Here is a 57,671-nt window from a genome sequence, read left to right on the forward strand (position 1 = left end):
AGCAGCTGCCCGAAAACGCTGAGGCCATGCTCCACATTGCCATGATTCGCATCATGCTCAGGCGCTTAGCCTAACTCGCTACACCTCTACCCCTTTTCAAACGCCCTCTTAGATTAAGCTCGCTATTGAACTTCTATCTGGAAGAAAGAGTACTGGGAAGACGGCTCAACTAGCTGGGTGAGCATTGGCAGTTGTGAAGAGGATTAGTGTGCTGCTTGTTGCCTCCCAGCTATCTCAAAGCACCTGTTCCCCTGCCCGTTTAAGAACTTGCTCAATCAATTGCTTACCTAGCCACATGCCACAGTGCTGTAACTGTCGAATTAGAGGTTGAACTTCATCGATGTGTCCGAGCTGTTTAGCCTTCAATAGAATCCCCAAGGTTCCAGTGCAAGACAAGCCGTAGAGTTGGGCAATTTGACGACCTAGTTGATCGTCTAAAACCAATAGACAGTTCGCTTGAGTTAGACCAACTGCAATCACCTCAGCTTCGCCCTTGCCTAGATCAGTCTCATTGGGAATTAATTCTGGAAAGGGCAAGGCAACAGGGCTGATCCAAGCCAGATCACCCAACGTTGGCACCTCAATACCCTGCGATCGCCCCACTTCAAGCTCTTGAATAACAGCGGTAGGCACTTGAACCTGCTGATACAGCCTGGGAAGCAGACCGAGTTGAGAGACCTGATGCAGATACAGTAGAGGCGAGGTATTAACGACAACAGGACGATCAGGCATTCTGAATGTCTTGTTCGAGTTCTTCTGCAGTCAGTTGAAATGGCGAGACATGGTAGCGCCCCAAGGTCATTAAAAAGGCGACCCGAGACATACCCGCTAATTGTGCCGCCCGCCCAGACGATAACTTGCCCATTTCAAACAACTTGACCGCTGCTAGCCTGGTTAGCTCTTGAGAAATACTCTCTGGCGTTTCTTTCAGGCTAATTAGCACTTCTTCTGGAACCTGTACTTCAATCGTGGCCATAGTTGTCCTTGAGTGATATGCCAGTCATCTAGAGCATGAGTCAGGCTAAGAATCAGTTCTTTCATTATCACTGACCCACCTCCTCAATCACCAGCAACAGGCAGGTGCTGGGGGTGCGGAATGTGTAGGTTGCTTTCCTTATCTGTGACTCCCTCTGTTCCGGTGATACCATGATCGCCAAGCGCTTCTGTTAAAGGATTGAGCCGGGAGCAATGACCGTCCTGTCTGGGGAGAATGTAGAAAATTTTGGTGCTGAATTTATAACCATTCGCACTCATCGGCAGCGGTATTTTTGAGCGATCGCTAAGGATTCTTCAACAGTTTTGCAGAATATTGCAGGCTATACCCTCCAACGGGCTATTCATGAGGGAGCGCACACCCGAGTCTATGCTGGGGTGACCCAGCCGGGCGAGCAACCGGTGGTGGTTAAGCTGCTCAAAGCGGACTATCCCTCTTTAGAAGAGATCACGCGTCTTAGACACGAATTTAGCATTCTGGATGGCTTGGACAGCCCAAAGATTATCAAGGCGCTGGCGCTAGAGCCCTACCAAAACGGGCTGGCGCTAGTGCTAGAAGACTTTGGCGGCATTGCTCTAAGCGACTATCTAGAGCAACGTCCGCTGAGCAGCAACGAGTTTCTTGCCATTGCCCTCCAGCTCACCGCTGCGCTAGCGACATTACACCAGAGCCAGATTGTTCACAAAGACATCAACCCCCGCAACATCCTGATTCACCCGGCCAGTGGACAGGTCAAACTGATTGACTTCGACATTGCCTCGCGCCTGTCTCGAGAAAACCCAACCGCGAGCCGTCCCACACTGCTCGAAGGAACCCTTGCCTATCTCTCGCCAGAACAAACCGGGCGCATGAATCGGACGATCGACTATCGCGCCGATTTCTACTCCCTGGGGGTGACCTTTTACGAAATGCTGACTGGGCAGATGCCCTTTCCGACCACTGACCCGCTGGAGCTGGTGCATTGCCACATCGCCAAAACCCCCGCTGCCCCCGATCAGCTCCGTCCCGACCTGCCCACTGCCCTGGCTGACCTGGTGATGAAACTGCTGGAGAAGACAGCGGAGGATCGCTACCAGAGTGCGCTGGGGCTCAAGGCCGATCTGGACCGCTGTCAGCAACAGCTGCGGGAGTCGGGAACCATCGTCCCTTTCCCCATTGGTCAACTCGACTGTTTTAGCCAGTTTCTTATTCCCCAAACCCTATACGGTCGGGACAACGAAGTAGCTACCCTGCTGGCAGCGTTTGAGCAGGTCAGTGCCGGAGCAGCGGAACTGATGCTGGTGAGCGGATATTCGGGTATTGGCAAAACCTCTCTGGTGCAGGAAGTTCATAAGCCCATTGCTCGGCAGCGGGGGTACTTTATTGCCGGTAAGTTTGATCAATTCAAGCGCAATAGCCCCTATGCGTCGCTGACCCAGGCTTTTCAAGAGCTGATGCGGCAGCTGCTGACAGAAAGTGACGACCGGATTGCCCAGTGGAAAGCCAAGCTGCTGGCGGCTTTGGGCACGAATGGCCAGATCGTGGTGGAGGTGATTCCGGAGGTTGAGCGGATCATCGGGCCTCAGCCGGCGGTGCCCCAACTGGGGGTCTCGGAAGCGCAAAATCGGTTTAATCGGGTTTTCCAGCAGTTCATTGGGGTGTTTAGCCAGCCGGAGCATCCCCTGGTCATTTTTTTGGATGACTTGCAGTGGGCTGATCTGCCTTCCCTAAAGCTGATCGAGCTGCTGGTGACGAATCCGGAGAGCCAGTATTTGCTGCTGCTGGGTGCCTACCGCGACAACGAGGTCAGCTTAGCCCACCCCTTAATGCACACCCTGGAGCAGATGCAAGCCGCTGGGGCCACGGTGCGCAATCTTGTGCTGCAACCGCTGAAGCAGCCCGAGGTCAGTCAGCTGGTGGCCGATACGCTCCACACTGACGCAGCTCAAGCCCAATCTCTGGCCCAGCTGATCTTTAAGAAAACCCAGGGCAACCCCTTCTTTGTCACCCAGATTTTGAAATCGCTGCACCAGGACGGGCTGCTCTGGTTCGATTTTGACCAGGGCCAGTGGTGCTGGGATGAAGCGGTGTTGCAGAGCGTTGACATAACGGAGAACGTGGTGGAACTGATGGTGAATCAGATCCAGAAACTCTCTGCTAAGACCCAGCAGGTGTTAAAGCTGGCGGCCTGCATTGGGGATAAATTTTCCCTGGATATGCTGGCGATCGTGAACGAAGCCTCTCAAACAGAAACGGCTGTCGATCTGTGGGAAGCCCTACAAGCGGAATTTGTGATGCCCCTCACCCAGGCCTACAAAATTCCCCTGGTACTGGATTTAGACAAAACTCCTGATGAAGGGTTGGTTGAGCAAGCGGCGGAAAAAACCACCGCTCAGATCGTCTACCGGTTTCTGCACGACCGGGTGCAGCAGGCCGCTTACTCGTTAATTCCAGAGGCGCAACGGCGGTCAACCCATCTCAAAATTGGTCAACTGCTGCTGCAAAATATTCCAGCGGCAGAGCGCAATGACAACATTTTTGCGATCGCCAATCAGCTCAACTACGGCGTCGGTTTACTGACCTCAGAGGCTGAAGCCTACCAGATGGCCGAGATCAACTGGGTGGCAGGCCAAAAGGCCAAAGCCGCTGCCGCCTATGACTCGGCCCTGCGCTACCTGTTGGTGGGCCTGGAACTGTTGCCAGAAACTAGCTGGCAGCAGCAGTATGACCTGACCCTGGCCCTGCACAATGCCGCCGTTGAGACAGCCTACCTAAACGGTGATTTTGACCAGATGGAGGCCTGGGCCGCAATTGTTTTGCGTCAGGGGCGATCGCCCCTAGACACCATGACGGTGTACGAGGTCAAAATTCAGGCCTGTATGGCCCGGATAAAACAGCTAGAAGCGGTGCACTTGGGGTTGCAGGCGCTGGAACGGCTGGGGGTGAGCCTGACGTCGTCGCCCACCTTGGCCGACATTCAGCAGGTGCTGACCCAAACCGCTGGCCAGCTGGAGGGCAAAAGCTCCGCTGACCTGCTCAACCTCCCTCCTATTCGCGACGCCGAGAAACTCGCCACCATTCGCATGCTGACCAGTCTCGGATCGCCCTGTTATCAGGCCGCACCGATGCTGTTTCCTTTAGTGATCTGCGAACAGATCGGTCTCTCCCTGCGCTATGGCAATTCGCCCTTCGCCGCCTACAGCTACGTGTGCTATGGGGTGATTCTCAACGGCATTTTGCAAGACAGTGAGGCGGCCTATCGGTTTGGCCAGCTCGCCCTCCAAGTGGTCGAAAAGTTTAACGCGGTAGATCTAAAAGCCAGCGTTAGCTTTATCGCCGGGGCCTGCACGCTGCACGGCAAAATTCACGTGCGCGAAACCCTGCCTCTACTGTGGGAGGGCTACCAAAGCGGTCTGGAAAACGGCCAGCTTGAATACGGCGGTTACGCAGCGATTCAGCGCTGCCACCATGCTTATTTGATGGGGCAGGAACTGCCCAAACTCGCGGCTGAAATGGCGACGATTAGCACCACCCTGGCTCAGCTCAAGCAGGACAACGCCCTGGGCTGGAATCAGATTGTGCAGCAATCGGTGCAAAATTTGATTGACTCGCCGGAGCACCCAAGCCGCCTCCAGGGAGCCGTCTACCAGGAAGCAGCGGCCTTGCCCCTGCTCAAGGCTGGTAACGATCGCACCGGCCTGCACTACTTCTACCTCAACAAGCTGATACTCAGCTATCTGTTTGGCCAGTATGACCAAGCCCTAGAGGATGCGGGGTTAGCTGAACAGTACCTGGATGGGGTGAAGGGATTTTTAGTGGTGCCGGTATTCCAGTTCTACGATGTGCTGACCCGTCTGGCCCTGGGCATAGCTGGAGCCCTGCCCCTCGACTCGGTGCTCAGCCAAGTCGAGCAGAACCAGGCGGCTCTGCGGCGGTCGGCCCAGTACGCGCCGATGAATTTTCAGCACAAGCTGGATCTGGTGGAAGCGGAGCAGGCCCGCCTGCTGGGTCAGCCCTGGCTGGCGATGGAGCACTACGATCGCGCCATCGCCGGCGCCCGAGAGCAGGGCTATGTGCAAGAAGAGGCGATCGCCAATGAGCGAGCCGCCGAGTTTTACCAGGCTCAGGGCCGCGACAAAGTGGCCCAGGTCTACCGAGCCGAGGCCTACTACGGCTACCTGCGCTGGGGTGCGATCGCCAAGGCCCAGGCGCTAAATGCCCAGTATTCCGCCCTGGGCACCCAGACCTCTAGGCAAGAGCCCGGCCCGACGACAGCCTCGCTCACCAGCAGCTCGGTATCCACGAGCGGGCTTAAAGGCTTTGATCTCGCCACCGTCATCAAGGCCTCCCAGGCCCTGTCTGGGGAAATCGTGCTGAGCGACCTGCTCACCAAGCTGATGCAGATCGTGCTGGAAAATGCCGGGGCGGAGCAAGGGGCTTTACTGCTGGATACCGATGGACAGTTGGCGATCGCAGTCTCGGGCCAAGTCTCGAGCGAAGTTTCGGGCACGGGGGACGGTGATCGGGTGGCCGTGCAGCAGGGTGAGGCCGGGACTGGGAGCGATCGCGACAGTAGCGCTCCGTTGCCCCTGCCGCTGTCGGTGATCAACTACGTCGCCAGAACCCAGACCGCCCTGGTGCTCAGCGATGCCACCGCCGAAGACCTGTTTGCCACCGATCCCTACATCCTCGCTCACCAACCCAAATCCGTTCTGTGTGCTCCCCTGCTGCACCAGGGGAAACTGACGGGGCTGCTGTACTTAGAGAACAACCTCACCCCCGGTGCCTTTACCCCGGATCGTTTGGAGGTCTTGCAGCTGCTGGCGGCCCAAGCTGCCATTTCGATTGAAAATGCCCGCCTCTACGCTGATCTGGAGGAGGCCAACCGCACCCTGGAGGCCAAAGTGGGCGATCGCACCCTAGAACTGCGGGACAAAAACGTTCTGTTGCAGCAGGAGATTCAGGAACGGCAGCGGGCCGAAGCGGCGGCTATGGTCGCCAGCCGCGCCAAAAGCGAGTTTCTCGCCAACATGAGCCATGAACTGCGCACGCCCCTGAACGGCATTTTGGGCTATAGCCAGGTGCTCAAAAAGCACCAGACCCTCACCGAGCCGCAGCGGCAGGGTATCAATATCATCCATCGCTGCGGCGAGTACCTGCTGACGCTGATTGACGATGTGCTCGATTTGTCAAAAATCGAAGCGCGCAAAATGGAGCTGCACCCGGAGGCCTTTCACCTACCCCGCTTTCTCGAAAACCTGGTAGAAATCTGCCGCATTCGCGCCAGCCAGAAGCAGATTGCATTGACTTACGAGGTGATCGCGCCCCTGCCCGACTATGTCTACGCCGATGAAAAGCGGCTTCAGCAGGTGCTGCTGAACCTTCTGGGCAACGCCGTCAAGTTTACCGAGGCGGGTCAGGTCTCGCTGAAGGTTGGCCCGGCCCAGGCCTGGGCCGTTGGGAGCGATACCGGGAGCGATCGCCAAGGCGCGGTCCCTGCCGCCGCAACCTCTACCGCTAATCTGATTCGCTTTGAAGTCGTCGATACGGGCGTGGGCATTGCCCCTGGGCAGCTGGCGCAGATCTTTGACCCGTTTCACCGCACGCCAGAGTCGGGGCGACACACCGACGGCACGGGGCTGGGGCTAGCGATTAGTCGCCAGCTGGTGCAGCTAATGGGCAGCGATATTGGCGTCAGCAGCGAACTGGGTCAAGGCAGTCGGTTCTGGTTCGATCTTGACCTGGCGGCATCTCAGCCGGGCGAGACGGTCAGCCCCACCACCAGGCAGGTGATCGTCGGCTATGGGGGCGATCGCCGCACCGTTTTGGTAGTGGACGACAAGGACTATAACCGGGCCGTCATCGTCGACTTTTTGGCCCCCCTCGGCTTTCAGCTGCTAGAGGCGACCAACGGCCAGGAGGGGCTGGCCCTAGCGGTGCAGCACCGGCCCGATGTCGTACTGGTCGATCTGGTGATGCCGCTGATGGATGGGTTTGAAATGACCCGTCGGTTAAAACAAATCCCGGCGTTGCAAACCGTGGTTGCGATCGCCATTTCCGCCAGCGTGATGGAATTTGACTATCGTCAGAGCCAGTTAGCCTGCTGCGATGATTTTCTGCCCAAGCCCATCCATGAACCGGCCCTGCTGGCAAAGCTCCAGCTTCACCTGGGTCTGGAATGGCTATACGATCCTACCCCCCCAGCCCCGCTGCCCGCTGCCTCGCCCCAACTTTCCCTTCTCCCCCTTGCCCCCGCCGCCATTCCCTCTGGGTCTGAACTTGACACCTTGCTCAACCTCGCTCTGATGGGAGATCTCAAAGGCGTCGTGGCCCATGCCGATCGGATCGAACAGCAGCAGCCGCAGTGGGCCCCTTTTACCACTCAGCTCAAGCAGTTAGCCCTAAGCTATAAGGGAAGACAGGCCATCGACCTGATTAAACGTTATCAACCACCGGTATGAGTGAGGATACGGAGAAGACTGCGACTATTCTGGTAGTGGATGACACCCCGACCAACCTCGATGTGCTGTTTGATTTTTTGAACAATGCCGGGTTCAAAGTGCTGTTTGCCGAGGATGGCGAAAGCGCCCTGGAGAAGGCTCAGTACGCCAACCCAGACCTGATTTTGCTCGACATTCTGATGCCAGGTATGGACGGCTTTGAAACCTGCCAACGCCTGAAGCAGCAGGAAGCAACCGCCGTCATTCCGGTGATTTTTCTGACCGCCCTGACGGAAACCACGGACAAAGTGAAGGGCTTGGCGTTGGGGGCCGTGGATTTTATCACCAAACCGTTGCAGTACGAAGAGGTGCTGGCCCGGGTGAAAACCCACCTGCGCCTCCAGAGCCTAACGCAACAGCTGCAAGCCCAAAACATGCAGCTCGCGCGCGAGGTGCAGGAGCGCACCGAGGCCGAAGCCGCTCTGCAGCGCCAAAATCAGCGATCGCAGCTGTTCGCCGACGTCACCCTCAAGGTGCGCCAGTCTTTGCAGATTGATGAAATCCTGCAAACGGCGGTCACAGAGGTTAAAAACATTCTCCAGGCCGACCGGGTGCTGATCTATCGCCTCTGGCCCGATGGCACCGGCAGTGGGGTGGCCGAGGCGGTGGGGCCGGGTTTGCCCCAGGTTATGGGGGTGGTCTTTCCCCAAGAGGTGTTCCCCATCGCATCGAAGGAACAGTACCGTCAAGGGCGGATTCGCAGCTTAGTCGATGTCGCCCACGATCAGCAGGTCGCGCCTTGCCTGGTTGGGTTTTTGCAGCAGTTCGAGGTCCAGGCCAAGCTGGTGGTGCCTATTCTCGCCCAGGGCGACCTGTGGGGCCTATTGATTGCCCACCAATGTGCTGGCCCCCGGCATTGGACAGGGTTTGAAACCGAGTTGCTCCAGCAGCTCGCCGACCAAATTGCGATCGCCCTGACCCAGGCACAGCTCCTAGAACAGGAGACCCTCCAGCGGCAGGAGCTCGCCCGCTCCAATGCCGAACTCCAGCAGTTTGCCTATATTGCCTCCCACGATCTGCAAGAGCCGCTGCGCATGGTCACCAGCTACCTGCAACTCCTGGAGCGCCGCTACAAAGGCCAACTCGACACCGATGCCGACGACTTTATTCAGTTTGCTGTCGATGGGGCCCTGCGCATGCGCACCCTGATCAACGATCTGCTGACCTATTCGCGCATTGGCACCCGGGGGCATGCCTTTGAACTGACTAGCTGTACCGCTGCGGTGGAGCAGGCGATCGCCAATCTCAAGCTCGCGATCGAAGAGAGTGGGGCCGTCGTCACCTACTCAGACTTACCCCAGCTCCAGGCTGATCCCACCCAGCTGATCCAGCTGTTCCAGAACCTGATCAGCAATGCGATTAAGTTTCGTAGTGAGGCTCCCGTTCGCATTGCGATTGCTGTCAGCCAAACGGAAGATGCCTGGCTGTTTTCCGTCCAGGATAATGGCATTGGCCTTGACCCCCAGTACGCTGACCAAATCTTTGTCATCTTTCAACGGCTCAATAACCGCACCCACTATCCGGGCACGGGCATTGGGCTGGCGGTGTGCAAAAAAATCGTGGAGCGGCACGGCGGTAGGATCTGGGTGGAGGCTGACCTTGACCAAGGAGCAACCTTCTACTTCACCATTCCCCAGGGAGGCATGACATGATGGTGCCGTCCAGAAGCGTGGTACATCCCATCGAAATTTTGCTCGTGGAAGATAACCCTGGCGACATCCGGCTGACTCAAGAAGTGCTGAAGGAAGGCTCGATTCGCAATCACCTGAGCGTAGTGGATGACGGCGAGAAGGCGATCGCTTTTTTGAACCACATGGCTCCCTACCGCCACGCGCCCCATCCCAACCTGGTGCTGCTGGATCTAAACCTACCCCGCCGCAGCGGCTTAGACGTGCTGAGGATGATTAAAACCAGTGCTGTGCTCAGGCACATTCCGGTGATTGTCTTTACCAGCTCCCAAGCCGAAGACGATATCAATCGTGCCTATGACCTCCACGCCAACTGCTACATCACCAAACCCCTCGATCTGGAGCAGTTTAGCCGCAGCATCAGATCCATCGAAGATTTCTGGCTGTCTGCCGTAGAACTGCCGTCGGAGTAACCTATGGTTCCCCAAGCCCCCATCCACGTTTTGCTGATTGAGGATAACCCTGGCGATCGACGGCTGATACAGGAGCTGCTGCGGGAGGTGACCTCGGTGGCCATCCAGCTCGACTACGCCGACAGTCTAGGGCAGGGCATGCAGTATCTCAAGCAGACTGCCTTCGACGTCGTGCTGCTAGACCTGTTTCTGCCCGACAGTCAGGGGTTCGCCACCTTCACCCAGCTACATCAGCAGGAGCGCAAAACCCCGATTATCGTCACTACCGGCCTAAACGATGAAACCCTGGCGCTCAACGCCGTGCAGGCCGGAGCCCAAGATTACCTGGTCAAAGGCCAGATCACTGGCGAGCTGCTGGTGCGCTCCATCCGCTATGCGATCGAACGCAAGCGGGCAGAGCAAAAGATCCGCGAGCAAGCGGCGCTGCTCGATATTGCCACCGACGCTATTCTCGTTCGCGACGGGCAACACCAGATTCTGTTTTGGAATCGGGGCGCTGAGCGGCTGTACGGGTGGACGGCGGCAGAGGCTCTGGGGCAAAAAGCTACCGAGCTGCTCTATGCCGAAGACAATCTAGGGCAAATGCAGCAGGTTCAGCAGCAGTTAATGCTCGACAACGAGTGGCACGGGGAACTCAATCAAATCACTAAGACCGGGCAATCCATCATCGTTGAAAGCCGGTGGACTCTGGTGCGCGACGATGACGGCCAACCCCAATTTATTCTGGTGGTGAGCACCGATGTTACTAGCAAAAAACAGCTAGAGGCACAGTTTTTTCGCGCCCAGCGCTTAGAGAGTATCGGCACCCTGGCCAGCGGCATTGCCCACGATCTCAACAATATCTTAACCCCCGTCTTAGCCACCTCTCAACTCCTCCAGATGGAGGCGTTTCATCAGGATGAACGCAGCCTAGAACTGCTTCAGATTTTAGAGATAAATGCTCGACGCGGCGGCGATATTATTAAGCAGGTGTTGTCTTTTGCCCGGGGAGGTGAAGGCAAAAATACGATATTGCAAGCTGGGCATTTGATTCGTGAAATTCAGCAGATTATTCGCGGCACTTTTCCTAAATCTATTGAACTGCGGGTAGATATTTCTAGGGATCTGTGGACCGTTGTGGGTAACGCCACCCAGCTCCACCAAGTGCTGATGAATTTATGCGTTAACGCCCGCGATGCCATGCCCCAAGGGGGAACCCTGAAAATTTCGGCAGAAAACCTGACCCTAGACGAAGGGTGTACCCGCACAAACCTCGACGCTAGAGCCGGAACCTATGTTGCAATTGCTGTTACCGATAGCGGCTGCGGCATTGCGCCTGAGCTGCTCGATCGCATATTTGAACCGTTCTTTACGTCCAAAGAAATTGGCAAAGGTACCGGGTTGGGACTGTCAACGGTGCTAGGAATTGTGAAGAGCCATCACGGTTTTATTACCGTCTCCAGCCTGCCCGATCAGGGAACTGAGTTCAAAATTTTCCTGCCAGCGGTCATGGTTGCTGACCCTCCAGCGCGGAGTCCTGCCGAAGTCTGGATCGGCAATCAAGAGCTGATTTTGGTCGTCGACGATGAAGCCCCCATTCGGGAGGTAACTAAAGCCACCCTGGAGGCCTACAACTATCGCGTGTTAACTGCCGGTGATGGTCTCGATGCGATCGCTCTCTATGTTCAACACCAACACGACATTCGCCTGGTGATCATGGATTTGATGATGCCTGCTTTGGATGGGGCTACCACCTTCCGAATCTTGCACAAACTCAATCCCCAGGTGAATGTAATTGCTGTCAGTGGGTTGCCGTATCAAAATGCTGAACTGACCTCCGTTGCTGCTCTCGAAATTCAAAGCTTTTTACCCAAGCCTTACACTGTCGACGAATTACTTCAAGTCGTAGACGAAGCGCTGAAGCCTAAGGACCATCGGCAAGCCGGTTTGGCCCGTCAGGCCGGCATTGGCCGCTGTGAAAGCGAGTGAGCCGGGAAGGTGGGCGAGGCGGGGAGAGTCGAGGCAGGGCATGACCAAAACCTGCCGCCATCCCCAAATTCTTTCCTTCCCTAACCCCCTATTTCCCTACCCCGGCACCGTCAACGCGCGCCCGTTGTCCGAGGGCTGAAGGCTGAGGATATAGGGCACCGCTGCCTTGACCCAGGTGGTAATGGGGGTATACGTGGCGGCATCGTCGCCGTAGCAGGTTTCGAGCATGGCGGTGTGAATGATACCGGGGTTGAGGGCCACTGCCGCCATACCCGCAGGTAGCTCCTGCGAGAAGGCCTGGGTAAGCCCTTCTACCCCCCACTTGGTCGCACAGTAGGGGGCAAATTCTGGTGAGGTCGATCGCCCCCAGCCAGAGCTGAAGTTGACGAAAATGCCCGATCGCTGCTCGACCATAGGCGGCGCAAAGTGGCGAATGACGTTGACGGTGCCGTTGAGGTTGACCGCAACCACCGCCTCAAACTCGGCAGCGGGCACGCTCCACAGCGGGGCCGGATGGTTAACTAGGCCCGCATTGTTGATCACCAGGTCGGGCAGGCCATTGGCGGCGATCGCACCCCTGGCCCAGGCTGCTACCGCTGCGTCATCGCGAATATCGACCGCCGTGAATTGATGGGGGGTAGGGTACTGCGTCGTCAGCTCAGCGATCGCCTCGGCCCGGCGAGCACAGCCTGACACCCGATGGCCCGTCGCCACAAAACCATCGACCATAGCTCGACCCAGCCCCTGGCTTACTCCGGTGATGACGATGTGTTTGCCCATGGTGTATGTGCGCTAAAGGATAGTGCGATCGGGGTTCCGCCCCAGACCATGGCTGAGCATGCCCTAATCTGGCCGCAGGCGCAAGGGGTGGGCGGCTGACCCTAGGTCGGGCCTTGTGTCAGGATGGAATGAACGTGGGGCACAGACAAGCTTGGAATATGGCACGGAGAAAAATCGCCATGGGCAACTGGGGATTGAGACTGCGGCAAATACCGGTGGTGGCGGTGCTCTGCCTGGTGCTGCTAGGGCTGTGGGGCGTGAGTCGGCCGGCCCCTAGCACTGTGGTGTGCGATCGCGCTGCCCCGAGCCAAGTTTATTGCCGGGCCACCCTACCGCTCCCCTGGGCCTGGCTGCCGAGCCGGAGCTTTTTGCTCGACGACGTGGCTATGACCTCAGAGCTGTGCGACAACAATCCCCACGGCGGCGTGCGCTTTTGCCACCGGCTAACGCTGCTGGGAGCCGATTATCAGATCACGCTGCCAGAGGTGCGCACACCGCTGGCGGCGGCGGCCCTAAGGGAACAACTGCGCCAGTTTGTTGCCGGTGAGGGCAGCCCCCGCCTGAGCTGGTCTAGCCCCGGCAGCGGCGTGCCCTGGCGCACCCTGGTGATTGGGTCACTGCTGGTGGTGGCTAGCTGGGCTTTGTGGGATGTGCGCTGGCCACCGGTGGCTCCCTCTCCCTTAGCTCTCGATGGCGCGGTGCCCGCCCATCGCGCAATTGATACAAAGGATTAATATCGCCCAAAGGGCCACATCATCGGCTAGAGCAGTGACTAAGACTCTTGTCAAGAGACATGTCGGTAAATCGTTACAAAACAAAATATCTAAAGAGGCTTTTCCCCAGGTTTTCCCCAGGTTCAACCGACTTTTCCCCAGGTTTTCCCCAAGGGTTCACGTTGGAGCACGGGCTTGGGCAGCTTTGTGGAAAACCGTATTTTCTTCGGCGGCGATCGCCTAGTCGGCTGCCCGCCCGCCTGGGATCGCCAAAACCCCTACTCTATCGTGGCAACCATGGGCTGCTAGCTCAAACAGGTCGGTAAGGCAAGATTGACAGTATTCGAGGAGTTCGGCAGAATGATGCGACTGGCAGAGCCGAGTACCGCGCTCCCGGCCCAAAAAGCCCGTCTCTGGGTTCTTACAGGCTGGCCTATAGCACTCCGGTTTTGCCCTGGGCAGAGTTGGCCTAGACGAATTCCCGTGTTCTTTTAGCAGACAGAGTGTTGCATCGACAGGCGTTGAATCTCTCACGCCTGACTGCTGTGGGCGGCTTTATGCTGCCTATCCCCACGGCTGGCCTCAGCGCCAGGCTGCTGGATTGTGTCCCGTCGCGATCGCTACAGTTCATCTCCCCTTACCAAGGCAGCGCCCTATGACCCTCAACATGAGCACTCCCAAAGTTAGCCTCATGGCCGAAGTGCCGGAAGACCTCTACAACGCGCTTCAGGTGTACCTAGATGGCAACCCCGCATGGAGTCAGCACCGCGTATTCTGCGCTGCCCTATCGCTGTTTTTGATGCAAAGTAACCAGGGCGATAGTCAACGAGCGGCCGCTAAAGGTCGTCGCGATGTCAACCGCATCTACCTCGATGCCCTGTTTGACTACACTGTCTAGCGACAAGTCGGCCAGCCACTCACTGACTAGTACTTGACCAGGCTGATGGTGACAAGCTCTGACTAACAGGGTTTAAGGTTTAGGGTATCTGGTTCGGGGTGGGTCGTGAACCCTAAGCCCTGAACCCTAAACCTCTAGTAACCGGTCAGTTTTGGCTTGAGAGATTGCTAGATTGCGATCGCCTATGCCCTAGGTTTGAGGTGCAACCCTAAATGCCGCACCTCAAACCCTGAGTCTTCTGCCCTCTAATCAACCCAGCCAATGTCGGCATCGGTCAGCATCGGATTGGGTTGCCCCTTCTGAACGCTGTACTCCGGCACTCCCCGATGGTAGGTGGGCCTATCCTTGGTTTCTATGGGGCGGCGGGGCGTAATGTCTGCTCCAGAGGTGCGGCGCGCTGCCGGAGCTGGAGCAGCAGGGGGGGCCGGGGTCTCGGCCAGCTTCAGAATGGTTTTCTTGGCCTCATCCAGCTCGGCCTGGGTTTTGGTCAACGCCTCGGCCTTGGTCTTGGTGGCTGCCTCTGCCTGAGCAAGGCTATCCTTTAGCTCAAAAAGACGGCCCTGTTGGGTTTCGAGATCTTTTTGCAGCCCGGCAATGGTTTTCTCCAGATGGGCTTTGTCTTTTGCGGCGGTGGCCAGGTCTTTCTCTAGGGCACTCACCCGCTGGACTAGGTCAACATCGGGGGCGATCGGAGGCTCTGCTGCGGCTGGAGGCTCGGCCGCCGCGACCTCTACTGGGGCTGGGGGCTTAGCCGCCGCAACCTCTGCCTTAGCCTTGGGGGCGGGTGTTGCTTTGTCCTCGGACTTAGCCGGCTGCCGGCTGGCAGCGGTGCGGCGAGAAGACCCAGAACGGGAAGCGCGGCGGCTAGGCGCAGCCTTGGGAGCTGCGGGCGTTTCGTCAGCCTCAGCTTGAGGGGCGATCGCAGGGTCTGGGGCGTCAGCCTTATTCACTTCTTCTTTAAGTAGATCGGAAAGGCTTTTTTTCGTCATGGCTGGGTCCAGTCTCGCTGTAGTTCTTCGGCAACTCGGCAGTAGTCAGAACGGGCCTCCTGGCTGTTTTTGCCGCGCCACTTGAGCACCGGCAGCCCCTCTAATGCGGCCCGCTCGTGAGCTTTGTAGGCACGAATAAACGCATTACAGGCGGGAATTTTTAGCTCCAGCAGGGTGTTCTGGGCTTCAATGGCTTCGCCGACGCTGCGGGAATCCACCTTCGTCAACAATACTCGATGGGATACCCCGCTGGGCGATACCGCTTCATTCACTGTAGTAATCAGCACGGCCAAATCCATGGGTGCCGGGGGCGTGGGCAGCAGCAAATAATCCGCCGCTGGAATCACCGCCGCCAGGGTTGCTGACCCCAGTGCCGGTGGGGTATCCACCACAATCAGGTCATGGGTGTGCTCCTGTCTGAGCCGTTTTAACCGAGCTGGGTTGATTTCTGTCTTCACCTCAAAGCCCAGCTCAACCGGGCTGCGGCCCGTCCACCATAGGGCCGATCCCTGGGGGTCAGCATCGACCAGCAGCACCGATCGCGTCTCCGCAAACACCGCTGCCAAATTAACGGCAGTCGTGGTTTTGCCCACCCCTCCCTTACCGTTAAACACCGCTAACACAATCGGGCTAGCCAATTAAAGTTCCTCCTTAGGAGATGTGGCCAAAGCCTCTGGCAAGCTGTCTACTAAAGATTTCGAGGACAAATCAGCCAGAATAAACGCTGCATGGCTCGTTTTCCAAAGTTACTCAGCGCTCCAACCTACGGAATAGTACTGCAAGCCTGTGCAAACAGCATATCCAGATTTGCCCCATTCCTTAAAAACCTCGCTGCCTAACCCCCACTCATCCCTCGGCCCCCTTGATAAAATACAGCCACCCTAGTCGAGATCAGTTCTTGGCGGCAGTATTATGCCGCAACCGGCTGTGGCTATGACGCTGGGGCTCCTGAGGCGATCGCTTTTGGCTCCGAAGAGCGCCCTGCCGATATAGAAAGCTTATTACTCCTAACCGTTTACCCGATTTCCCATGGCTAATTCCACCGAGTCGGCTGCCACTACATCGTCAAAGACCTGGTTTAGCCGTCGTCCCAAGCAGCGCATTTTGACGGCTCCCCTGCCTGACCCCATTGCCGAAAACATCGAGGCAATTATTACCCTTCACCGCCAGGAAGCCGAGAAGGCCTCGGCCACCGAGCGAGTTTTAGAGGTGGTGGCTTCGTGGTTTAGTCGACCTGGGTTCTTGTACCTGCTGCTGCTGAGTCTAGGCTTTTGGCTTGGTGGCGACGCCCTTAACCACACCAGCCTGCTGCCCTTTGAACTACCCACCTTCGGCTGGGCGGATCAGGGACTAGATGCAGCGTCGCTGCTGATCTCGACTGGGGTGTTGATTCGCCAAAACCGCCAGGAAAGCTTTGCCGAACAGCGCACCCAGCTAATGCTTCAGCTCAATCTGCTGTCGGAGAAGAAAATTGCCAAGATCATTGCCCTACTGGAAGAGCTGCGCGAAGATCTGCCCGATATCGCCCAGCGCTACGACCACGAGGCGGCCATGATGCAACTCTCCACCGATCCCCTAGCGGTACTGGAGGCCTTAAAGGAAAACCTGGAAGAAGAAATATCCAAGGAAAACCTGGAAGAAAAAATACCCACCGAGGACGCGTGACCGTCGACGGTTTAGGTGAGCTAAGGGTAGCTCACAGCAGCCTAGCTACAGTCTCGGTAGCTGAGTCCTAGCGCAATAGCTGCTTGACGGTGCTGATCATATCGGCGGGGCGAAAGGGTTTGGTGATGTAGGCATCGGCCCCCTGCTTCATGCCCCAGTAGCGGTCAAACTCTTCGGCCTTGCTAGAGCAAATAATGACGGGAATGTTTTGAGTGGCGGCGGTGTTTTTGATCCAGCGGCAGAGCTCGTAGCCATTCATGTTGGGCATGACAATGTCGAGCACCACCAGATCGGGAGGCGTCGCCTGAATCATCTCCTGGGCTTCTACGCCGTCTTTGGCTTCCACTACCGTCAAGCCTGCCTTAATCAACAGCCCGGCGATCATTTCTCGCAGGGTTGAACTGTCGTCCACAATTAGCACTGTACTCATACCGATGCCTCGCTGACGGTATGCAGACCGCCCATTGCTCCGTAGCTATTATGGCCAATTTGGGCAGACTCTAACACTTTATTTGAGGACGGCATCGCGGAGGGGATGGAGAAGAGTTATCGCAGCGAAAACTTGCGAACTGCCAGCAAGCTGCCCATTAACCCTACTAGAGTACCCAGCCCCAGCAGTGCCGCAGGCAGCAAAATTAGCTGCTGGGGTGTTAGCCTCAGCCCCTGCACCACAAACTGAATGAAGTCGGCCTGCTGGGTGGCCAGCTCGGTTAAAAAGCGCTGAATGGTAAACAACAGTCCCCAGGCTACGGTGGCCCCGGCTAGACCAAAGGTGGCCCCCTGCAAAATGAAGGGCAAATAGATCCAAATGCGGGTAGCTCCGACGAGCTGCATGACCTCGATCTCGCGCTTGCGGGCCAGCACAATCAGGCGGATGGTAGTAGTGATGACGGCGGTGGCGGTGAGGGTGAGAATAGTGATGACAAATAGGCTGGTCCACTTGAGGCCGTCGTTGAGCTGGGCCAGGCGGGTGACGGCTTCGTCGACGTAGCGCACTTCGTCAATGCCATCGAGGCTTTGGAGCTGACTGGCGATCGCCGGCACCGACTCAGAATCCTTCGCTTTAACCTTGAGTTCGTCGACTAGGGGATTGCCCTTGAGCTGGTCGGTGGCTCCGGCAATATCAGACAGGCCCAGGTCGGCCACCAGAGACGCCCAGGCCACTTCCTTGGTCACTGGGGTCACCGCCACTACGTTGGGGAAGCCCTCGACTACTGGCTTTAGATCGCTGGCCTGAAAGCCGCTTTCTAAATAAGCCGATACCTCAAGCTGGCTACCAAACTGGTTGAGCAGCCGCTCTAGCTGCCAGGTCGATTGCAGGCTAATGCCAAATAAAAACAGCAGCACGGTGATGGTGCTGATGGCCGCCCAGTTCATCCAGCCGCCGCGCCGCAGCCCCAAAAAGGTTTCGCGCAGCAGGTAGTCGAACTTAGTGAAAAGCTTAAACATAAGCGCCCTTGCCTGGGTGAGTTGGGCTGACGGTAATTGAACCGACAATAACAGATATGGGGGGCAGCACCCGATGCCAACGCTAACTACAGCATGGTACAAACTATGCTCTGTTCATACCCTTGTCAAGGGGCATTCGCTATTCGCAACCTAATTGGCCTGGGTTAGGCGGCTCTGGGCTGAGCCCTGGGTCGTCTTTAGGAGGGCTAGGCAGTAGTTACTATTAAAGTGATCGAGGAGTTTGAGGATAGATGTGTCAATGGTTGAAGCGGCTGGTTTGCCCGATCGCCAGGCGGTGATTGACCAGGCTCTAGCCCTGGGGTTTCACTTAGTGGGCATTGCTGCTGTGGAACCTGAGCCCAGCCCATCTGAAACCGCCGCCGTGGGTCATCTGCAAACCTGGCTTAACCAAGGCCACCAGGCCGATATGGACTGGATGGCAAATCCCAGACGGCAGGACATTCGCCAGGTGCTACCGGGGGCGCGATCGCTGATCTGCGTGGCCCTCAACTACTACACCCCCCACCGTCATTCCCAAGATCCGAGCCACGGCAAAATCTCGCGCTACGCCTGGGGTCGCGACTACCACCGGGTGCTGCACAAGCGCCTTAAGGCTCTGGCCGACTGGCTGACGACGGCTGAGGAGGGAACGACTCAGGTGCGCTACTACGCTGACACTGGCCCGGTGCAGGATAAGGCCTGGGCCCAGCAGGCGGGCCTGGGCTGGATAGCCAAAAACGGCAACCTGATCACTCGTCAATACGGCTCCTGGGTGTTTTTGGGGGAGCTGGTGACGACCCTGTCCTTGGCCCCTGACCCGCCCCACACCGCCCACTGCGGCACCTGCACTCGCTGCCTGGAGGCTTGCCCCACCGGAGCGATTACCCAGCCCTACGTGGTTGACGCCAACCGCTGCATTGCCTACCACACCATTGAAAACCGTGATGAAGCCTTGCCAGAGGCGATCGCCCCTCACCTGCAAAACTGGGTGGCGGGCTGCGACATTTGCCAGGATGTCTGCCCCTGGAACCAGCGCTTTGCTCAGCCCACCACCGTCGATGAATTTCAAGCCCGCCCCGAGCATCTGGCCCCAAACCTAGACGACTTAGCTAACCTATCAGAAGCAGATTGGGACAGTCGATTTCGGGCTTCGGCCCTGCGGCGCATCAAACCGGCCATGTGGCGGCGCAATGCCCGAGCTGCTCAGAAGTGGTCGGGTGACCATAGCGCTGACCCGTAACCAACGTACACTCTATATAGTTCTGCTATCTAACCTGCGAAGTTTACCGTGCTAAAACGCTCTCTCCTGCCCCTGCTCACCCTCTGTGGATTGCTCGGCGCTACCCTGCCGGCCCACTCCCAGGCTTTGACCCCCTACGTGCTGCCCCTCGACTACGACTTGATGACTGAGCAGGGGTTGTTTCTCGCCAACGAGGCCCAGCAGCTAGCAGAGTTTCAGCAGTTTGGGCGAGCTTTGGCCCTGGCCCAGCTAGCGGCGCAGCTGGCCCCCAACGACGGCCAGGTATTGGCCCTGCTGGGCGGGCTCTACCTGCAAAACAATGAGGTCGACAAGGCGCTACCGCTGCTAGAAAAATCCCGTAGCCTGTTGCCCGACAACGCTCGGGTGCTGTTTGCCCTGGGCTCGGCCTACCTGCAGCAAGACAACCCTCAGTTAGCTTCCAGCTACCTGGAGCAGGGGCTACAGATTGAGCCCAACAACCCCAGCGCTCTGTTTGACCTAGGCAACACCTACTTCAAGCTAGGTCAATATCCCCAGGCGATCGCCCGGTTTGAGCAGTCGGTGGCGGCGGAGCCGGACTTTTGGCCCTCTGTGAATAACATTGGCCTGGTGCTCTATGAGCAGGGCGAGGCGCAACGGGCCGTGGAGTACTGGCGCTCTAGCCTGGAGCTGGCGGGCAATGAGCCCGAGCCCAAGCTGGCGATCGCCGCCGCCCTGCACGCCCAAGAAAACTGCGGAGTAGCGGTGGTTAGAGCCAGCAGCGCCGCCTGCCAAGAGGCGGTGCGCCTGGGCACCGAAGCCCTGGAGCAAGACAGCCGCTATGCCGACATCGAATTTTTGAAGACCAACCTCTGGGGCGATCGCCTGTTGACCTCCACCAGCGCGTTTTTTGAGCTACCCGACATCAAAGCGCTGATTGCCGAACTGTAGCCTCTAACGGCGGCTTGCCGACCGCTCAGTAGCGCTGAGGCACAAAAAACTGCTCGTTGATCGGGGGGCGCTCGTAGTCATCCGGCGCGCTGCGGCGCGGGGTTAGCTCCAGGGGCTCGGGGGTCATATCGACGTAGTCGATCTTGCTGAGAATGTGGCTGATGCAGTTGAGCCGAGCCCGCTTTTTGTCGTCGGCTTCGACCGTGAACCAGGGCGCTTCGGGAATGTTGGTGTGGGCAAACATGGCGTCTTTCGCCTGAGAATACTCCACCCAGCGATCGCGCGACTCCAGATCCATCGGGCTGAGCTTCCAGCGACGGGCAGGGTCGGTCAGGCGCGACTGAAACCGCCGCTCCTGCTCGTCATCGCTAACCGAAAACCAGTACTTCAGCAGAATGATGCCCGATCGCACCAGCATGCGCTCGAACTCGGGGCAGGTGTGCATAAACTCGTCGTACTGGGCGTCGGTGCAAAAGCCCATCACCCGCTCGACCCCGGCCCGGTTGTACCAGCTGCGGTCAAAGCAGACAATTTCGCCGGCGGCGGGCAGGTGGGCCACGTAGCGCTGAAAGTACCACTCGGTTTTTTCGCGATCGCTCGGCGTCCCCAGGGCCACCACTCGACAGCCGCGCGGGTTGAGCTGCTCGGTGAGGCGCTTAATGGTGCCACCCTTGCCCGCCGCATCGCGCCCCTCAAACAAAATGACGATGCGGCTGCCGGTGTGCTTGACCCAGTACTGCATTTTCACCAGCTCCACCTGCAGGCGGGCCAGCTCTTTCTCATAGAATTTGCTGGTTAGCTTCGAGCTGCCTTCCGACTCAGAGATGTAGTGAAAGACAGGTGGCTCCAAACCTTTCGCCCGATCCTTTTTGCGCTGCTGCTTGGCCTTCTTTTTGGCTTTTTTCGTCTTTTTGGAAGAGTCAGAGTCCTCGGTGGTTCCGAGGTCGGCTGAGGCTTTGCGATCGCCCATGGGTGTTGCCCTGATAGACTGCCGCTATGAGCTTAGCGCTAGACCAACGTCTCTAGCAGCTGCGCCTTCGCACTCGCCAACGCTTCAGGCAGCTTGCTGGCGTCGCGTCCGCCCGCCTGAGCCAGGTTGGGCCGTCCGCCACCGCCGCCGCCAGTGAGCTTGGCAATGCCGCCGATAAACTTGCCCGCCTGCAGCTTTTGCTCTATCACCTCGGGGCTAAACGCGGCGACCAGGCTGACTTTCTCAGGCTCAGGCACCGAACCCAGCACCACGGCTCCAGCACCCAGCTTTTGCAGCAGGCGCTCGGCGGCGGTTTTGAGGGCTTCGGCGCTGACGCCTTCTAGCTCGGCCACAATGACTTTGAGAGAGCCCACGGCTTCGGCGCTGTCGAGCAGCTGGTCAGACTTCAGCACCGCCAGTTCAGACTTCAGTGCCTCTAGCTCTTTCTGGGCGGTCTTGAGGTCGGTTTGCAGGGTGGTGACGCGATCGCTCAGCTCCTCGGGTTTAGCCTTAAAGCGATCGCTCAGATCGCGCACCACGGCATCGCGCACGTTGAGATACTCCAGCACGGCGGGGCCAGCAACGGCCTCAATACGGCGGGTGCCAGAGGCTACCCCGGCCTCAGAGATGATTTTGAACAGGCCAATTTCAGCAGTGTTGCTGACGTGGGTGCCGCCGCACAGCTCCATCGACACGCCGGGGAAGTCGATCACCCGCACCTCGGCGCTATATTTCTCGCCAAACATGGCGATCGCGCCCTTGGCCTTGGCCTCTTCCAGCGCCATCACGGTGATTTCCCCCTGGTGGCCCTCGGCGATCCAGCTATTCACCTGTTCTTCGACCTGCTGCACCTCGTCAGCCGTCAGGGCGCGGGGGCAGTTGAAGTCAAACCGCAGGCGATCGAAGGCAACCAGAGAACCAGCCTGGGAAATATCGGGGTCGACCAGCTTTTTCAGCGCTGCTTGCAGCAGGTGGGTAGCGGTGTGGTTGGCCTGGGCACGACGACGGCAGGCGCGATCGATCTGGGCTGTGACCTGATCGCCCACCGCCAGCGCACCCCGCTCGACTCGGCCAAAGTGAACGAAGAAGTCGCCGTCTTTCTTGACGTCATGGACGCGGATCAGCAGGTCATCGCCCGACAGGTAGCCGCGATCGCCCACCTGACCGCCCGACTCCGCGTAGAACGGCGTCTGGTTGAGCACCACCTGCCCTTCCTGCCCCGCCTCAATGCGATCCACCGACTTCCCGCCGACTAGTAGTGCTTCTACTTTGCTAGCGCTGGTGGTGTCTTTGTAGCCCAAAAACTCTGTTGAGTGAATGTGTTCAGCTAGGCTGTCAAGGCTGCCCTGCACCGTCAGGTCAATGGTTTCGTGGGCATCCTTCGAGCGCTGGCGCTGTTCTTCCATTGCCGTTTCAAACCCGGCGGCGTCTACCGTCAGGCCCTGCTCTTCAGCAATTTCCTGAGTCAGCTCTAGGGGGAAGCCGTAGGTGTCGTAGAGCACGAAGGCATCGGTGCCCGAAATTTGCTGGGTCTGCGACTGGCTCTCGCGCTTGAGAATGTCGGTCAGCAGCTTTTCGCCCCGCTCCAGGGTTTCGAGAAAGCGGGATTCTTCGCGATCGAGTTCGGCTTTGATCTGGACATCGCGCTGCCGGGTGTTGGGGAAGGGCGTTTCTGCTAAGACGATCGCTGCCTCGGCCACTTTGCTAATAAACGCGCCCTCAACGCCGATCAGCCGCCCGTGGCGCACCACCCGACGAATTAGCCGCCGCAGAATGTAGCCCCGACCCACGTTGGAGGCGGTAATGCCGTCAGCGATCATGTGGACGACGGCCCGCACGTGATCACCAATCACCTTCAGCGAAACCTTCGTCTTCTCGTCAGACTTGCCGTAATCAAGTCCTGCTAATTCCGCCGCTGTTTTGATGATGGGCAAAATCAGGTCGGTTTCGTAATTGTTGGGCACCTGTTGCAGAATCTGGGCCATGCGCTCTAGGCCCAGGCCGGTGTCAATGTTTTGGTTTTGCAGCGGGGTGAGGTTGCCCTCGGCATCCCGGTTGTACTGCATAAAGACCAGGTTGTAGAACTCGATAAAGCGCGAGTCGTCTTCCAGGTCAATTTTGTCGTCGCCCAACTCGGGATGAAAGTCGTAGTAGATTTCCGAGCAGGGGCCGCAGGGGCCGGTGGGGCCAGAGGTCCAGAAGTTGTCGGCCTCATCCATGCGCTGGATGCGGTGGGCGGGGATGCCGATCTGGTCGCGCCAGATGGCAAAGGCGTCGTCGTCTTCGCGAAAGACGCTCACTATCAGGCGCTCGGCGGGCAGTTTGAAGACTTCGGTAGACAGTTCCCAGGCCCAGGCGATCGCCTGCTCCTTGAAATAATCTCCAAAGCTGAAGTTGCCCAGCATTTCAAAGAAGGTGTGGTGGCGCGCCGTGCGGCCCACATTCTCAATGTCGTTAGTGCGAATGCACTTTTGTGAGGTGGTGGCGCGATCGACATCCGCCGGGCGCTGGCCGAGGAAGATCGGCTTGAAGGGCAGCATGCCGGCGATGGTGAGCAGCACCGTGGGGTCTTCGGGCACCAGGGATGCGCTTGGTTTAATGGCGTGCCCCCGCGCCGCATAAAACTCCAGAAACGTCTGGCGAATCTCTGCGCCGGTCATCGTAGTGGAAGAGGTGGGGGACTTTGCCATGGAACGGGGGAAGGGGTGGATGGGTAAGGGGGTGGATGGGTAAGGGGGTGGTCAACTGTAGGGTGCATCCGCAACGCGATGCACCATCTAGCAGATCATCGCCAGAGTAGGCGTTCAAGGCAGGGGGAATGATCAACCTCACCTGAACTTAACTTGACTTCCAAAGTCGGATATTCAACTTGAAAGTGGAATATTCAACCTTACCTGAATTTCTATTTTGACCGATGATTGCAGATTGCGAAGTCAACTAGGCCGAATTTTAAGGCGATCGCATCAATCTCGGTATCGGTGGCCCTCAGTCGAGTGGGCTGAGGCGCATTTCGAGACAGCGGTTGCGATCGCCAGGGCGTGAGGGGTACGGAGTAGAGCAAACGCCCTATGCGAAAATCTTGGCGTGATCAACCTACAGACCAGGGACTATGGAACAAATTCGAGCGGTGATTCATGGGACTGTGCAGGGAGTTGGGTTTCGTTATCACACCTGCCAGACAGCCCAACAGCTAAAGGTTAAGGGCTTTGTACGCAACCAGCCAGATGGCACCGTTGAAATTGTGGCAATGGGTACCAGCGACCAGCTCAAGGCCCTACTGCACTGGGCTCATCAAGGACCAGTGGGTGCCCGAGTTACCGGGGTAGAGACTGAACCTTATACAGGATCAGCTCATTTCGATGGGTTCACCATTGAGCGCTAGCCGCCGTGTCTAAATGTTTAGCAACGCCGATCGCCCGTAGCTCAGCCAGGGCAGCGGAATGCCGGCAATGGGAGCCGACTAAGGGTCACACCAATGGTGAGCAGGTGACTGTAGCCACCGTAGGGTGGGCACTGCCCACCAGTAGAGAGAAAGTTTTCCAGAAGTTGCGTCTGCCCCGCTATGCTCTCAACCGATGTTGCTAGGCGATGCGGCCAGAGTTGACTAGCGATCAAAAAAGACCCGTGGCTGGGCCACAGGTCTCTAGGAGGGTATTTTGTTAGCGTTCACGGCGGCGGCACGGACGCATCGCTAGGCGCTGCGGCGGCGGGGGCGCTTGCGCTCTGACTTTTTCTTGTAGCCGATCGCTTGGGCGGCGTTGCTGTCGGGGCCAAACTGAGCCCGCACGGCTTCTTTCATGCCCAAAATCGAGTTGTGAAACTCCCATTCGGCCTGGCGGGCGGCATCGGCGGCGGCTTTGACCATCGCTTGCAGCTCGGTTTCTTTTTGTTGCATGGCCAGCATGGCAGCAAAATTAGCTTTGAGGGCTTCGGGCGACGCGTCGGTGCGGACGGGGCGATAGCCTTCGACGGTGCCGAGGCTGTTGAGGGAGTCAATGTCGTTGCTGATGGTTTTGCTGAGCAGACGACGGGTGATGTTGACGACGGGCATGGTGATACACCTTGGGTAATGGTTGATATACGGACGCGAGCAAATAGCCTGCCTGAAGAAAGTTCAGGACTGGTGGCGGAGGTTTGGGGGAGCGACGAAAGGTTTCAGGTCAGGCGATGGGAGACGACGGTTGGGGCGAGGCGTTGTCTCATCTATTGCCAAGATGCCCGGTGCGGAGAAGCGATGTAGCCTCAATTTGAAAGATTGCGACCCGACACCAGCAGTTTTGATAAAGACTGGATGAATGTTGCACCAGGTTGAAGCGAGTTTTAGCACAACAATGGTGATGCAGCGCAGAAATGATTGATTTGCTGCCATGACAGAAGCATTGTGCACTGAGCAGGTAAGAGTGTAACGAGCGACTATTCGAAGTTGCTCTATGACAGAAGCATTGTGTATTGACAACTTAAAAGGTTGCGCGATCGCAGCAGCATTGTCGCGCCGCAACTTAAGATGTTGCCGCCTTGCAATAGGAAGTTGAGCTGTCGCACTAAAGCATTTCGGCTTGACAATCGAATGTTGCGCTGCTGCACTAAAGCATTGCGGCCTCACACTAAAGGATGCAGCCCTGACAATAAAGCGGTGGGGTGCTGCAATAGGCGATCGCGCCAGAGCAGGGGAAGGTATTTCGCCACCTGCTGCACTACAGACAGTTAGTTTAGGCCAGCTAAGGGTCGAGCTACCGAACCGATCAGTCATTACCTTAAAAGGCACCTAAACCTTGGCCACTGATCTCCTTGTGAAACAAAACGCCTGTGCCACAACAGGAGCAAGCGTCACCCCTACCTAGCCCTATGCCTGCTGCTATAGACCCACGATCGCTGAGCGTGCAAGACTATCACCGTATGGTAGCAGCAGGCATTTTGGCCGCAGATGAACGGATGGATTTACCAGAAGTAGAGAGTATGGGATAGAGCAAAAGCTCTATGAAGGAGATGCGATCGCACCCCTGGCGTTTCCCGACTGCGAGATTGCAGTGCGGGAGGTGGTGCGATCGAGCGAGCAGAGACAAGACAGCTATGCGATATCAAGATGTAATTACGCTCGACTCTGAAAAGCAAGGTAGCAAATCGTAAACTCGTGTGATGTGAACCGAGTTTCTATTGTTGTAGCTCGTGTCAAGAGCGATTTGATGCAGTGTAAGTAGCTTGAGTTTCAGCACATCTATCAAGAATCCGGAATCTGTAGTAAATGCTTTGTAGATCTCAAGATGCCATCGGGCAACCATTAGGTAGTTTCAGAAGATTGAATGTATGAATCAAGAGCAAGACTCCTCTCAAGCTGAGTACGACTATTACTGGAATCTCGACCAACAAGAAAGAGATCAATTACTTGAGAACGAACAAACTCTTGATTCAATTCGAGTACTGCTACTATTTCAGCAGGGACTGCAACTAGCTAAGAAGGAAGAATTTGACGCTGCGATCGCTAGCTATGACAAAGCGGTTGCGATCGGACCAGACCATGCTTGGGCTTGGGCAGATCGAGGGTTTGCTTTAACAAAGCTAAATCGTTATGAAGAAGCAATTGATAGCTATGACAAAGCCGTTGCGATCAGACCAGACCATGCTTGGGCTTGGGCAAGTCGAGGAATTGCTTTAGCAAAGCTAAATCGTTATGAAGAAGCAATTGATAGCTATGACAAAGCGGTTGCAATTGAACCAGACCGTACTTGGGCTTGGGCAAGTCGAGGAATTGCTTTAGCAAATCTAAATCGTTATGAAGAAGCAATTGATAGCTATGATCAAGCTTTAAAGCTTAAAACAGGTAATCACTGTGTTTGGTGCAAACGAGCCAAAGCATTACATGAACTAGGCCGTTACGAGGAAGCCGTTCTTAATTATGACAAGGTTTTAGAGCAGCAATCTATGCTTGAACCTTCTTGTGCTTGGGACAAGAGCGTAATTATCAAAAAGAATAATCAGCTTCTTTCCTACTTGATGAATCAGTGGGCACCAGGTAAGAGAACCTTTTGGGGGAATCTCCGCTTGATATACTTTGCATTTCTACATCCAATTATTTGGGGAAATCTCCGCCTGATATACCTTGAATTTCAATTTCCAATTATTTTTTGCATGCTGCTAGCTTTAATTGTCTTTTCTAAAGGCACTCTTTTTGCTCAAATTCTGCAAGGAGGCTTATATATAATATTCACAGGTCTTTCAATCTTACTGATTCCTGCCGCTCTTGTCGAATTTAGAAAGAACATTAAAACCTCTTGCAGAATGTATTTTAGGAGCGGCATTTTAAGCTATATACGGGCTTTTTCGATCTGTTTTATTACTATAATTATCGGTTCAATAATTTACATTTATTCCCCCAGCTTTCTTCGTTTTGGATGGGGGCAGTTAGTGTTTTCAAATTCAGGTAATTGGGCAATTACGCAGCCACTTGAAATGGCAAATCAAGCTGCCGAAACAGCAAATGCTTTTCAAGAGCACCTTGCTACTCAAACTCTGGATGTTCTCAATAGAAGTGAAGGTAGAGTTAGTTATGTTGATTTTCGATGGGTATTCATTCCTGCTCTTTGGCTCCTACTGATTCTTGCCTTACCTGCTTGGGCAAAATGGGAGGAGGAAAAGTACCGCAAAGGTATCCATACTTGGAAGGGTATTACAATTAACTCCATTAAGTTTGGTTTGGCACATCTAATTATGGGAATTCCCATTTGTATAGGTTTAAGCCTTTCAGTGCCAGGATTTCTTTTTGCCTGTCGTTACAGGTATGTTTATCAACAGCATCTGAGAAAAAATGGCAATGAACAAGAAGCACAGGAAGCTGGAGTATTCGCGAGCACAGCCGACCACGCAATTTATAATGCAATTCTAATCACATTGTTGATTACTGCTTTCCTGTTCTGAGTTTTCCTATTAGCCGACGTAGGTTAGGTGAAACGCAGTGGAACCCAACACCCTCAAACCAAGCTTTAATCCCTTACTCACGACCAATATTTTCATCAAACTCAACCGCTCTTATCGCGCCCCAATCTGCCGGATAGACTCTATCTGCAACATAGCGATGAAAGCTCGAATAGGGCCAATCTTGTGGCCTATTCACCAGATTATGCTTCACCGGGTTGTAGTGAATGTAATCCACATGCTGCCTAAAGTCGGCTTCATTACGAATTTGATGTTCCCAAAACCGTCGCTGCCAGATAGCTTGCTCCCCTTTGCGAAGGCGGGAGATTGATTGTTGTTGTTTGTAAGCTTTAGGGCACTGCAGGCTAAACCAGGTTTTGATGCGCTTCCATCGAGAGGAAAAGTCGGCATCACCCTCGGGCAGAGTCCAAATGCTGTGGATGTGGTCGGGCAGGATGACGATGGCGTCAATGGTGAAGGGAGACTCTATTTTGACGATGTGAAAAGCTTTGCGGAGTAGGACTATGGTTTCGTCGTGATGAAATAGGGGTTGCCGATTGTAGGTAACGACGGTGAAGAAGTAGGTGGCCCCTGAGGTTTGGGCGCGTCGGTAGCGCATGGATGTGGTTGAGGGATTGCGTGCGCTTAGGGTAGGTTGTTGGGCAGGAAACTATCAGGGCAGTTGGGTTACGCTGGCGCTTCACCCAACCTACGTGGGCCTGAATCAACGTTCTAGGCTCTGTAGCGAATTTGACTTGATTTGGGCGTCTGAATAGAGTACTTTACTGAGCTATGGCTGTCCGCGTGCAGTCTGAGCTTCCCAAAAATTTGGTCTAACGCCACTGGAAGGTGCTACCAACACCAACCAGCGGCTAACCCCGTCGACTGAGCGACCAGTCTCGGAGGCTAAGGTTGATTTTACCTGGCCGTCCTGAACTGCACATGTCTGGGGCGGCCAAGTTTTTGGGATTCCTTACCCACCGTTAGCAAAGGAATCCCTGAATTATGTTGTGTTTGCCATATTTGGTGTCGTCTGCCCGTCGAGGCGAGGCGACCAATCCGCTGCTGCTGGCGAATCCTGAAGCCCAGCCGGGGCGTGAGCGGTTGCGCCATCTGGTGATTGGCTCACAGGAAGGGGTGCGTGCCACCATCAATCAGCTGCATGTGCTGAACTATGCCGATCAGATGACCTGGAGCCAGTTGATTGCAATACCGCGATCGGGGATTTTGATTACTCCAGAGCAGGGTGAGGTGTTTAGTCTGCTGAGGCGCGATGGTCAAAGACCGGCCCTTTAGGGCCATCGACAGGTAGATTGAGACCTCTAAGGAGTCAGGTGCCTTCTATAGCCATGACGTTATCAGTCACAGCACCAAAGGCACCTGCCCCCTGATGCAAAAACATCGGCTACAGAATCAAACAGAGACAGCTCTGCCATCTGCCACTTTTCGTAAAAATGGGCGATCGCCTCTAGCGCTAGGCTTAGGCGTTGATAGGTTTCGTCGTAATTGCTCAGCTCAGTAGTCACTCTACAGGTCGCCACTGTGCGTAGCTGATGGACATTAGCTAACGGCCTAGTCAGCTGCGGGCTGCTCTTTAAACCTGCATCAACGCGATCGCCGCCTCTCCACCCGCGCGATTTACCCCTGAAGATTTTTTTATCTACCTCCATAGTTTCATCAAGGTTGTCATCCACATTGGTAGGGTGACAGTGAATTCAAACGGTAGCAAAGAGCAGTTAGAAACCCCTTACTTAGACCTTTGTATCGTTTCGCTCTTGAGGTGGGAAAAAGTTAGTTTTGTTTCGAATTCATAACAATTGCTGACACCATCACAATCAGAATTACCACTCAAAAACTATCAACAAGATCAGGAGTCTCTATGAATAGCGAGCGACAATTCACAACCCAAACTCAGACCGAAGCTCAGCCCCCTAGCTCTGAGGCAAGTTTTTCACCCACCGTCAAAGTTCATGGTGAAGTGCCCCCGACTAACGTCTATGAGGTAGAGGCCAAGCCCGCGATCGATACCGAAGCCAAAACCGAAGTGAAACCAGAGCAGAGCCCGCCCCAACCGCCTCAAGAGGGCCAGTCTAACCCAACACTGACCAGGTTATTGGTTGGCGGCCTAGTGGGCGGCACCCTCGGCACACTGGCTGCTGCTCTAGCCAATCGCAAAACCTCCAAGGGCTTTGACCACAGTGCCCAAGGGGTAAGCCGCGCCTTTAAAACCATTGGTCAAGGCCTGAGCCAGGCTGCCCGAGGGGTAGGCGATGCAGCCAGAAGCGTGGGTGAGGGAGCAACCTATGCCGTAGTGGGCTCAGCCCAAGACGCCGCCCAGAGCATCACAACCGGAACTCAACAGGCGAAATCGACTACTGCCGACGTGGTGCACACTACAACTGAGAAGGTGAACCAGACGGTTAAGGGCGCAGCAGCGGGCATCACCGAAGGGGCTCAACAAGTCAAGACAACCGCGGCTGAAGCTGTTCAATCCACCACTGAGCAGATTAACCAGGCCGTTAAGGATATTGCTGAAGGCACTCAGCGCCCGACGACTGACAGTGCAACGGTTGAAGAACCTGTTTTAGCGGGTGAGCAAGCCGTCGTGAGTTCCCCATCAGAGACAGCTAATGTTTCGGCGGTTGATGAACCTGCTTTAGAAATGAGTGATGTATTAGATGTCATTGAGGCAGAGACTGTCAATCTTGACGACTGGAAATCAGAGGCTGAAATTCAAAGCGGTGTAGACGATTCCACCTCAGCCAACAAATTTGTTCAAGAAGAAATTACGATTTCTCCCCAGCCCTCTGCCTCTCTAGGGTTTGAGGCTACCCGCCCCAATGAAAAGCCAAGGAGAAAATAATGTCTACACCTAACGACGAAACCGTCACCACTAGGAATAGGAATCAAATTTCCCCAACGGTCGAGGATGGGTCTGATTCCTCTGAGCGAAACGTCAGTCCTAACAGTCAGGCGTTTACCAAGGTGGCCATTGGGGCTTTGATAGGGGCCACCCTAGGGGGCATTGCCGGCGCCCTGACCAACAGAGGCGTTGTCGATCGCATCAACACCTCTGTGCGGGGCGTTGGCAATACCGTCAGAAAAACGACCGCTGGCATTGACGAAACCGTTAAAGGCGTGGGCGATGCGGTCCAGAGCGTTGCGGTTGGGGTCAATACGACCGCCAAGGAGATCAACGAAGCGGTGCGAGAAACGGCTGAGGGGATTAGCGGAACTGTAAAAAGCACCGTTCACACTGTGCAAAACACCGCTGATGAGGTTCAGGAGACGGTTGGCAGTACGGTAAACACCGTCAAAAGCGTCGTGGAGGAAACCACTGCGTCTGCCAACCTGACACCGGACGCAGAGCAAGCAACGCTCTATAAGCTAGTTCCTGTTACTGGCAACAAACCCAATGCCTAACTTCGAGCAACAAAGGGCACTTCAATGAACCCTATCGGCATGACAGGACGTCGATTATGAGCTGGCTATCTCAACTGTTGATCGGAAAAAGAGCGCAAAACTGTCAGCCGATGGCAGCCTCGCCGGTTTCCCCCAGCCCACCACCGGAGTCTATGGCTCAGGTGGTGGTTGAGGAAACCATTATGGCGGTGGCGAAATGGTTGATCAGTCTGGTGAATCGAACCATGGAAACGCAAGCGTCTTCGCCAAAGCCAGAGTCGCCCCCCCCAGCGAACCCCGATGAGGAGCAGGTGGCCAGTGTCGATACTCCACTGGTAGAGCCCGAAGCGAGTGCGGTAGACCAGTTGCTGGCAAAGTTTAGCGGTTTGATCGAGGAAGCTTGCGATCGCACCCAGTCAATTGCATTGCTTGAAAACCGTCTTCAGGAGCTTGAATCTACCCTGCAAGGCACTCCAGATTGGCAAGACTCTATTCAACTTCTCAATCAGGCGGTGGTCAAACTCGATGGCCGCCTCAGCCAGGTAGAAAGAATATTGCAACAGGTTGATCTGGGAACACTTTCAGAGACTTTAGCGATTTCTCTAGAAAACGAATCTCACCTTCAGCAGTGGGCCCAAACCTCGACCCAGCAAATTGCTGAGTTGAGCGATCGCTTAAACACCATCGAAACCACAGCTGAAACAGCAGAGGAGCAGCATCGCGCCAATCTGCACAAAATTTTTCAGGTGATTCAACCTACCGTTCAACAAACAACGGCCCTTGAAGGGCGCGTTTCTCATTTGGAGAAAGTCGTCACTCGATTGAGCCTTGTGCCTAAGTTCGTAGAGAGCAACTATCGCTCCATTACCACCCTGCAAAATTACGTTAAGCAGGCTAAGGGCGATCCAGTTTCAAGCGGCAACGGGAACGGTAGCCAAAAGGTAAACTAGCTAGACCAACTCCTGTTTGAGAGCCTATAGAGACGGCTCCACAATCTGCCGCTTTCTACACTGAGCAACCATCCCGGTTGCTCAGTTCAGCGCTGACGGGGTTCTCCGGCAGGGTAATGGAGAGAGTGGAGAGTGCCTGCGATCGCCCTAATCCGTAAACTTCAGGCGATGGCGAAAGTTTGCCACCGACTCCACCATGCCCAGGGCAATAAAGTTCGTCAGCAGCGCCGATCGCCCGTAGCTCAGCCAGGGCAGCGGAATACCAGTAATCGGTGCCAAACCGATGGTCATGCCAATATTGACCACCACCTGAAACACGATCATCGACAACACCCCAATCGCCAGGAGTGAACCAAAGTCGTCCTTGGCGTTTTGGGCAATAATCACCAGGCGGTAACAGACCAGCCAGTAGGTGAGAATCACCACCATCGAACCCACAAAGCCCCACTCTTCGCCCACCGCCGAAAAAATAAAGTCGGTGTGCTGCTCAGGAATAAAGTTGAGCTGAGTTTGGGTGCCGTGGCCCAGACCCTGACCCCAGATCTTGCCTGCCCCAATGGCAATACGCGACTGAATCAGGTGGTAGCCGCCCCCCAACGGATCTTTATCGGGGTCGAGAAACAGCACCAGACGATCTTTTTGGTAGTCCTGCAACAGGCTCCAGAGTATATCCCCCAGCTTGCCTGCAATCAGGTTCACCGCCGTGGCGACCACGGTGCTAAACCAGCGCCAGGGCAGCGTAAACCAGGCCGTTAGCCCCATGGACAGACTCCACACCAGCCAGCCGGGCAGCACCAGGTGAAATAGAATTGTCGCCACCAGGGGTGACACAAACAGCACCAGCCAGCCGGGGTTGCAGTTGGCCCAGTAGAGCATGCCTATGGTAATCGCCCCAAACACCAGCGAAGTTCCCAGGTCAGGCTGCACAAAGACCAGTATCCACGGCAGCACAATGACGGCGATCGCACTACCGACTCCCCAAAGCGTAGAGGCGTCGCGGCGGCTGAGCATCGCCGCCAGGGTAATGATGATGCTCAGCTTGGCAAACTCGGAGGGCTGCACGTAGAAGCCGCCTAGGGCAATCCAGCTCTGGGCACCGCCGCCCACGGTGCCGATAAACATCACCGCCACCAGCAGCAGGTTGACGATGCCGTAGATAATCCACTGCCAGTTGAGCAGGTGCTCGTAGCGACTGCGGGACACCCACAGGGCAATGCTCAGGCCAATCAGTCCTAGCACGCCATGGTTTAAGCCATAGTTGCCGTCAACCGTGTTGCGCTGAATACTATGAATGACAACCGCCCCAAAGGCCGTGAGCGCCACGGGCAGCGCCACCAGCACCCAATCGATACCCTGCCAGCCCACCGCCAGCGATCGCCACTGCTTTTGCGCATCGGTTAAAAACATCGCCGTTGCCTACCAGTTCGCCCAATTGATTATGCCAAGAACAAGCGGTAGAAGGTGCAGGGTATAGGGTTTAAGGTGCAGGGAAAATCCTTGAACCCTATACCTCAAACCCTATACCCCATACCTAAGACGCCAACGCCGCTACCGACACCCGAGCTGCCACCTGCTGGGCCATAGCCCGCAGCGCCTTGGCGCTCTCCGAGTCAGGGTGCTGCACCACAATGGGAATGCCCTGGTCGCCGCCCTCGCGCACCGCCATCTCCAGGGGAATGCAGCCCAGTACCGGCAGGTCCAGTTCTTTAGACAGCAGCTCGCCACCGCCAGAGCCAAAGATGTCGTAGCGCTTCTCGGGTGCGTCCGGGGGAATAAACACGCTCATGTTTTCGACAATGCCCAGCACCGGCACCTTGAGCTGCTGGAACATTTTCAGCCCGCGGCGAGCGTCGGAAATCGCCACCGACTGAGGGGTTGAGACAATCACCGCCCCGGCCATAGGCACCGCCTGGGCCAGAGTGAGCTGGGCGTCGCCCGTGCCGGGGGGTAAATCCACAATTAAATAGTCCAACTCGCCCCACTCCACCTGGTAGAGAAACTGGCGAATAATGCCGTTGAGCATGGGGCCGCGCCAGATTACCGGCTGGTCGCGATCGATTAAAAAGCCCATCGACACCATCTTGACGCCGTGGTTAAAGGCGGGCTCTAGCACTTCCCCCTGCTTGACCACCACCTGGGCCTCGGTCAGGCCCATCATGATCGGCGCGTTGGGGCCGTAAATATCGGCATCGATCAGACCGACTTTTGAGCCCATTTGCGCTAGGGAAACGGCCAGATTCACGGCCACGGTGCTCTTGCCCACGCCGCCCTTGCCGCTGGAAACGGCAATGATATTTTTGACGCCGCCGATGCCGGTGCGATCGGGCAGGGCTTTTTGCTGGGGCGTCTCGGCGGTGACATCTACCTTTACCGTCTCCACCCCCGGCAGCGATCGCACGGCTTTCTGGCAGTCTTCAACAATGAACTCGCGCAGGGGGCAGGCGGGGGTAGTCAGCACCAAGGTGAAGCTGACGGTGCCGTCTGCGATCGCCACGTTGCGGATCATATTGAGATCGACCAGGCTTTTTTGCAGCTCCGGGTCTTGCACCGGGCGCAGCACGTCTAAAACAGAAGCTTCGGAGAGGGTTGGGCTCATGGAGTTGGGGGAGTGGCCAGCAAGTTAAAGAATGGACGACATCGACAATAGACGGCTTTGGATCACCAACCCTGGTAAGCAATGGTTGGCGATCGGTAGGGTGGGCATTACTCACCGCTGCTCATCCCGCCTAGCGCAAGATTGAGCAAACCATCCCCTATCTTAAGCTGCCCGGTCGCCCCTTGAGCACAAGTGCTTAGGGCAAGCGGTGCTACCAAACTTGAAAGCGAGAGTTGGGTCCACTGAGTAGATTGGGGTGCTCAGCGGCTTCGGCCAGGGCTGAGGCCACCTTGGCGGCGTAGGGGCGCAGCAGTGACCAAGCTAGCGGCGACAACCACCCCCGTAGAGTGACCGAGTAGGAAATCTGAGTACCCCGCACAGTGGATTTGAGGTGGTAGGTGACCCGCTCTTCCAATCCGGGGATAGGCAGTACCCGCACGCTGATCAACTCATGGGGCTGCACCCGCTCCACAAAAATCTTTACGGGAATGGGGCAAATTTTAGTAAACGCTCGGTAGATTAGCCCCGGCTTAGGTTTTAACCCTAGGGGCGCGTTGGTGCTGGTCAGCAGCGGGTGCCAGGAGACGTCTGCCAGGTTCATGATCGTTTGCCAGAGGGTCTCGACCGAGGCGGTGCTCACAATTAAGTAAGACTTCTCTAGCTGCTGCTGCACCTGCACCCAGCGATGGATCAGGTGTAGCAGGGTCAAAAACGGACGGGGAAAACGCTCGACGCTAAACATGGCGACGCCTTCCATCGCTGGCCTGCTGGGCTGGAGCCTGGAGACCATAACGGGCTAAGGGGACTGGCAAGACGATCATGGTGGGCGTTACAGGGGCAAAAAAGGCTGGGCTAGGCCGAACTGTCGTTACAGAACGTTGCGTTTCTAAACATTTTTCTCAACCTGGCGGATGAGGTTGGTGTTGGGTCGGGTTTCACGGTAGCGTGTGAAAACTGGGTACCGTGACATAGTGTTGCTAAGGCCAAACTGCCTAGACGGCCATCAGGCAAAATGCAGGCGGCGGGAGAAAAATTGGATCCGCAAACCCTGCTTGGCCATTCCACAGTGTGACATATTCGACCCGGTGCCGACATAACATATTGTTTTCTCTACGCCCATGACCACCACCCCTGTTTCTAAGCCCGCTGCTGCCACCACCGCACCCCCGACAGATTCTCGCGATCGCGTCAGCGCCATGCTGAAGCAGCTGCAAGACAGCATTTGTCAAAAGCTAGAGGCCCTCGATGGCGGTGCCCAATTTCAGCAAGACGCCTGGGAGCGGCCCGAGGGCGGCGGCGGGCGATCGCGCGTGATCAAGCAGGGCAACATCTTTGAGCAGGGGGGCGTTAACTTTTCTGAAGTTTGGGGCGACCACCTGCCGCCGTCGATTTTAGTGCAGCGCCCCGAGGCGGCGGGTCACCGTTTCTATGCCACTGGCACCTCCATGGTGCTGCACCCCCGCAACCCGTTCATTCCTACGGTGCACCTCAACTATCGCTACTTTGAGGCCGGCCCGGTCTGGTGGTTTGGCGGCGGCATCGACCTCACCCCCTACTACCCCTTCGACGAAGACGTGGTGCACTTTCACCAGACGCTGAAGGATACCTGCGATCGCCATAACCCCAATTACTATCAGGTCTTTAAGCCCTGGTGTGACGAGTACTTCTACCTCAAGCACCGCGGCGAGACCCGGGGCGTGGGCGGCATTTTCTTTGATTACCAGGATGGTCAGGGAATGCTCTACCGAGGCCCAGACGCAGGTAAAGCCGCCGACCAAACTAGTCAGGGCATTGGCGAACTGCCCCCTCGCAACTGGGACGATCTGTTCAACTTCTCCCGTGACTGCGGCAACGCCTTTTTGCCCGCCTACGTGCCTATCGTGGAGCGTCGCCACGCTACAGAGTACAGCGACCACCAGCGGCAGTTTCAGCTCTACCGCCGGGGTCGCTATGTCGAGTTCAACCTGGTGTATGACCGGGGCACGATCTTTGGTCTGCAAACCAACGGGCGCACCGAGTCGATTTTGATGTCGCTGCCTCCGCTGGTGCGCTGGGAGTACGGCTACACCCCCGCGCCTGAGAGCCCTGAGGCACGGCTATACGACGTATTTCTCAAGCCCCAGGACTGGGTTAACTGGTCGGGCCACCCCGCCAGCTAGGCCGACGCTAAACCTCTGTATCCCTTGACGGGCAGGGGCTTTGAACGTTGCCCTAGGCCACTCAACAGCAGTGGTCTAGGGCTTTTAGTTGTTTAGATTTCTTAAAAAACCCCGGAATCCACATAAATTAAAGCTTTTGGCGATCCACTTTTCTAGGGATGCCCTTAGAATGGGGCAGTGAAATTCTGAATTGACAGGGGTTTCAGCCGTTTTGGCTGCCGGGGCCGTTGTACGTGCTCTGGGTCTATCGTCAGATTGCGGCTGCTATCCCAGTGTTCTTTGCCCATAGGAGACAGTTATGAACAAAGCTGAACTCGTTGATAAGGTGGCTGAGAAAGCCTCTGCCGGCGATAAGTCTATGACCAAAAAAGACGTTGACTCGGTGATTACGGCCACCATTGACGCCATTATGGAAGCTGTTGCTACAGGCGAAAAAGTCACCCTAGTAGGGTTTGGCTCCTTTGAGCGCCGCGAACGCAAAGAGCGGGAAGGGCGCAATCCCAAAACCGGCGACACCATGGTGATTCCGGCAACCAAGGTACCTGCATTTTCCGCTGGCAAACTGTTCAAAGAAAAAGTGGCCAAGTAACCACTCCCTTGACTTTCATCCCGTCTGCTCCCACAGATTCAATTCGACCCGTTCACGGGGGAAACCTGGCCTGGGCGGCTGCGATCGCCAACTGTTCCCCCGATTCTCTTACAGACTTTTCGGCCAGCATTAATCCCCTAGGGCCGCCTGCATCGGTAGTTCTAGCTATGGCCGAGGCCTTGGGGCAGCTGCGCCACTATCCTGACCCTGACTACGCTGTCCTGCGCCGCGCTTTGGCAAGCTACCACCAGGTGCCCGCCGACTGGGTGCTGCCGGGTAACGGGGCGGCTGAACTGCTCACCTGGGCTGCCCGAGATCTGGCTGAGGGGCCCGCTGCGGTGGGCTGTCACCTGTTAACCCCGGCCTTTGGCGACTATGGCCGCGCCTTGGCCGCCTTTGGGGTTCCTCTGCAGCCCTGGCCGCTTTCTCTAGATGAGATTGCGGAGGACGGTACCGTTCAAAACGCTGTCTCGTGGCCCGATGTCGAGGGGGCAGGCATCTTAATCAACAATCCCCACAATCCCACTGGCCGCTTATTCAGCATAGATAGCCTCAGACCTCTGCTCGATCGCGCTGACACCGTGATTGTGGATGAGGCCTTTATGGATTTTGTGCCGCCGGATCAGCAGCAATCCTTGATCGGCGAACTCGATCGCTACCCGAATTTGGTGGTGCTGCGATCGCTGACCAAGTTTTATACTCTGCCGGGTTTGCGCATTGGCTACGCCCTGGGCCACCCCGACCGCCTGCGCCGCTGGCAGCGCTGGCGCGACCCCTGGCCGGTGAATGCCCTAGCGGCGGCGGCGGCGATCGTGGCGGTGCAAGATAAAGCTTTTCAAACCCGCACCTGGCAGTGGTTGCCCCCCGCCCGGGCCGGCCTTTTCCATGGACTGCGGGCTATCCCTGGGCTAAGGCCTTTAGCCGGGGCGGCTAACTATTTGCTAGTGCGCACTACAACTCCGGCTCCGGTGCTGCAAGAGACCGTGCTGCGCAGCCACCAGCTGTTGATTCGCGACTGTTTAAGTTTCCCTGAGCTAGGGGCAGACTACTTTCGGGTGGCGATACGCACCGCTGACGAAAATGAGCGTTTGCTAACAGCCCTCGGCCAGGCTATAGCGGTATGATGCCCCCAATCTTAGGCCCTAGGCCTAAACTGAGCGGCCCGTTGGTTTTATCTAGTTTTCCCTTAGCAATTCCCCGTCGAGCTGCCTGAGCTACCCATGACCACCGTTGCTCCGCCCCTGCTGCACCTCAATCCACCCCCCGAACTCAAGGTGGTGAATATGACTAAGCGGTTTGGCAGCCTAGTGGCTCTCAATGACGTCACCCTCACCCTCAAACCCGGTACCTTCCACGGGCTGCTGGGGGAAAATGGGGCCGGTAAAAGCACTTTGGTAAAGTGCATTATGGGCTTCTATTCGCCCACCGCCGGGCAAATCTTGGTGAACGACCAAATCTATCCCATCAAAAGCCCTAAGGATGCCCACGGCTGCGGCATTGGCATGGTGTACCAGCACTTCACCTCAGTGCCCGCCATGACCGTGGCCGAAAATCTGGTGCTCAGCCGCTACGATCGCACCCAAATCATCAACTGGAACCGCGAGTACGCATCCCTGCGCACCTTTATGGAGCGATCGCCCTTTCAGGTCGACCTCGACACGCCCGTGGGTCAGCTGGCGGCTGGGCAAAAGCAAAAGCTCGAAATTCTCAAGCAGCTCTACCTGCAAAGCCGCATTCTCATTTTGGACGAGCCCACCTCAGTGCTCACCCCCGACGAGGCCGACGAGGTGCTGGGTCTGCTGCGCCAGGAGGTGCGGTTGGGGCACCTCAGCGTGCTGCTGATCACCCACAAGTTTCGTGAAGTGCTGGCCTTTACCGATGAGGTGACGGTGCTGCGCAAGGGCTATCTGGCGGGCCACGGGGCCGTAGCCGACCTGACCGTGGCCGATATGGCCCGGATGATGCTGGGGGCCGAGCGGGTGACCAAGTCGGTCGATAAAGCCCCAATTGCAAAGCGCCATCCCGTGCTGACGGTGCATGGCCTAGGGGCGCTCAAAGACAACGGCCTACCCGCCTTTGGCCCCCTCGACCTGACAGTGCACAGCGGCGAGATTGTCGGCATTGCTGGGGTCTCGGGCAACGGCCAGCGGGAGCTGGTGGAGGCGCTGGCTGGGCAGCGATCGCCCACCTATGGGCATATCGAGGTCAACGGTGACCCCTACCGCGCCACCCGGAGCGAAATGGTTAGCCACGGCGTCTGCACCCTGCCCGAGGAACCCCTGCGCAACGCCTGCGTGCCTAGGATGTCGGTAGCTGAGAACATGGCCTTGCGCACCTTCGATCGCCCTCCCCAGTCCCGCGCTCGCCTGTGGCTTAGGCTCGGGGCCATCCGCAAGGCGGCCGAGGGGCTGATTGCGGCATTTTCCGTCAGGACTCCATCCCCCGACACCCCGATTCAAAACCTGTCGGGGGGCAACGTGCAGCGGGCGGTGCTGGCGCGGGAACTGTCGTCCCCCGACGTCAACCTGCTGATTGCCGCCAACCCCTGTTTTGGCCTCGATTTTCAAGCCGTAGATCAAATTCACAACGCTTTGGTAGAGGCCCGCAACCGGGGGGTAGCGGTGCTGCTGGTGAGCGAAGATCTCGACGAGCTGCTGGCCCTGAGCGATCGCATTTTGGTGATTAGCGAGGGGCAGTTTGTCTACGAGAGCCCTGTTGAGCAGGCCAATGTCGCCGACATTGGCCACAAGATGGCTGGTCACTAACGCCTTTGGGGGTTTTCCCCCTCGTGGAGCCGGTCTAGCAGCGGGTAAACTACAGATCTAGCTTTGTTGCATGCTTTGTTAATACCGTACCGACATAGGCGAGTCAGACTATGGGTGAACCGTTAACGCAGCAAATTCCAGGCATTGCCGACGCCGACTGTCTGGCTCTGGTGCAAGAATACTGCCGATTGGCGGTTTGCCCCAGCCTGAGCGATGCCAAAAGCCAGCGCCTCGACGAGCTGCTTGCCCTAGCCGAAGACGATGGCCGCCTTGACTTTTGGATCAACGAAGCCGACCACTTCATCGACCATGCCATTGGCCTGGGTAGCGCCACGCGGGTCTACGCCTCGGTGAATGAAAATCTCAAGGCGCGGCTGCGCGAACTGCTCGATCTCACTCAGACCGCTAACCCCGGCGATAAAGCCTTGGAGCTGCTTGAAGAGCTAGATGAGAGCCTGGCCGAGGGTGCTCGTCAGGTGCAGCAGCAGTTGGCCAAGCGCGGCTATGACCCCGGCCCGGTAGACGGGGTCGCGGGGCCTAAAACCCAGCGCGCCCTGCGAGACTTCCAGCGATCCAAGGACTCTGGCCGCTGAGGTCAGTTCCATGGCGTTTAGTGGCGGGCACTATCCTGGTTCGACCCTTGGGTCTGAGCGACAGTGCTCTATCAGAGTGACTAGGCGATCGCCTGACGCTGACTATTGCTAAGTCGTTGGCGGAGGGAGACAACAAAATTTTTGAGCTGGTTTGGGAGCGACGGCCATGGCACAAGATTCCCTCGACAACACAGAGTCAGCGACTCTCGATCTAAAGGCTTATTTTGACCGTATTGGCTGCGGGCACCTGGGCAATGCTCTCCAGGAGGGGAAGCTCGCGCCTACTCTAGATACCCTCAAAGCCATTCAACAGGGCCACACCAGCACCATTGCCTTTGAGAATCTCAGCTCGTTTTTTCACCAGCCCGTCTCCCTAGCGCTGGAAGATCTACAGCAGAAACTCATCCACGACCAGCGGGGTGGCTACTGTTTTGAACAAAATCTGCTGCTGCGATCGGTGCTTGTGGACTTAGGCTTTCAGATCACGAACCTGGCCGCCCGCGTGCGGTGGAATCTGCCGAAGGACATCATCACGCCCCGCAGCCACATGCTGCTGAAAGTGGATATTGATGAGACTTCGTACATCGTCGACGTGGGCTTTGGCGGTCTAACAATGACAGAACCGCTTACCCTAGTGCCAGAGCGACCGCAATCTACCTCCCATGAACCCTACCGCCTCACGGTAGCTGGCCAGACCTACTGCTTAGAAGCCCAACTCAACCAGGTGTGGAAACCGCTGTACTGCTTTGATCTGCAAGCACAGCAGCGCTGCGATTACGAAGTGAGCAATTGGTATGTATCAACCTATCCCCAATCGCTGTTTGTCAACTCGCTAATTGTGGCTCGGCCTGGGAACGGCTACCGCCATGCCCTGCTCAACAATCAGTTGACCACGCGCTATCTCGACGACCGCTCTGAGCAGCGTCTGTTGACCACTGCCACCGAACTGCACGATGTGTTGAGCGACGAATTTGGGTTGCGGGTGCCCGAGACCTTAGATCTACAGCAAGCCCTAGAACGCTTCGCGGCATCCTAGGGCTTGCTTAGGGGAATTGCGCTGGAAGACTAACCGATACGCAGCAGTTCCACATCAAAGAGCAGGGTGGCGTTGGGAGGAATCACCCCCCCAGCGCCCCGGCTGCCATAACCCAGCTCTGAAGGAATTACCAGCTTGCGCTGACCGCCCACCCGCATGGTGCCAACTCCTTCATCCCAGCCTTTGATTACCTGGCCCACCCCAATTTGAAAGGTGAAAGGGCGACCGCGATCGCGGGAACTGTCAAATTTAGTCCCGTTTTCGAGAGTACCGGTGTAGTGCACCGTAACCCGCTGCCCCGGCTGGGGCATAGCCCCTGTCCCTTCGACAACGTCAACGTACTGTAGGCCAGAATCAGTAGTTACTAAAGTCTCTTCGGGCATCATAGTCGAGGCATCCTCATTGGCAGGAACTAGGTCAGCAGCAGCCTGGGCAAGTTGGGCGACGGGCTCAGCTATGACCGCTTCGACCACCTGAGGGGTGTCCAAATTTGCGGCCATGGCCTCGGGTTGGGGGCTGGTAAATTGAGCTACCAGCAGCACCACGCAGCAGGCCGCCAAAATTCCTAAGCTAATCAAAATTTCTCGCACGGCGTATCTCCCATTGCAGCTTGAGCTTTACCGATCATATCGCCTCCAGCCACCCTAAGGGAAACCATCCGCCGCCTCACTCCCTTACCCAAACCGGTACCCAAACCCCCGCAGCGTCGTTACATACTGCGGGTGTGCTGGGTCGTGCTCAATTTTTTCTCGCAGCCAGCGAATGTGCACATCTACGGTTTTGCGATCGCCCACAAAATCGGCTCCCCACACGGTCTGAATCAGCTCTTCCCGCGACCAGACCCGGTTAGGGCTCTGCATAAACAGCTCTAAAATGCGAAACTCCTTAGGCGATAGATTCACCTCTTGCCCCGCCACCAGCACCCTAAACTCCGTAGCGTGGAGCACGATATCGCGGTAGGTCAAAGTAGCTTTGTCAGGCTGCGCCGCTGACCACTGGTATCGCCGCAACAGGGCGCGACAGCGGGCAATGAGTTCGCGCATGCCAAAGGGCTTGGGCAAGTAGTCGTCGGCACCCACCTCCAGACCCACTACCCGATCCATTTCGGTTCCCTTGGCACTCAAAATCAGAATCGGCATATCCAGATTGTGGTGGCGCATCATCCGACAGATGTCGAGCCCGTTAACGCCGGGCAGCATGAGGTCAACAATGGCCAAATCAATGTCTAGGCCAGCGAAACCATCTCCAGCTGGTGGAAACATTAGCTCTAGGGCGCGGTGGCCCGACTCGGCGGTGACCACCTGATAGCCCTGCTCCGTCAGCGCCAGGGCCACGGTTTCGCGGATCAGGTCTTCGTCGTCAATAATTAAAATGCGCTCTTGCACCGTCGACAACGACGCTCGACCAGGGGAGATTTTTTGCACAGCACAGCCAGCCTAACGGAGCGTGAACAGACGCAGGCAGACTGGGAACCACGGTCGATCACCTCCCATAGAGACTAGCTCGTAACCCAGGGAGTGCTCGTCAACCGTGGCGTTTACCCGTCGCCCAGTTAGCGGCTCGGCGTCTGCACCACTTCGCTATCGTGTCGGACTTAGCTTAAGGAAACGTCGGATTTTGGTTAAGCTTGCGTAAACTCGCCCCTGTCTACCGTTGACAGGCGACCCCAGTCGCAGCCGGGTACCCCAACTCTGACTGCGCTTTGGTACTCTCTAACCCTGGCAACAGCACCATCAGCCGACAGTCGCTATCCCCATTTCCCTGGATGACCAGCTGTCCGCCGTGGCGCTGCACCAGGTGCTGACCCAGTAAGATGCCGAGCAGAGAGCGAGGGGGTTGACGAGTCACTGGCGAAGCTTGGAGTACGGTCACTACTTCCTGGGGTAGCCCCTCCCCTAGCCAAGGATTAGATAGCCACAGGGCCAGGGCCAGGGTCTTGCCCCGCCGACAGGCATGAATGCGTAGAGCACCGTTTTCCCCGGCCACCTGCATGATGCTGAAGGCTAGGTGATATAAGATTTGCTTGACCACGCGCTGGTCCAGAATCCACTGGCTTTCGCCGGGTTCTACAGAGAGACTGAGGGTTTGGGCGCTGGCTTCGGCCAGGGGGGCCAGGGTTGTCAACACCTGCTGACCCAGGGCTTCAATATCAACAGCGGTCGGCACCAGGTCGAAGCGTTCGGTCTCTAGTGGGTTGAGGTCGATGAGTTCTTCTACCAGAGCCATCAGAATCTGGCTGCTACGGTGCACAATGTCAGTGTATTCCCGTTGTTTGGGGGTGAGGGGGCCATAGATTTCTCGGCTGAGCATGGTGGTCATGCCGAGCACCGTGGTCAGGGGGCTGCGTAGCTCCTGGGTGAGCTGGCTAATCAGGTTGAGGTGCACCCGATCCACCAGAGATTCTAAGGGAGCCTGAGGGGCAGGAATCAGGTAGGTGGCTCGATGGCGTTCGTACTCGCTCATGCCCCAGCGAGCCGCCATGGCTAGAAACCCCAGCTCTTGGGCGGTGAACGCTCTCGGCTGCACATCCATGACGGCTAGGGTGCCGATGCAGGTGCCCTGACCAGTCATAAGCGGGACTCCGCCATAGGCTCTAATGCCGTAGGCCATGGCTAAATTGCCTTGAGCCAGGACTGGGTTTTCAAGTGTGTCGGTCACCAGCAGGGGTTGCTCGCTATCGAGAATGTAGACCCCAAACCCCTCCACGAGGGAAAGCTGACGCTGCTGCGATAGGGGGTTGCCTACTCCTAGGGATGACAGTCCATGGGCGGCTCGCACGTACTCGGTTTGGCTGTCGGCCAAGGTGACCACAGCGATGGGTACACCAAGGAAGCGAGCCGCCATTTGAACGGCTTCTTCCCAGGCTGGGATGCTGCTGGGTGAACTGAGCTCAAGGGTCGCGATCGCCTGGCTGCGCCGCTGCTGGCGCTCAACCCAGGACAGACCTTGGAGAGAACAACAGGGCCAGATTTGCGGGGGAATGGCCGCTTCATTCGCCGCTTTACCCTCGGGCACCACTGGAAACACAGAAACGCTCATGGCCAAGCCCAACCCCTGATGAAACACAGGCTTAGCATGCCCGTGGGGGATGGCTGAAGTAACGGTAGATGGGGGCAGACGGTATCTTTACGTACCGTTGGTGGGTTCTGGGTACAGGCGCTGGTGCTGAGATTGCGATCGGACTCAGTCTTGAGGTACGGCAAAGACAGTCGTGGCAGCGGCTGCCGCTGCCGCTGCTTTGGCCTGGTCAAGCAGATCCCAAATCTGCTGTAGCATGGGGCCTAAACCCGTGCCGGCTACGGCCGAAATGCCATATACCGGCCCCGGCACCAGCGTTTCGAACTGATGGATCAGCTCGGCTAGGGCTTCAGGGGTGAGGGCATCGACTTTGTTGAGGGCCAAAACTTGGGGGCGATCGCTTAGGTCGCGTCCGTAGGCCGCAAGCTCCTGCTGGATGGTGTGGAAGTTCTCCACCGGCTGCTCGGCGGTAGCGTCGACTACATGCAGCAGCAGTCGAGTGCGCTCAATGTGGCGCAAAAACTCATGGCCTAGCCCTAACCCCTGGTGTGCCCCTTCAATAAGGCCGGGGATGTCGGCAAACACGGTGCCGTCGCCCGAGGGCCGGCGCACCACCCCCAAATTGGGAATGAGAGTCGTAAACGGATAGTCGGCAATTTTGGGCCGCGCCGCCGACAGGGCTGAAATTAGGGTTGACTTGCCCGCGTTGGGTAAGCCGACAATGCCGACCTCGGCCAGCAGCTTAAGCTCTAGGCGCAACCGCCGCTCTTCACCCGGCAATCCAGGCAGGGCGTGCTCTGGGGCGCGGTTGCGGTTGCTGAGAAAGTGGCGGTTTCCCAGTCCACCCTTGCCGCCCTGGGCCACGCAGAGGAGCTGGCCAGGCTCGACTAAATCACCCATCAGCTGATCAGTGGCCACATCGTAGATAGCGGTGCCGCAGGGAACATCGAGGTATAGATCGACTCCGGCGGCACCGGTCATGTTTTTGGGGCCACCCCGCTGACCATCGTCGGCCTTAAAGCGGTGGGCGTAGCGAAAATCGAGTAGGGTTTGAAGCTGCTGGGTAGCCCGCAGGTAGATTGAGCCACCGGGGCCACCGTTGCCCCCCGCTGGCCCGCCAGCGGGAACGTACTTCTCGCGCCGAAAGGCGACGGTGCCATCGCCGCCGTCGCCAGCAATTACTTCAACTTCAGCCTGATCAATAAACTGCATTATTCAGTGCCGTTGGCAGATTGTTGCTGGAGCTGTACCATCGCTGCCCGAATTTGCTCGGCCAGGGCTGGGTCTTGGGGATAGGCGGCCGTGATTCTGTTGAAGTCCTCCGTCGTGATCCCGTTGGACTGCACGATGGTCCTGGCCTGGTTGCAGTAATTGACGATGATAGTGCGCACGTCACTGCGCAGGCTGCGGGGCAGCTGGTTGAGATTGGCGGCGCCTTTGCAGGACAAATCGATGCTGCTGATGTCGTGGCTGGTGCCGGTTAGCAAGGTCTTGATTTGGCTTAAGGCCTCGTTGCGTGGGGCCTCCATCTCAAGCACCGAGGCGGCGTAGCCCGTTATATCGTCAGACGAAACCGAACCGTTTTGGGCCCAAGCGGCGCTTCCCAAGGTGACGTTGCCCGTGGCCATGGGAATAGAAACGCCTGCGCCACCGGCTAGCACAGTTAAGCTGGCGATCGCAGCGGCCAAGACCAGGGTGCGACGGTGAACAGATAAAGGGTAAGTCAATAAGTGAATCATTATGGGTATATCTCCTGTGCTGGTATCAACCAGAATGGCCCTGTGCTCCAACAAAAAAGAAGGCTTTTAAAGTAAGACTCTTTTTGGGTAAACGCCACCCTCGGCGCGATCGCTCGAATCTCACAGCCCAGACGGGACAGCGCCCCTGTGAGTTCCAGCGGTGAGGCTAGGCACCACCGGGCCTAAACAACCGACAAAGTTCTATCACTTTTGTGTGTAGAGTAGCGCGTTCATCCCGGCCCTGCTTTAGATCAGACTCTAATTCTAGTAGCAAAGGCAAACTCCGTTGCAATTGGGTGAGACTCAGCGATCGCACCTCCTGTTTTAAGAAGTAAATTCGCTTGGGATTAGCGATCTCTGCCGCCGCCGCCACCTCGGCATCGCTGGCTACCCCGACTAAGGCCTTAAGCCACAGCCAGAGCCGAAACTGGCTGACCAGGGTGGCCACAATGCGAAGGGCGGGCTCGTTGCGATCGAGCAGGTCATTAACTAACCCCAGGGCAGTAGAGGTATCGCCCTGCTTAATGACCTGAGCTAGCTTGAGGCTGGTCTGGGTTGACACCGTCACCAGCTCTGCGGCCACTGCGGGGGGAATGGGCTGTGGGTTTGCCCCCCAGTAAAGGGCCAGCTTTTCCAACTCTAAATGAAGTTGGCGGGTGTCGTTGCCCACTGCTTCTGTTAGCAGATCGAGGGTGCCAGACTCCAGACTCATACCCCGCTCCTGGGCCACGGCGGCGACTTGCTGGCGAATTTGATCGGTTTTCCAAGGGGGAATGGTGGCAAACTCGCGCACCTCACCCCAGGTTTTAAAGAGTTTCGTGAATTTGGCCCGGCCATCGGGCTTAGCGGTGCTGGTTAGTAACAGCACCGAAGTGTCGGGCAGCTGGGGTAGAGTGCGCTCAAACTCGGCCAGAATAGCGTCTGAGCAGCGTTGCCCCAAGTTGGTATTCGTTAGCCACACCAGCCGTTGACCCTCACCAAAGGGAGGCGTCATAGCCTGGTTGAGGGCTTGAGACGGGCCGTTGGCGACCTCTGCTGGCACCACATCGTAATTAAAGCTGGCCCAGGCCTCGTTCAGGGTGCGCTGGCGCAGGGTTTGGACGGCCTTTTGGAGGGCAAAGTCGTCGTCGCCCCAGAAGTAGTAGGCGGGCATGGGAGGGTGAGTGGATGAGTGGATGGGTGGGTGCGTAGATGAGTAAGTGGAGGAAGATGGGGACGGTGAGGGAGTGGGGTGTGGGATGATGGCGTCTGAGATTGGGATGGTTTGTTGGGGCTAGGGGTTATTTAGGGATTTTATGGTGCAGCTGTGGCAGAGCCCTATCTTAGAAGAAAGTTTTGCGCTGATTGACCGAGAAGTGGGCGAGCATGGGTTTGCTCCGGCGGAGTACGCGGTGGTGCGGCGCGTCATTCACAGTACCGCTGATTTTGAGTTTAAGGAGTTAGTCAGGTTTAGCGAGGAGGCGATCGCAACGGCGACCCAACATCTCTCAAAAGGCGGCCCAATTATTGTAGATGTGACGATGGTGCGCCAGGGGGTAGTGAGCATGGTCGAGCGCACGTTTCAAAATCCTTTGCTGACAGCCGTGATGGCAGGGGACCCACCAGAGGAGGGCCGTACCCGCACGGAAACCGGGCTGCTGCGGTGTTTGGAGGAATATCCCAACGCGTTGGTGGTGATCGGCAATGCGCCGACGGCGCTGATGGCGCTCTGCGATCGCATCGCCACCGCCCAGGCCCATCCCGCTTTAGTCATCGGTGCTCCGGTCGGCTTTGTGGCGGTCGAAGCCTCAAAACAGCGCCTGGCTCAGACCTCGGTGCCCCAGATTCGAGTGGAGGGCCGCAAAGGGGGGTCGCCTGTAGCTGCGGCCATTCTCAATGCCCTGCTGGTGCTGGCCTGGGAGCAGCGGCCATGACCCCAATTCAGGTAGTGGGGGTAGGGTTAGATGGCCGAGAGGGGCTATCGCCCAAACTGCTGCAAATCATTGACCAAGCGGCGGTGCTGGTTGGCAGCCCCCGACATCTCAGCTACTTTCCCGACGGGTTGGCAGAAACCTGGGTCTTAGGAGATCTAAAGGCAACTCTCGATCGCCTCCGTCAGTGGCTAGACACTGCTAAACCTGGTATTGCCGTGGTTTTGGCCTCTGGCGACCCGCTCTTTTTTGGCCTGGGGCGGTTGCTGCTCGACCACTTACCCGCTGAGAGCTTAACCTTTCACCCCCACCTCAGTGCGGTGCAGCTGGCCTTTAATCGGCTCAAACTTCCCTGGCAGGGGGCAACGCTGATTAGTGCCCACGGCCGCTCCACTGAAGAACTCACTACGGCCCTGCGGCGAGGGGATGCGTTGATTGCGGTACTCACCGACCCAACCCACAATCCGACTGCCCTCGGTCAGCTGATTCTCACGCTGGGGCTGCCCTATAGCTATCGTCTAGTGGTCTGTGAGAATTTGGGGGATGACACTGAAACCATCCACCATTTGACACCTGAAACTACGGCGGGCAAAACCTTCGCGGCTCTCAACGTGGTGGTGCTCCAGCGGCACTGCGAGGAGTGGCTCGATCCAGAGACCCTGCCGCTGATTGGCCTGCCCGATCGCGCCTTTGCTACCTTCAGCGATCGCCCCGGCCTAATCACCAAGCGCGACATTCGTATTCAAATTTTGGCTGACCTAGACCCAAGGCCAGGGCAGACTATTTGGGATATTGGGGCCGGTACCGGTTCCGTCAGCGTTGAAATCAACCGTCTCTGCCCCACAGCCCAGGTCTATGCCATTGAGAAAACCGCCGCCGGCCACGGCTTAATTCAGCAAAACCAGCGTCGTCTGGGTAACGCCAACCTGCACCCGATCTATGGAACTGCCCCTGAGGCCTTGGCGGCCCTGCCCGACCCCGATCGCATCTTTGTTGGCGGCAGCGGCGGCCACTTGGCTGAAATTCTTGATCAATGTGCCCAGCGCCTCCGCCCCCAGGGCCGCATTGTCCTGGCCTTGGCGACCCTAGAGCACATCAGCACGGTGCTGGCCTGGGCCAGCGGCAGCGCAGCCGGTCGAACTGCCTGGCCGATAGAGCTGCGTCAAATTCAGGTGCAGCAGGGGGTTCAAGTCGGGGCATTGACCCGCTGGCAGCCTCTCACCCCTATCACTGTCATTACCCTGAACCACCCCTAATTATTCCGGCGATGTAGGCACCACCTACCCGTGCATCTCCCTATCCTTCCAACCCTTTACCCCAAAGCCCACACCCCTACCCCTGTGAGCACCAGCAACCCCAGCGGCAGCAGACCCGTGAGCGGCTGATCGGGCAGCCCCACTAGCCAAATTGGGCCATCTTTGCCGGGCTTCAGCAGGGCCAGGGCATCGATGGCGGCGATCGCAAACACCCACCCGGCATGTAGGCCCCAAGCCAAGCCAAGGCTGCCGCCCTCGGCCCAGCGAGCCAACAGCAACACCGCCCCCATCACGGCTAACCCCGGCAGCTGAGGCGCTCCAGCGGGGCCATCCCACACTAGGTGAGAAAGGGCAAAAATTAGGCAGACGGCGATCGCCATCAGCCCCACCGGCAGCGCTTGCCCCAGCCCATTGACTAGCACGCCGCGAAATACCAGTTCTTCAATCCAGCCTACAAATAGCGCCAGGGGCAGCACTGCGAGCAGCACCACTCCTGGCGAAGGACTAGCGATTGTTTGAGCGTCGATGTTGTCGTTGGCCTGGCCCATTGGGGAAAGCTTGGCTCCCCCTGAGGCAACGGGTTGGGCTGACCGCTGCCACCGCCGCCAGCCCAACCCCACCTGCAATGCCACTAGTAGGGCTACACCGCCAGCGGCTACCCCAAACCCGGCAGCGGCAGCTCTGGCAAAAGGCCAATCCCAAGCGATGCCGTAGGCTGACCAAGTGCTATCGGCGAGGCGACGATGCACCTCCACCGCTACGGGAGCCAGCAGATATAAAGGCAGCAGCAGGGGCAGCTTATGCTGTGGGGCAACGGGGTAGGTGAGCGGCACATGAGCGATGCGCGCAACTAATAAGCAAGCTGGAATCCCTAAGGCTAACCAGCTTAAAAAAAAACAACTAGATCCGCGATCGCAGACATATTCACCGACGAAATTGCCATAGTAAGCCAGTACTATTCTTCGTCAGAGTCGGCGTCGAGCTGCTTCAGATGAATGTGCTTGTAGCCCAGCTTAATTTCAAACTCGTCGCCAGACTTCAGGCCCATTTCTTGGGTATAGGTAGCACCAATAACAATCTGACCATTTTTGTGGACGCTAACCCGATATGTGGGTTCGCGACCGCGGCCATCTTTACTGCTTTCAGGATCAAGGTTAATGCCTTTAGCCTCTAGCAGCGCATCGTAAAAGCCGGACAGATTGACCCGTACCTGATTGTCTTTGGTCAGGGTGTAGTAGCCACATTCTTTGGCAGTTTCACGCTTCGTTAGGTTAGATAGGTCTTTAACCTTTTGGAGCAATGCTTTGCCGGTCAGGGGAGTTGGTTTTTCTGCCATTGTCAGGGAAAATCCTTGTGTAAGACGGGAAGCCGAATGCTAAAAAACGGCAGGTCGTTCCTGGAAATAAGGATGGCGACCATTGCGGAATAGCAGAAGAATAATAGCAAATAAATCTGCCCACTCGCACAATTAATTATAGTCAAGGTATTAGAGGCTGTCACCTAAAAAATAAATGATTTAGATTGGCTTTTACTGATTTTATTTGTCCACTCGTTATCTACGCCAGGTGTAGGGCAGCTTCAGAAAAGTCAGGCCTTAAGACTCTGTCATTGCCTAGTGGGCAGAATATCTCAAGTTTGTGAGCGATTATTTAGACAAGCTTGGTCGTCTTTGATGGCTGATTAATGCCATTCCCTTATTCTCCCCACTACTCGTCTACCCTATTTTTATCGGAATTAGATTTGCTGAATGCTTAGGCAAAACCCCTCAGCCCTCGGCTTTCTTGTTTCAGGGACGGTAGGAACTGGAAAGGTTTGAGAAAAGACTTGTTGTAACGTTAGTCACTGCTGATCTCCCTGCCCTACAGAAAGGTGTGCAGGCTCATGCCTCCACTAAAGGTGAAAGTTTAGGAGGTTCTCAACCTTTTACTCACTCAAGGTAAGACCTTTGAAGCAATCCCTAAGACAGTAACTCGGCCAGAGCGAACCGCAATTTATCGCTAAAACCATTTAGCTTCCTAAATTCTCCAATTCTGAGAGATTTAGAACCGCCGACTCCTGTGGGGTTAGGGGCGAGGGCGAGACAAGATTCACACTCACGAAGGCCATTGGCCTAACTAAACTTTCATTCGCTACAGGTTTTGTCCCGGGAGCTAAAGCCACAGTTTTGGCGGATAGAAAGGCCTAATTGGGTTCTCTGATCTGAGTTGTAAGCAGTTCGCTACAGGTTTGTAACCGTAAAATCGCTGTTTCGAGACCGCCCGAATCATGTCCATCTGCTGTTAAAACTTACCTGAAGAACGGAACCTCTTCAAGAACAGCCCAAACTGAGTAGGGGCAGCTATAAAGCTGTCCGTCGATAGAGGTACCGCGCTCCAGTAGCGGACTGCTAGGCCAAGGGAGCGCTGCGCTTACTCCGTTAGGTAAGGTGTTTTAACTAGTGGTTTAAGTGCCCTCAACCAATTGGTTCAAAAACTAGCGAGAGAAAGGCGCACCGTACTTGCCTAGGGCGTGGCAATGGCGCGCCTTTCTTTAAGGAAATGCTGAGTCTATCTAAAGCAGCCTAGACTGAGCGTTAGCCCTGGCGAAGCTGGTCGAGCACGCTTTGATCTTCCATCGTAGAGGCATCGCCTGCGATCGCCTCACCGCTGGCCAAATTGCGCAAAAAGCGACGGATGATTTTGCCCGATCGCGTTTTGGGTAGCGCATCGGCAAATCTAATTTCGCCGGGTCGGGCGATCGCGCCAATTTCATTCACCACGTGCTGTTTGAGTTCCTGCTTCAGCTCGTCGCTGGCGCTGTAGTGACCCTCCAAAATCACAAAGGCAAAAATATCTTCGCCCTTGAGGTCATCTTTGCGGCCCACTACAGCGGCCTCGGCCACCGCCGGATGGGAAACTAGCGCTGACTCGACCTCCATGGTCCCCAAGCGATGGCCCGACACATTGATCACGTCATCTACCCGACCCATCACCCAAAAGTAGCCGTCGGCATCTTTGCGAGCACCGTCGCCTGCAAAGTATAGATATTGGCCATCGACCGGAGCAATGTGTTCCCAGTAGGTGCGGCGGTAGCGATCGTCGTCCCCGTAAACCGTGCGCATCATGCTGGGCCACGGGTGTTTGATCACCAGGTAGCCACCTTCGCCGGGGGGCACCGGGTTGCCGTCGAGATCTACCACGTCGGCCAAGATGCCGGGGAAGGGCAGGGTGGCGGAACCGGGCTTGGTGGCGATCGCCCCCGGCAGCGGCGTAATCATAAAGCCGCCGGTTTCTGTTTGCCACCAGGTATCGACAATTGGGCAGCGCTCGCCACCAATTACTTGGTGATACCACATCCAGGCTTCGGGATTGATCGGTTCGCCTACGGTACCTAGCAGCCGTAGCGACGATAAATCTCGCGCCTTGGGCAACTCGTCGCCCATTTTAATAAAGGCGCGAATGGCAGTGGGAGCGGTGTAGAAAATGGTGACGCCATACTTCTCAATCACATCCCAAAAGCAGCCGGGGTTCGAGGGCCGGGGCACCCCTTCGTACATCACCGTGGTCGCCCCGTTCGACAGCGGGCCGTAGACAATGTAGCTGTGGCCTGTAATCCAACCCACGTCGGCCGTGCACCAGTAAACGTCGGTGTCTTTGATGTCAAAGGTCCATTTAAAAGTGGTGTGGGTGTAGAGGTTGTAGCCGCCCGTGGTGTGCACCACCCCCTTGGGTTTGCCCGTGGTGCCGCTAGTGTAAAGGATGAACAGCAGGTCTTCGGCATCCATTTCCTCGGCGGGGCAGTGGGCCGAGGCTGTGGCCTGGAGCTCGTGCCACCAGTGGTCGCGGCCTTCAACCATGGTGATCTCGGCCTTGGTGCGCTGCACCACCAGCACGCTGGCAACACTGGGCACACCACCGTCGGCCAAAGCCTGATCTACCGCGGCTTTGAGCGGCACAATCTTGTCTTTGCGAAAGCCACCGTCGGCGGTAATCACGACCTTGGCCTCAGCATCGTTGAGGCGATCTTTCAACGCTTCGGCGCTAAAACCGCCAAAGATGACGGTGTGGGGGGCACCAATGCGGGCGCAGGCCAGCATGGCGATCGCCGCCTCAGGCACCATGGGCATATAAATGCCGACGCGATCGCCCTTTTGTACCCCCAACCCCTTGAGCACATTGGCTACTTGGCACACTTCCCGGTGTAGCTGAGCGTAGGTCAGGGTGCGGCTATCGCCCGGCTCCCCTTCCCAAATCAGGGCGGCTTTATTGCGTCGCCAGGTAGTGAGGTGGCGATCTAAACAGTTGTAGGAAATGTTGATTTTGCCCCCCACAAACCATTTTGCAAAGGGCGGCTGCCAGTCGAGCACCGTCTCCCAAGATTTGAACCAGTGCAGCTCCTGACTGGCGAGTTCTGCCCAGAACTGAGCTGGATCTGCCGCTGCTCGTTCGGCTAGGGCCCGATACTCTTCGAGGCTCTTGATGGACGCGTTTTGAACAAACCCATCGGCAGGCGAAAACAGACGGTTTTCGTGGAGAATCGATTCGATGGTGGGGGAAGCCATAGACAATGCCAAGTCTCTTGCGAACACAAATAACGTTAGACGAAAGCCGCTGTAGAAGGGCGGCGTCTCTTGAAAACCATACGATTTTTAGCGGCCTTTTGAACAGCAAGTACGGGTTCCGTAATGTTTTTTGGGACACTTGTCTAAAAAGAGAAATGACCATCTGCTGCAATGCCTAGACAAAATTCAGTACCTCAGCCCAAAGAACGCTAGCCCTCAGGAGATGGTGGCCTCTCTTACCGCCTATTTTTGATTGCCTACCCCCCCTGCATCAACGTTTCAGCTTCGAACAAAAACCGTTTTCCGACCGGTCTAAGTGTATCTCTGTCCCCTGTTTTCAGAGCTGGTTCAGCTCAAACAGAACGGAATTTATCCCTGTTGTCGCAAAGATTAAACCAAAGGGCGATCACTACAAAGACCATACCGATCCTTTACACCATGTCCAGTAACCCTAAGACTTGGTGTAAAGGAGCTGATTTTCCCACTGCCACTGATTCAATCAGAGTCGCTATCACCACTACGAAACGACTCGGGTCGAAATTGGGCAGCTCAAGTTTGCTGGGCGGTTGATCGCATCTTTAACTCAGGATTATCCATGGCTCAGTTGTTGTTGAGCAGTCGTTTAGGATGTCAGTGATCGGGTGTTTTAGCTGTGGCGGTGGGCTACTTAATTGTGGCTATGGCCTAGGAGCTTAGCGATCGCACCGGCCAGTTCCTTCGCCGCGCATCGGCATCAAAAAATTTATCTACAACCTCTAGGGCGACGCCGTAAACACCGCCAGCCGCATAGTGTCTGAGCAAATTCGAGTGCTAGAAACTACCTACAACTGCCTGAAAGCCACCTACAACCGTGATCTGAGGGGCGAAGTCTGGGTCAAGGGCAAGGGGCAGATGCGCACCTCTTTCTGCGCCAAAAAAGACTGGCGACCGCCGCTAGGCCACTCTGAGCACTGGTCAACTAAACAATGATTTGTTGTGGCTGGCCGGGTATGCTAAGCCAAGGGAGTTCTTTCAGGTAGCCAGCGATGCGCCTCGTGTCTATGGCTGGTTCCTTCAGTATCCTGTGCCACCACGTGAATGGTCTATGACTACGGCTAAGGCATCTGTACCGGCGCAGCCCGCGCCCCCGCTCTCCGCCCAAGACGCAATGCTGGAGAATATTATCGGAGTTGCTATCTTCGACTTCAGCGGTCTGCCCCGCGAGTATTTCATCACCGCCGACAACGAAAGTACGAGCTGGGTGCAGCTCGTATTTCAGGCCCTAGGGCTCAAATCGCTGCTGATGTCCTCGCTGAAGCTAGAGGGGTTCTCCCACATCTGCATTGAGCTAGACCAGCAAACTGCCTTTGTGGTACGCACCAAGGAGGAGTATGTAGCCCTGCTAACGCGCAAACCCCTGGTGTTCGCCACGGCCCAGGAGAGCGATCGCTTTAGCCACTGGGTGCGCCAGTTTGAGCGCATCCTGCTGCGCGAGCACAGCCGATTTATTCCGGCCTAAAGGGGCATAGGGTGCAGGGTTTAGGGTGAAAGGGTTGGCTGAATGCTTGCGATTCTGCCCTAAACCCTGCACCTTAGACCCTAAAACTAAGGCAAAAACCGATCTAACGCAGCTTTAAGCTCGGCAATTTCTTCCTCAATGTTGCCGTCTTCGGCAGCGCGACCAATGCACTCGGTCAGGTGCTCATCGAGAATGATGCGGGCGACGCGATCGAGTGCCCCCCGCACCGCCGCCACCTGCACCAGCACGTCTGGGCAGGGCCGGCTTTCCTGCACCATAGTCTTAATGCCGCGAATGTGGCCCTCAATGCGGGCCAGCCGATTGACAATTCGCCGCAGCGATTCTGGGTCATGGACGTGGGGATGAGCCCTGGTATCACCGGTGGGCTCGACCTCGTGCAGGTGGGAATGGGGAGTGGGGCTCGGGTTATGCAATGGAATCTGAGAATGAATAACACACGGACAAAGGCGGCTCAGCTGTAAAGCTGGCTTAGTGCCGCCCTACTGGGGCGGCGAAAATCCTGACAGGGTAGCTAAGTCCTCTAAAGACTTAACCCCTGGGGAGAGCTGACCATCAATTTCCCAAGTGGGATATCCCTGAATGCCCTTTTGCTCACACAGCTCTGGCTGCGGGTTGTCGCCATCGGCGGCACACTCTACGTAGGGCACTTGCTCCACAGCCTCACCAAACATCGCCTTCTGATCAGCGCAGTGGGGGCACCAATAAGCCCCGTACATTACGCTTCCGGTGTCGGCTAAGTGCTGAGCCAGCTGGGCTTCGTAGCTGGTGGTGCCGGTAACGGTTTGGGTAGGCTCAGGCCCACATCCAGCCAACAGCAGAGTACCCAGCGCTAACCCTCCCAGCCAGGAGACGTTCAGCAGGGGCTGAGGCCAAGAACGAACGCGGTGCAGTGAAACCATAACGCTTAACCAACACAACCCTAAGCTGGTGGGTGGGCGATCGCCTACCCGCTAGCCGTTGAACCCCAGTGTAGCGTCAAGCCACGGCGATAGGCGCGTAAAGCTCCATAACCCGTGCCAGGTCGAGACGCGACTGGGCTCCCAGGGCAAAGCCTGAGCAATGCCCCTGGTTCAGGTGGTCGGCGGCCGCGCAGCCGATCATCGCGGCATTGTCGGTACAGAGGCTAAGGGGCGGAAATAGCACCTGCAGGCCGTGATCGACGGCTGCCTGTTGGAGGTGCTGGCGCAGACCGCTGTTGGCAGCAACTCCACCCCCTACCGCCACAGTGGTCAGGCCGTAGGCCTGGGCACAGGCCACCACCCGGCGGGTCAGACTGCGGGCCACTGTGGCCTGGAAACTGGCGGCCAAGTCGGCTACCGGTAGGGGATCAACCCCATCTGCCCTAAGTTTTTCCACCAGTCGCAGCATCGCCGTCTTTAGCCCGCTAAAGCTGGAGTCGTAGGGGTGGAAGCCCCCCTCGGGGCGCGAAATATTGCCTTCGGGCAGCGGGAACGCCTGAGGATTGCCAGTCTGGGCCAGCTGGTCGATGATGGGGCCGCCGGGATAGTCCAGCT

Annotated in this window: 51 protein-coding genes and 1 pseudogene (1 of these 52 running past the window's edge); 26 read left to right on the plus strand and 26 right to left on the minus strand. The window is 56.7% G+C overall.

Annotated elements, in window-relative coordinates:
• Positions 1-234: 234 nt before the first annotated feature.
• Both H6F75_RS24090 and H6F75_RS24095 read right to left on the minus strand, forming a co-directional pair.
• Positions 235-732, minus strand: coding sequence for a DUF3368 domain-containing protein (locus H6F75_RS24090; protein ID WP_190755302.1), 498 nt, complete (start codon positions 730-732; stop codon positions 235-237).
• Positions 725-976 carry a UPF0175 family protein gene (locus H6F75_RS24095; RefSeq protein WP_190755304.1) on the minus strand — a complete coding sequence of 84 codons (252 nt, stop codon included), beginning with the start codon at positions 974-976 and terminating at the stop codon, positions 725-727. The genes H6F75_RS24090 and H6F75_RS24095 overlap by 8 nt, the downstream gene beginning before the upstream one ends.
• Positions 977-1,299: 323 nt before the next feature.
• Between H6F75_RS24095 and H6F75_RS24100 the strand changes: the two genes are divergently transcribed.
• From H6F75_RS24100 to H6F75_RS24115, 4 genes are read left to right on the plus strand one after another with little or no spacing between them, the layout of a single operon-like run.
• Complete coding sequence (locus H6F75_RS24100) at positions 1,300-7,434, plus strand: hybrid sensor histidine kinase/response regulator (protein WP_190755306.1); 6,135 nt, start codon at positions 1,300-1,302, stop codon at positions 7,432-7,434.
• Positions 7,431-9,125 carry a response regulator gene (locus H6F75_RS24105; protein WP_190755308.1) on the plus strand — a complete coding sequence of 565 codons (1,695 nt, stop codon included), beginning with the start codon at positions 7,431-7,433 and terminating at the stop codon, positions 9,123-9,125. The genes H6F75_RS24100 and H6F75_RS24105 overlap by 4 nt, the downstream gene beginning before the upstream one ends.
• Complete coding sequence (locus tag H6F75_RS24110; RefSeq protein WP_190755431.1) at positions 9,125-9,574, plus strand: response regulator; 450 nt, start codon at positions 9,125-9,127, stop codon at positions 9,572-9,574. Before H6F75_RS24105 ends, H6F75_RS24110 begins: the two co-directional genes overlap by 1 nt.
• A 3-nt stretch (positions 9,575-9,577) precedes the next feature.
• Complete coding sequence (locus H6F75_RS24115; RefSeq protein ID WP_190755310.1) at positions 9,578-11,542, plus strand: response regulator; 1,965 nt, start codon at positions 9,578-9,580, stop codon at positions 11,540-11,542.
• A 96-nt stretch (positions 11,543-11,638) separates the two neighbouring features.
• On the opposite strand, the gene H6F75_RS24120 is transcribed toward H6F75_RS24115, so the two are convergent.
• Positions 11,639-12,322 carry an SDR family oxidoreductase gene (locus tag H6F75_RS24120; protein ID WP_190755312.1) on the minus strand — a complete coding sequence of 228 codons (684 nt, stop codon included), beginning with the start codon at positions 12,320-12,322 and terminating at the stop codon, positions 11,639-11,641.
• A gap of 158 nt (positions 12,323-12,480) precedes the next feature.
• Here H6F75_RS24120 and H6F75_RS24125 point away from each other — a divergent pair, with 158 nt between their 5' ends.
• The 3 genes from H6F75_RS24125 (at position 12,481) to H6F75_RS24135 (ending at position 13,933) form a co-directional block, all read left to right on the plus strand.
• A complete protein-coding gene (locus H6F75_RS24125; protein ID WP_190755314.1) occupies positions 12,481-13,056 on the plus strand; it encodes a hypothetical protein in 576 nt (191 codons plus the stop codon).
• A gap of 482 nt (positions 13,057-13,538) precedes the next feature.
• Positions 13,539-13,694, plus strand: a complete 156-nt coding sequence (locus tag H6F75_RS24130; protein ID WP_190755317.1) for a hypothetical protein — start codon at positions 13,539-13,541, stop codon at positions 13,692-13,694.
• Positions 13,691-13,933, plus strand: coding sequence for a DUF2811 domain-containing protein (locus H6F75_RS24135; protein ID WP_190755319.1), 243 nt, complete (start codon positions 13,691-13,693; stop codon positions 13,931-13,933). Before H6F75_RS24130 ends, H6F75_RS24135 begins: the two co-directional genes overlap by 4 nt.
• 245 nt (positions 13,934-14,178) lie before the next feature.
• Here H6F75_RS24135 and H6F75_RS24140 read toward each other — a convergent pair whose 3' ends face one another.
• Positions 14,179-14,922, minus strand: a complete 744-nt coding sequence (locus tag H6F75_RS24140) for a hypothetical protein (RefSeq protein WP_190755321.1) — start codon at positions 14,920-14,922, stop codon at positions 14,179-14,181.
• Positions 14,919-15,560 carry a ParA family protein gene (locus H6F75_RS24145; RefSeq protein ID WP_190755322.1) on the minus strand — a complete coding sequence of 214 codons (642 nt, stop codon included), beginning with the start codon at positions 15,558-15,560 and terminating at the stop codon, positions 14,919-14,921. Before H6F75_RS24145 ends, H6F75_RS24140 begins: the two co-directional genes overlap by 4 nt.
• Positions 15,561-15,951: 391 nt before the next feature.
• On the opposite strand from H6F75_RS24145, the gene H6F75_RS24150 reads away from it, so the two are divergent.
• Positions 15,952-16,587, plus strand: coding sequence for a DUF1003 domain-containing protein (locus H6F75_RS24150; protein ID WP_190755324.1), 636 nt, complete (start codon positions 15,952-15,954; stop codon positions 16,585-16,587).
• A gap of 67 nt (positions 16,588-16,654) precedes the next feature.
• Here the strand turns inward: H6F75_RS24150 and H6F75_RS24155 are convergent, their stop codons facing one another.
• Both H6F75_RS24155 and H6F75_RS24160 read right to left on the minus strand, forming a co-directional pair.
• Complete coding sequence (locus tag H6F75_RS24155) at positions 16,655-17,017, minus strand: response regulator (RefSeq protein WP_190523112.1); 363 nt, start codon at positions 17,015-17,017, stop codon at positions 16,655-16,657.
• 116 nt (positions 17,018-17,133) lie between these two features.
• Complete coding sequence (locus H6F75_RS24160; protein WP_190755326.1) at positions 17,134-18,036, minus strand: ABC transporter permease; 903 nt, start codon at positions 18,034-18,036, stop codon at positions 17,134-17,136.
• A 259-nt stretch (positions 18,037-18,295) separates the two neighbouring features.
• On the opposite strand from H6F75_RS24160, the gene queG reads away from it, so the two are divergent.
• Both queG and H6F75_RS24170 read left to right on the plus strand, forming a co-directional pair.
• The gene (gene queG / locus H6F75_RS24165) at positions 18,296-19,276 is read left to right on the plus strand and encodes a tRNA epoxyqueuosine(34) reductase QueG (protein WP_190755328.1); all 981 of its coding nucleotides are present in this window, start codon (positions 18,296-18,298) and stop codon (positions 19,274-19,276) included.
• 48 nt (positions 19,277-19,324) lie between these two features.
• Positions 19,325-20,206, plus strand: coding sequence for a tetratricopeptide repeat protein (locus H6F75_RS24170; RefSeq protein WP_347710704.1), 882 nt, complete (start codon positions 19,325-19,327; stop codon positions 20,204-20,206).
• Between the two features lie 25 nt (positions 20,207-20,231).
• Here H6F75_RS24170 and ppk2 read toward each other — a convergent pair whose 3' ends face one another.
• Positions 20,232-21,176 carry a polyphosphate kinase 2 gene (gene ppk2 / locus H6F75_RS24175; protein ID WP_190755330.1) on the minus strand — a complete coding sequence of 315 codons (945 nt, stop codon included), beginning with the start codon at positions 21,174-21,176 and terminating at the stop codon, positions 20,232-20,234.
• A gap of 38 nt (positions 21,177-21,214) precedes the next feature.
• On the minus strand, positions 21,215-23,866 hold the full coding sequence (gene alaS, locus H6F75_RS24180; RefSeq protein ID WP_190755332.1) for an alanine--tRNA ligase: 2,652 nt from the start codon (positions 23,864-23,866) through the stop codon (positions 21,215-21,217).
• A 419-nt stretch (positions 23,867-24,285) separates the two neighbouring features.
• Here alaS and H6F75_RS24185 point away from each other — a divergent pair, with 419 nt between their 5' ends.
• Positions 24,286-24,558, plus strand: coding sequence for an acylphosphatase (locus H6F75_RS24185; protein WP_190755334.1), 273 nt, complete (start codon positions 24,286-24,288; stop codon positions 24,556-24,558).
• Positions 24,559-24,867: 309 nt separating this feature from the next.
• Here H6F75_RS24185 and H6F75_RS24190 read toward each other — a convergent pair whose 3' ends face one another.
• Complete coding sequence (locus tag H6F75_RS24190; protein ID WP_190755336.1) at positions 24,868-25,227, minus strand: hypothetical protein; 360 nt, start codon at positions 25,225-25,227, stop codon at positions 24,868-24,870.
• A gap of 1,253 nt (positions 25,228-26,480) precedes the next feature.
• Between H6F75_RS24190 and H6F75_RS24195 the strand changes: the two genes are divergently transcribed.
• Positions 26,481-28,088, plus strand: a complete 1,608-nt coding sequence (locus H6F75_RS24195) for a tetratricopeptide repeat protein (protein WP_190755338.1) — start codon at positions 26,481-26,483, stop codon at positions 28,086-28,088.
• A 73-nt stretch (positions 28,089-28,161) separates the two neighbouring features.
• Here the strand turns inward: H6F75_RS24195 and H6F75_RS24200 are convergent, their stop codons facing one another.
• Positions 28,162-28,704: a transposase gene (locus H6F75_RS24200; RefSeq protein WP_190755340.1), complete on the minus strand. Its 543-nt coding sequence runs from the start codon at positions 28,702-28,704 to the stop codon at positions 28,162-28,164.
• Between the two features lie 386 nt (positions 28,705-29,090).
• On the opposite strand from H6F75_RS24200, the gene H6F75_RS24205 reads away from it, so the two are divergent.
• The 4 genes from H6F75_RS24205 to H6F75_RS24220 all read left to right on the plus strand — a co-directional run bounded on the left by H6F75_RS24205 (position 29,091) and on the right by H6F75_RS24220 (position 32,437).
• Entirely contained in the window at positions 29,091-29,381 is a 291-nt protein-coding gene (locus tag H6F75_RS24205) for a hypothetical protein (protein ID WP_190755342.1), read from the plus strand.
• Between the two features lie 583 nt (positions 29,382-29,964).
• Positions 29,965-30,948: a hypothetical protein gene (locus tag H6F75_RS24210; protein ID WP_190755344.1), complete on the plus strand. Its 984-nt coding sequence runs from the start codon at positions 29,965-29,967 to the stop codon at positions 30,946-30,948.
• A complete protein-coding gene (locus H6F75_RS24215) occupies positions 30,948-31,508 on the plus strand; it encodes a hypothetical protein (protein WP_190755346.1) in 561 nt (186 codons plus the stop codon). Before H6F75_RS24210 ends, H6F75_RS24215 begins: the two co-directional genes overlap by 1 nt.
• A gap of 110 nt (positions 31,509-31,618) precedes the next feature.
• A complete protein-coding gene (locus H6F75_RS24220) occupies positions 31,619-32,437 on the plus strand; it encodes a hypothetical protein (RefSeq protein ID WP_190755347.1) in 819 nt (272 codons plus the stop codon).
• 147 nt (positions 32,438-32,584) lie between these two features.
• Here the strand turns inward: H6F75_RS24220 and rodA are convergent, their stop codons facing one another.
• From rodA to H6F75_RS24235, 3 genes are all read right to left on the minus strand, one after another.
• On the minus strand, positions 32,585-33,844 hold the full coding sequence (rodA, locus tag H6F75_RS24225) for a rod shape-determining protein RodA (protein ID WP_190755348.1): 1,260 nt from the start codon (positions 33,842-33,844) through the stop codon (positions 32,585-32,587).
• A 124-nt stretch (positions 33,845-33,968) separates the two neighbouring features.
• Complete coding sequence (locus H6F75_RS24230; protein ID WP_190755349.1) at positions 33,969-35,033, minus strand: Mrp/NBP35 family ATP-binding protein; 1,065 nt, start codon at positions 35,031-35,033, stop codon at positions 33,969-33,971.
• A gap of 211 nt (positions 35,034-35,244) precedes the next feature.
• Positions 35,245-35,736, minus strand: coding sequence for an SRPBCC family protein (locus tag H6F75_RS24235; RefSeq protein ID WP_190755435.1), 492 nt, complete (start codon positions 35,734-35,736; stop codon positions 35,245-35,247).
• A 415-nt stretch (positions 35,737-36,151) separates the two neighbouring features.
• Here H6F75_RS24235 and hemF point away from each other — a divergent pair, with 415 nt between their 5' ends.
• The 6 genes from hemF (at position 36,152) to H6F75_RS24265 (ending at position 42,175) form a co-directional block, all read left to right on the plus strand.
• The gene (gene hemF, locus H6F75_RS24240) at positions 36,152-37,192 is read left to right on the plus strand and encodes an oxygen-dependent coproporphyrinogen oxidase (protein WP_190755351.1); all 1,041 of its coding nucleotides are present in this window, start codon (positions 36,152-36,154) and stop codon (positions 37,190-37,192) included.
• Positions 37,193-37,490: 298 nt separating this feature from the next.
• Positions 37,491-37,781, plus strand: coding sequence for an HU family DNA-binding protein (locus H6F75_RS24245; protein ID WP_073609394.1), 291 nt, complete (start codon positions 37,491-37,493; stop codon positions 37,779-37,781).
• Positions 37,782-37,789: 8 nt separating this feature from the next.
• A complete protein-coding gene (cobD, locus tag H6F75_RS24250; protein ID WP_199304114.1) occupies positions 37,790-38,905 on the plus strand; it encodes a threonine-phosphate decarboxylase CobD in 1,116 nt (371 codons plus the stop codon).
• A gap of 96 nt (positions 38,906-39,001) precedes the next feature.
• Complete coding sequence (locus H6F75_RS24255) at positions 39,002-40,546, plus strand: ABC transporter ATP-binding protein (RefSeq protein ID WP_190755353.1); 1,545 nt, start codon at positions 39,002-39,004, stop codon at positions 40,544-40,546.
• 110 nt (positions 40,547-40,656) lie between these two features.
• A complete protein-coding gene (locus tag H6F75_RS24260; protein ID WP_190755355.1) occupies positions 40,657-41,139 on the plus strand; it encodes a peptidoglycan-binding domain-containing protein in 483 nt (160 codons plus the stop codon).
• A 166-nt stretch (positions 41,140-41,305) separates the two neighbouring features.
• On the plus strand, positions 41,306-42,175 hold the full coding sequence (locus H6F75_RS24265) for an arylamine N-acetyltransferase (protein ID WP_190755357.1): 870 nt from the start codon (positions 41,306-41,308) through the stop codon (positions 42,173-42,175).
• A gap of 29 nt (positions 42,176-42,204) precedes the next feature.
• Here the strand turns inward: H6F75_RS24265 and H6F75_RS24270 are convergent, their stop codons facing one another.
• The 6 genes from H6F75_RS24270 to holA all read right to left on the minus strand — a co-directional run bounded on the left by H6F75_RS24270 (position 42,205) and on the right by holA (position 48,085).
• The gene (locus H6F75_RS24270; RefSeq protein WP_190755359.1) at positions 42,205-42,765 is read right to left on the minus strand and encodes an FKBP-type peptidyl-prolyl cis-trans isomerase; all 561 of its coding nucleotides are present in this window, start codon (positions 42,763-42,765) and stop codon (positions 42,205-42,207) included.
• Positions 42,766-42,849: 84 nt separating this feature from the next.
• Positions 42,850-43,599 carry a winged helix-turn-helix domain-containing protein gene (locus H6F75_RS24275; protein ID WP_190755360.1) on the minus strand — a complete coding sequence of 250 codons (750 nt, stop codon included), beginning with the start codon at positions 43,597-43,599 and terminating at the stop codon, positions 42,850-42,852.
• A gap of 223 nt (positions 43,600-43,822) precedes the next feature.
• Positions 43,823-45,214 carry a HAMP domain-containing sensor histidine kinase gene (locus H6F75_RS24280; protein WP_190755362.1) on the minus strand — a complete coding sequence of 464 codons (1,392 nt, stop codon included), beginning with the start codon at positions 45,212-45,214 and terminating at the stop codon, positions 43,823-43,825.
• 144 nt (positions 45,215-45,358) lie between these two features.
• The gene (obgE, locus tag H6F75_RS24285; RefSeq protein WP_190755364.1) at positions 45,359-46,405 is read right to left on the minus strand and encodes a GTPase ObgE; all 1,047 of its coding nucleotides are present in this window, start codon (positions 46,403-46,405) and stop codon (positions 45,359-45,361) included.
• Positions 46,405-46,932: a DUF4168 domain-containing protein gene (locus H6F75_RS24290; protein ID WP_190755366.1), complete on the minus strand. Its 528-nt coding sequence runs from the start codon at positions 46,930-46,932 to the stop codon at positions 46,405-46,407. Before H6F75_RS24290 ends, obgE begins: the two co-directional genes overlap by 1 nt.
• Positions 46,933-47,098: 166 nt before the next feature.
• Positions 47,099-48,085, minus strand: coding sequence for a DNA polymerase III subunit delta (gene holA / locus H6F75_RS24295; protein ID WP_190755368.1), 987 nt, complete (start codon positions 48,083-48,085; stop codon positions 47,099-47,101).
• Positions 48,086-48,227: 142 nt separating this feature from the next.
• On the opposite strand from holA, the gene H6F75_RS24300 reads away from it, so the two are divergent.
• Together H6F75_RS24300 and cbiE are read left to right on the plus strand one after the other, a co-directional pair.
• Entirely contained in the window at positions 48,228-48,845 is a 618-nt protein-coding gene (locus H6F75_RS24300) for a cobalt-precorrin-8X methylmutase (protein ID WP_190755370.1), read from the plus strand.
• On the plus strand, positions 48,842-50,098 hold the full coding sequence (gene cbiE / locus H6F75_RS24305; RefSeq protein WP_190755372.1) for a precorrin-6y C5,15-methyltransferase (decarboxylating) subunit CbiE: 1,257 nt from the start codon (positions 48,842-48,844) through the stop codon (positions 50,096-50,098). The genes H6F75_RS24300 and cbiE overlap by 4 nt, the downstream gene beginning before the upstream one ends.
• Positions 50,099-50,154: 56 nt before the next feature.
• Here cbiE and H6F75_RS29055 read toward each other — a convergent pair whose 3' ends face one another.
• The 3 genes from H6F75_RS29055 to acs form a co-directional block, all read right to left on the minus strand.
• Positions 50,155-50,931 (minus strand): CPBP family intramembrane glutamic endopeptidase, encoded by a 777-nt coding sequence (locus tag H6F75_RS29055; protein ID WP_190755374.1) that lies wholly within the window; start codon positions 50,929-50,931, stop codon positions 50,155-50,157.
• Positions 50,932-51,053: 122 nt separating this feature from the next.
• Positions 51,054-51,434 (minus strand): AbrB family transcriptional regulator, encoded by a 381-nt coding sequence (locus tag H6F75_RS24315; RefSeq protein ID WP_190755376.1) that lies wholly within the window; start codon positions 51,432-51,434, stop codon positions 51,054-51,056.
• A 1,236-nt stretch (positions 51,435-52,670) separates the two neighbouring features.
• Positions 52,671-54,638 (minus strand): acetate--CoA ligase, encoded by a 1,968-nt coding sequence (acs, locus tag H6F75_RS24320; protein ID WP_190755378.1) that lies wholly within the window; start codon positions 54,636-54,638, stop codon positions 52,671-52,673.
• A 771-nt stretch (positions 54,639-55,409) separates the two neighbouring features.
• Here acs and H6F75_RS24325 point away from each other — a divergent pair.
• A pseudogene (locus H6F75_RS24325) lies at positions 55,410-55,607 on the plus strand (adenylate/guanylate cyclase domain-containing protein); the annotation flags it as partial.
• A gap of 115 nt (positions 55,608-55,722) precedes the next feature.
• A complete protein-coding gene (locus tag H6F75_RS24330; RefSeq protein ID WP_242020334.1) occupies positions 55,723-56,136 on the plus strand; it encodes a hypothetical protein in 414 nt (137 codons plus the stop codon).
• 86 nt (positions 56,137-56,222) lie between these two features.
• On the opposite strand, the gene H6F75_RS24335 is transcribed toward H6F75_RS24330, so the two are convergent.
• The 3 genes from H6F75_RS24335 to tsaD form a co-directional block, all read right to left on the minus strand.
• Entirely contained in the window at positions 56,223-56,537 is a 315-nt protein-coding gene (locus tag H6F75_RS24335) for a metal-sensitive transcriptional regulator (RefSeq protein WP_190524444.1), read from the minus strand.
• Positions 56,538-56,636: 99 nt separating this feature from the next.
• Positions 56,637-57,056: a hypothetical protein gene (locus tag H6F75_RS24340; RefSeq protein ID WP_190755380.1), complete on the minus strand. Its 420-nt coding sequence runs from the start codon at positions 57,054-57,056 to the stop codon at positions 56,637-56,639.
• Between the two features lie 76 nt (positions 57,057-57,132).
• On the minus strand, positions 57,133-57,671 hold the 3' portion of the coding sequence (gene tsaD, locus H6F75_RS24345) for a tRNA (adenosine(37)-N6)-threonylcarbamoyltransferase complex transferase subunit TsaD (RefSeq protein ID WP_190755382.1). 520 nt of this gene lie beyond the right edge of the window; only the last 539 of its 1,059 coding nucleotides appear in the window; its start codon lies beyond the right edge, outside the window; the stop codon is at positions 57,133-57,135.

This window comes from Nodosilinea sp. FACHB-131 (assembly GCF_014695395.1).
Lineage (GTDB): Bacteria > Cyanobacteriota > Cyanobacteriia > Phormidesmidales > Phormidesmidaceae > Nodosilinea.

Coding starts and splice junctions, on each gene's coding strand:
- H6F75_RS24155 (WP_190523112.1), bottom strand. CDS start 17,017: ATGAGTACAGTGCTAATTGTGGACGACAGTTCAACCCTGCGAGAAATG.
- ppk2 (WP_190755330.1), bottom strand. CDS start 21,176: ATGGGCGATCGCAAAGCCTCAGCCGACCTCGGAACCACCGAGGACTCT.
- H6F75_RS24140 (WP_190755321.1), bottom strand. CDS start 14,922: ATGACGAAAAAAAGCCTTTCCGATCTACTTAAAGAAGAAGTGAATAAG.
- H6F75_RS24260 (WP_190755355.1), top strand. CDS start 40,657: ATGGGTGAACCGTTAACGCAGCAAATTCCAGGCATTGCCGACGCCGAC.
- H6F75_RS24330 (WP_242020334.1), top strand. CDS start 55,723: ATGACTACGGCTAAGGCATCTGTACCGGCGCAGCCCGCGCCCCCGCTC.
- H6F75_RS24205 (WP_190755342.1), top strand. CDS start 29,091: ATGTTGTGTTTGCCATATTTGGTGTCGTCTGCCCGTCGAGGCGAGGCG.
- holA (WP_190755368.1), bottom strand. CDS start 48,085: ATGCCCGCCTACTACTTCTGGGGCGACGACGACTTTGCCCTCCAAAAG.
- H6F75_RS24265 (WP_190755357.1), top strand. CDS start 41,306: ATGGCACAAGATTCCCTCGACAACACAGAGTCAGCGACTCTCGATCTA.
- H6F75_RS24290 (WP_190755366.1), bottom strand. CDS start 46,932: ATGATTCACTTATTGACTTACCCTTTATCTGTTCACCGTCGCACCCTG.
- H6F75_RS24190 (WP_190755336.1), bottom strand. CDS start 25,227: ATGCCCGTCGTCAACATCACCCGTCGTCTGCTCAGCAAAACCATCAGC.
- H6F75_RS24185 (WP_190755334.1), top strand. CDS start 24,286: ATGGAACAAATTCGAGCGGTGATTCATGGGACTGTGCAGGGAGTTGGG.
- alaS (WP_190755332.1), bottom strand. CDS start 23,866: ATGGCAAAGTCCCCCACCTCTTCCACTACGATGACCGGCGCAGAGATT.
- H6F75_RS24195 (WP_190755338.1), top strand. CDS start 26,481: ATGAATCAAGAGCAAGACTCCTCTCAAGCTGAGTACGACTATTACTGG.
- cbiE (WP_190755372.1), top strand. CDS start 48,842: ATGACCCCAATTCAGGTAGTGGGGGTAGGGTTAGATGGCCGAGAGGGG.
- H6F75_RS24245 (WP_073609394.1), top strand. CDS start 37,491: ATGAACAAAGCTGAACTCGTTGATAAGGTGGCTGAGAAAGCCTCTGCC.
- H6F75_RS24210 (WP_190755344.1), top strand. CDS start 29,965: ATGAATAGCGAGCGACAATTCACAACCCAAACTCAGACCGAAGCTCAG.
- H6F75_RS24125 (WP_190755314.1), top strand. CDS start 12,481: ATGGCACGGAGAAAAATCGCCATGGGCAACTGGGGATTGAGACTGCGG.
- queG (WP_190755328.1), top strand. CDS start 18,296: ATGGTTGAAGCGGCTGGTTTGCCCGATCGCCAGGCGGTGATTGACCAG.
- H6F75_RS24200 (WP_190755340.1), bottom strand. CDS start 28,704: ATGCGCTACCGACGCGCCCAAACCTCAGGGGCCACCTACTTCTTCACC.
- rodA (WP_190755348.1), bottom strand. CDS start 33,844: ATGTTTTTAACCGATGCGCAAAAGCAGTGGCGATCGCTGGCGGTGGGC.
- H6F75_RS24115 (WP_190755310.1), top strand. CDS start 9,578: ATGGTTCCCCAAGCCCCCATCCACGTTTTGCTGATTGAGGATAACCCT.
- hemF (WP_190755351.1), top strand. CDS start 36,152: ATGACCACCACCCCTGTTTCTAAGCCCGCTGCTGCCACCACCGCACCC.
- H6F75_RS24120 (WP_190755312.1), bottom strand. CDS start 12,322: ATGGGCAAACACATCGTCATCACCGGAGTAAGCCAGGGGCTGGGTCGA.
- obgE (WP_190755364.1), bottom strand. CDS start 46,405: ATGCAGTTTATTGATCAGGCTGAAGTTGAAGTAATTGCTGGCGACGGC.
- H6F75_RS24340 (WP_190755380.1), bottom strand. CDS start 57,056: ATGGTTTCACTGCACCGCGTTCGTTCTTGGCCTCAGCCCCTGCTGAAC.
- H6F75_RS24230 (WP_190755349.1), bottom strand. CDS start 35,033: ATGAGCCCAACCCTCTCCGAAGCTTCTGTTTTAGACGTGCTGCGCCCG.
- H6F75_RS24280 (WP_190755362.1), bottom strand. CDS start 45,214: ATGAGCGTTTCTGTGTTTCCAGTGGTGCCCGAGGGTAAAGCGGCGAAT.
- H6F75_RS24090 (WP_190755302.1), bottom strand. CDS start 732: ATGCCTGATCGTCCTGTTGTCGTTAATACCTCGCCTCTACTGTATCTG.
- H6F75_RS24300 (WP_190755370.1), top strand. CDS start 48,228: ATGGTGCAGCTGTGGCAGAGCCCTATCTTAGAAGAAAGTTTTGCGCTG.
- H6F75_RS24255 (WP_190755353.1), top strand. CDS start 39,002: ATGACCACCGTTGCTCCGCCCCTGCTGCACCTCAATCCACCCCCCGAA.
- H6F75_RS24160 (WP_190755326.1), bottom strand. CDS start 18,036: ATGTTTAAGCTTTTCACTAAGTTCGACTACCTGCTGCGCGAAACCTTT.
- H6F75_RS24150 (WP_190755324.1), top strand. CDS start 15,952: ATGGCTAATTCCACCGAGTCGGCTGCCACTACATCGTCAAAGACCTGG.
- H6F75_RS24315 (WP_190755376.1), bottom strand. CDS start 51,434: ATGGCAGAAAAACCAACTCCCCTGACCGGCAAAGCATTGCTCCAAAAG.
- H6F75_RS24135 (WP_190755319.1), top strand. CDS start 13,691: ATGACCCTCAACATGAGCACTCCCAAAGTTAGCCTCATGGCCGAAGTG.
- acs (WP_190755378.1), bottom strand. CDS start 54,638: ATGGCTTCCCCCACCATCGAATCGATTCTCCACGAAAACCGTCTGTTT.
- H6F75_RS24110 (WP_190755431.1), top strand. CDS start 9,125: ATGGTGCCGTCCAGAAGCGTGGTACATCCCATCGAAATTTTGCTCGTG.
- H6F75_RS24095 (WP_190755304.1), bottom strand. CDS start 976: ATGGCCACGATTGAAGTACAGGTTCCAGAAGAAGTGCTAATTAGCCTG.
- H6F75_RS24215 (WP_190755346.1), top strand. CDS start 30,948: ATGTCTACACCTAACGACGAAACCGTCACCACTAGGAATAGGAATCAA.
- H6F75_RS24105 (WP_190755308.1), top strand. CDS start 7,431: ATGAGTGAGGATACGGAGAAGACTGCGACTATTCTGGTAGTGGATGAC.
- H6F75_RS24220 (WP_190755347.1), top strand. CDS start 31,619: ATGGCAGCCTCGCCGGTTTCCCCCAGCCCACCACCGGAGTCTATGGCT.